Genomic DNA, 57,671 nt, shown 5'->3' with positions numbered 1-57,671 from the left:
TGGTCGGACGTTAGAAGGACCACATCGTGCAGATTTGCAGGTTTTTTATGCTGATAAAAATAGAGCAGCAACATCTTGTTCAACAGGTGAACAAAAAGCGCTGCTAACAGGTTTAGTTTTGTGTCATGCACGTCTAACAGGTATGATGTCGGAAAGATCTCCTATTCTTCTTCTTGATGAAATGGCTGCCCATCTTGATTCGCATCGACGTGCTGCTCTATTTGATATTCTTGATGATTTAGCTGTACAAACATTTATGACAGGAACAGATCGTCTTTTATTTGATGACTTAAAAGGACGCGCAGAATTCTTTGAGATTAAGGATGGAGCTTTATTGCCGTAAAAACATGCTAAATATTTTTTTAATAAGTGATAGGTCTGAAAGAAAAGGCTTGCTATGTCAGAGATAATAACGATTTTAAATGGTCCTAATTTAAATTTTCTAGGTCAACGTGAGCCAGAAATTTATGGAACTGAAACTCTAGAAGATATTGAAAAAAGATGCAGAGAATGGGCAAAAAAAAATGATATTATAATAAATTTTTATCAAAGTAACTATGAAGGGCAATTAGTGGCATGGATACAAGAAGCAATAGAGGCAAGTTCTGGATTGATCATTAACCCAGCGGCTTACAGTCATACATCTGTTGCACTTCTTGATGCCCTAAAAATGTTTTCAGGGCCGAAAGTAGAAGTTCATTTATCTCATATTTATCAGCGTGAAGCTTTTCGTCACCATTCTTATACATCTGCAGGTGTAGACGCTATTATAACTGGGTGTGGAGGTGATGGATATCGGTTTGCACTTGAGTATATTGCAAAACAATTAAGCAAAACAATTAAATTGTGATAGGTAAAGAGTAAGCGTTTAATAAGAGTAATATAGGCATTTTATTCTCTTGATAATTATTTTCAAATCTGTACAATGTGAGGTATATATTTATGACAGTTTTTAGTGCGTATGACGGGGGTAAATAGAGATGAAAAGCTTTGTTAGACAATTAGAAATGCTTGTGATTTTAGGGGGAGCACTGCTTTTGTCTGGTTGTAAAATTGATGTTATGCAGCCATCAGGTTATGTTGCACGTCAACAGCTCATTTTGATCGTTGTTTGTGTGGTGGTGATGCTTTGTATTGTTATCCCAGTTATGGTGAGTGTGGTATTTTTAGCTATAAAATATCGTGCATCGAATATGAAAGCGGACTATTCTCCTGATTGGGCACATTCAAATAAAATTGAAGCATTGATGTGGGGTATTCCAGTTGTAATTGTAATGGTTTTAGGTTCATTAACAGCTTATTATACCTATAAGCTTGAACCTACAAATCCTCTTCCAGTGGAAGTTGTAGGTGAAGGAAAGCCATTACAGATTGATGCTGTTGCTCTTGATTGGAAATGGCTTTTTATTTATCCTGAATACGGTGTTGCATCGATTAATGAGATTTATGCGCCTGAAGGACGTCAAGTTTTATTGCAATTGACGTCAGAGAATTCTGTCAATGCTTTTTGGGTTCCCAAATTGGGTACAGTTCTTTACGCTATGCCGCAGATGAATGCTAAGTTGCATTTGGTCGCTGAAGAGCAAGGAGTATTCAAAGGAGCCTCAGCAAATTATAGTGGTGATGGTTTTTCGGGTATGCGGTTTAAGTGGCATTCTGTGTCTTTGCAGGATTTTGAGGATTGGATTGTAAAAGCTCGGGCTAATGGTCGAGTACTTGATCGTTCATCTTATCGTCAACTTTCTATTGCGCCTCGTATGGGTGATATTGCTGCGAAGGAAAAAGATGCTGAAGTTCGTTATTTTGCACCTGTTGAGAAGCGGCTTTACTATCGTGTTGTGAATCGATGTGTCGATGAAAAGACGGTATGTAATGAAGATTTAATGAAACGTGCTGCTGCTCAGACGCTATGGGGTGCACTATGTTCAGTATTTGATCCTGATGTTATTTAACAGAGTCAATAAAGTAAAGAGCCCTTTTAACAAAGGTTTCTTTTAAACTTGAATTTCATTTGAAATGGGTTGAGAAATGTTTGGAAGACTTACAGATCCTACGGCAGGTGCTTTTCATGCGCTTGCACATGAACCGATCGTTTTGTATACATGTATTGCGATTGTTTTGGTTGGTTTAATTGCTGTTATTGCTCTAACAGTACTTGGGTGGTGGGGGATTCTATGGCGAAATTGGATTACAACGGTTGACCATAAACGCATAGGTATTATGTACATCGTTCTTGGAATTATTATGCTTGTTCGCGGTTTTGCGGACGCACTTATGATGCGAACGCATCAAGCTTTAGCTCTTGGGAGTGAAACAGCAGGTTATTTGCCCCCTGAGCATTTTGATCAAATTTTTTCGGCGCATGGTACGATCATGATTTTTTTCATGGCCACGCCTATTTTATTTGGTCTTTTTAATTATCTTATACCACTTCAAATTGGTGCGCGTGATGTTGCTTTTCCCTTTGCAAATAATCTAGGTTTTTGGATTACGGCTGCAGGGGCGATATTGATTAACATATCCCTAGGTGTTGGGAATTTTGGTCGTGGTGGTTGGTTGATGTATCCACCTTTTACAGAATTGCAAACGAGTCCAGATACAGGGGTAGATTATTATTTATGGTCACTTCAGCTTTCTGGTATTGCAACAACAATGGGATCAGTGAATTTTATTGCAACGATGATTAAAATGCGTGCTCCTGGAATGACAATGATGAGAATGCCTATTTTTTGTTGGAGTGCTTTTGTCAGCAATGTTCTTATTGTAGTCATTTATCCTGTTTTGGCTGTAGCATTTGCACTCTTGGCATGTGATCGTTATTTGAACATGAATTTCTTTACCAATGTTGGTGGCGGAAATCCGATGGTATGGATTAACTATGTTTGGGTTTTTGGTCATCCTGAGGTTTATGTTTTGGTTGTTCCTGCTTTTGGAATTGTTTCTGAAGTTGTATCAACTTTTTCTTCAAAACGCCTCTTTGGTTATACTTCAATGATATGGGCCATGTTGGTTATTTTGATTCTTTCGCTTCTTGTTTGGGGCCATCATTTCTTCACAATGGGTGGGGGTGAAGCTGTAAATACCTTCTTTAGTATTGCTACGATGATTATTGCAGTTCCAACCGGTGTAAAAGTTTTTAATTGGCTGCTTACGATGTATAGAGGTCGGATTCGCTTTGAGCCTCCTATGCTTTGGTGCATGGGTATGATCTTTACATTTGTTGGTGGTGGATTAACAGGTGTTTTATTATCTATTGTTCCTGCTGATTGGCAGTTTCATAATTCGCTCTTTTTGATAGCACATTTCCATCATACAATTATTGGAGGTGTGGTTTTTGCGTACTTAGCGGGGATTGCATTTTGGTTTCCAAAAGTTTTTGGTTATAAACCAAATCGCATACTAGGTATTACATCTTTTTGGTGTTGGTTTATTGGTTTTTACCTTGCCTTTTTCCCCGTTTATGCGCTTGGTTTAATGGGGGCGACGCGTCGTCTTCAGCATTACATGGAACCTAGTTGGCAGCCGATGTTTATTATTGCTGCATTGGGTGCTTGTATTATCTTACTTGGTATCCTTTGTTTTGTGCTACAGGTTGTTTTGGCGATTTGGTACGGTATTAAGCATAAAGGGCACTTACCGGTAACATTAAATGATTCTTGGGGTGATGCACGTACACTTGAATGGTTTACCTCTTCACCGCCTCCTTCTTATAATTTTGCCCTCCTTCCAAAGATACAGTCTGATGATGCTTATTGGAATATGAAGAAAAGTGGTTATCAACGGCCGACAAGTGGATTTACAAAAATTCATATGCCATCGAATACATCGGCTGGAATTATTGCTGGCTTCTTCTCATTAGTTGTTGGTTTTGCGCTTGTTTGGCATATTTGGTGGCTTGTTGCGGTTGGACTGGTTGGTTTTATTGCAACGCTTGTGTGTCATTCATTAACAGGTGATCATCATGGTTACTATATTCCAGCTGAAGAAGTGCAAAAAACTGAAGATGCCTTTACGGCTGTTCTTAAAGAACAAGGAGTGACAGTATGAGTGCTGTAACAATGAATAACGCGAGTACTATAGATGAACTTCACCACGATAGTAGCTCGGTAATGACGTTTGGTTTTTGGGTCTATATTCTTTCAGACTTAATCCTGTTTTCGACACTGTTTTCAAGTTTTGCTGTATTTTCTGCTTCTTATGGTGGTGGTAAAGCGGGCAGTGAGTTTATAGATTTAAAGTTTGTTTTGGTTGAGACTGCTTTCTTGTTGTTTTCGTCCGTCACTTATGGCTTTGCAATGGTACAAGCACATAAAAATAACATCAGTGGTGTGCGTTTATGGATGGCTATTACCTTTGGATTGGGGTGTTGCTTCATTGGTATGGAACTTTACGAATTTCATGAACTTTTGAGTGAGGTTTTTTATTTTGATCCAAATGCTTATGCGGGTATTGATCCTGCAACAGGTTTACAGCTTTTTGGACGGGAAATTCTCTCTGCTTATTGGTCAGCATTTTTTGCTTTGGTTGGCACCCATGGACTTCACGTAAGTGTTGGCCTTCTTTGGATGGTTGTGATGTTTTTTCATCTTCGTCGTAATGGCTTGGATCAGAACAATAAAACACGTTTAGCATGTCTTTCCATTTTTTGGCATTTACTTGATATTGTATGGATTGGTGTTTTCACCATGGTTTATCTATTAGGAGCGTTGTGATGAGCGTGCAAAATGAAACACATGGTCCCAGTACTGGTTCCTATTTGGTTGGTTTTATTCTGGCTGTATTTTTCACTTTGGGTTCTTTTATTCCTGTGATGTATGGAATGATGGAAAGTTGGGCAGTTAGTACAAAGGTTGCGTATCTTATTGGGATGGCGATTATTCAGATTATAGTACAAATTGTTTTCTTTTTGCACTTGAATTCTGGTCCAGACGCCAAGTGGAATTTAAGCGCGTTGTGGTTTGCTGCTATTTGCGTTTTTGTTATTATTGGGGGAACTTGGTGGGCTATTTCTCATTTGAATTATAATATGATGGGTGGTTCAGGACGTGTTATTGAACCGGAAATATCAAGTAGAGATGATTCTTCAGTGTCTGAGCAGTTATCAAACAAAGATATATCCGTAAGAAAACAGCCAGAAAAGATACAGGGCTCAGAGGTTTCGATGGAGCAAGGTGCAAGTACGCAAACTCTTGTAGATCAAGCACCTGGTTCAGAAATGCCTATGGGGCAGGGTCTAAGTACGCAAACTCCTGTAGATCAAGCACCTGGTTCAGAAATGCCTATGGGGCAGGGTTTAAGTACGCAAACTCCTGTAGATCAAGCACCTGGTTCAGAAATGCCTATGGGGCAGGGTTTAAGTACGCAAACTCCTGTAGATCAAGCACCTGGTTCAGAAATGCCCATGGGGCAGGGTCTAAGTACGCAAACTCCTGTAGATCAAGCACCTGGTTCAGAAATGCCTATGGGGCAGGGTTTAAGTACGCAAACTCCTGTAGATCAAGCACCTGGTTCAGAAATGCCCATGGGGCAGGGTCTAAGTACGCAAACTCCTGTAGATCAAGCACCTAGTTCAGAAATGCCCATGGGGCAGGGTCTAAGTACGCAAACTCCTGTAGATCAAGCACCTGGTTCAGAAATGCCCATGGATCAAGATCCAAATACGCAGTTTCCTGTGGAGTAGTTGTTAGAAATATCTACGGAGCTGATGCGGCATGTATCAGCTTCGTAGAAGAAATTTGTAGGATATAAAGCAGGAGATAAGTACAAGATATCAGTGGAATGAGTATCATTATTTTGAATATACTTTTAATTTAAAAAAGAAAGTCCGTGGGGTATTTAGTCAAGCTTTAATTTTTGAGACAAATAGCTATTTGTAGAATATACAAAAAGTGATATTTGTAAAATTTACTACAAAGAAAGAGAATGTGCGAAACAAATTTTTATATTGTGTGAGATAAAAAAGCTACGAAGCAGTAATATTTTTAGATTTAAAGAATTTATATTAAAGATAGCATTAAAATTATTTGTAATAATAATATGCAATTGAAATCAAAAATTTAGAGAATAATCAGAAAATTTAATGAAAACCGTTGCAATGACAGTTATAGGTGCTGGTTCTTTTGGTACTGCATTAGCGATAGCTCTTGCCCGTAATGGTCATAATGTTTTACTTTGGGGATATAGTCCTCAACATATCAAAGAATTACAGGAACAACGTTGTAATCAAGTATATTTACCCGATGTTCGATTTCCTGAAAATTTATTACTTGAAGCTTCCCTTGAAACTGCAATAACGGCAAGTCACAATATATTAATCGCTGTTCCAAGCCATGTATTTCATCAAGTTTTGTATAATATTCAGCCTTATTTAGATCAGCATTCACGCGTTATTTGGGCTACAAAAGGTTTAGAACATGGTACTGGACGTTTCTTACAAGAGGTTGCTCGTGAGATTTTAGGTGAAAAAATTCCTTTAGCTGTTTTTTCTGGACCAACTTTTGCGCAAGAACTAGCTATTGGTTGGCCTACTGCAATGACGATAGCAGCTTCTGATGTTGAGTTTGGTAAAGAATTGCAGCAACTTTTTCATTGTGACAAAACTTTTAGAGTTTATAAAAGTTCAGATATGATTGGTGTTCAATTAGGGGGGGCCGTCAAAAATGTTATTGCTATTGGTGCAGGAATATCAGATGGCATAGGTTTTGGGGCAAATGCACGAATAGCTCTTATCACACGAGGACTAGCTGAAATCAGTCGTTTAGGGGGGGCTATGGGTGCTGAGCTTTCCACATTTATGGGAATGACAGGCTTAGGTGATCTGGTTTTGACATGTACTGATAATCAGTCGCGTAATCGCCGTTTTGGAATACTTCTTGGTAAAGGAATAGATATAAAAGAAGCAGAAAAACAAATTGGTCAGGTTGTGGAAGGATACTTAAATACCAAGGAAGTATATACGTTGGCGCAGCGTATTGGGGTAGAAATGCCCATTGTAGAACAAATTTATCAAATTCTCTATTGTGGTAAAAATATAACTGAAGCGGCAAACACATTACTAAGCCGCGCCCTCAAGGACGAAATTCAATAATATCCTGTTTTTTAATAATTCCAATCGTAAAAAATAGAAACATGCTATGATAGACATATAAAATAGATTTTATTGATGGTTGTATAAGGCAGTCATATTCCAGAAAATTATAGATTCATATCATTCGATTCTTTATGAAACATGGCTGAAATATAAAAGTTTTGGCTTTTGTCTAAGAGCTATCTCTTTTAAGATAAATTATCGTTTCCACTTACACATGTTTATGTAATGTAATGAACAAGATATTTTTATTGTCTCTTAAATTCATCTCACAATGATATTTGCAAACAGAATAGTACAAGACTCATTAGGTAGAAGCATCTTATTTATGTAACGTATAAGCTAAGAATATCGGGGCAGGGATATTGTGAATCTCTGTTTTTGTAATTCTTTAAAACAAGAAGACAATCTAATTTGGGAAGAAGATGAAATTTTAAAGCTGAAAATCTGTTCCCATTTCTACAATCATTTTTAAATTCAGTTTTACGCTATCTAAAGCAATATCTTTTAAATAATGGAGATTATCTCACACCTTTATTTTTCTCATTTTCTAATGAAAGCATTTTTCTGATGTGTCAGGTAAAATAGAACGTCCAAAAAAACACGATTGCTGTTATATATTCACGTGCTTGTTTTAAAGAGACCTCTCTTAAAAATCCTAAGTCCAATTTGCGACGGTGACTGTGAATAGTGTAACCGATAAAGCTATTGTGCACATCCCCATCTTTATGTTTATGAAGGAGGAAGACGAGCATCATTACACCCCCAAATGTTGTGAGACAGCTCTTGGCACTTGAAGCTGTTCAGTAGAGATATTTAAGCCTTTTATTTTCTCACATGTCAATTCTGTTTTTTATATGCAAGAAATGATTTTTGGAATTATAACTTTGAAAGTCTAAGATTGAAAAAATGTTATTGTACCTGTTTGTGGCTGTCATTTAAACTGAAAAATAATGTGATTATAAAGATAAAAAATTGATTTATATAAATAATTCATTTTATTTTTGTATTGAGTTAATTAAAAGTATATGTTTGCTTGTCACAAGCGGGTTAGTATGTGGATAAAAATTATTAAAGATACTTCTAATGAATCATCTCAAGTGTCAAGGGTTGTTTCAATATTAGAACATGGCAAGTAAAATGACGGTGTCGGTTTGTCATCTGTATAAACATTAAAATGGTGGTAAAAAAAGGATTTTATGTACTTCACAAGGATTTTTTATATGTTCTACAGGTACCATTGTGAAATGGAATGGCGTGCATTGAGAGATATCTTTAAAAAATGCATGAAGGAGAAACAGCTATAGTGTTTTTGGGTGTTCTATTTTACCTGACACATCAGAGCAATGCTTTCATTAAAGAACAATAGTAAGATTAATGATTGATTTCTTTACGCCTTCATATTCATCCTAAATTAGATTGTATTTGCGTTTCAAGAATAAATCAAACGGTAGGAATATTTTTTTCAATTTGCTACACAAAAGCTGAAACTAAGGGTTTTAATAATTCTCTAATCTCTGTTTCAAACTGCGGTGGCATGAGGGTTGGATATTGATTTATAAGCAATGGCAAAAGCGTATGCTTTAGTAAGGTAAATAACGTCATAAAATACACACTTTATCAACCATGGATTGAAGAAATATTCCGGCTTTTATAAAATATTTTGCGAAACAAGGCATCGTACATCTGGTTTTGTATTGACTTATTCTTACAAACATTTGCACATATTCCTTACGTCATATTATTATAAGTCAATACACTATTATATAGCTGAGAAAGTACTCAATACCCGATTAAAGCACTATGTACATGATTGATTTTCTTTTTTAGTGCAATGAAATAAATTTTATTCTTCTTGGGAATCGTCACTTTTTTTCAGTTCTTCAAGTATTGGCATAGACATGATGTTATAGCCTGAATCAACATAATGGATTTCACCTGTAACACCTGATGATAAGTCAGAGAGTAGATAAAGAGCAGATTTTCCAATTTCATGAATATCTACGGTACGCCGTAATGGGGCATTACGGCGTTGATGTGAAAATATTGCCCGTGCAGCTGCAATACCATTACCTGCTAAAGTTCTAACAGGACCAGCGGAAATCGCATTGACACGAATATTTTGAGGACCAAAGTCCGCTGCTAAATAACGTACCATAGCTTCTAAAGCTGCTTTAGCAACACCCATGATGTTATAATTAGGCACAACTTGCTGTGAAGCACCATAGGTAAGAGTTAAAAGTGTTCCTCCATTGGGCATAAGCTTACCCGCGCGCTGGGCAATTTCAGTAAAGGAATAAGCTGAAATAACCATCGTGCGTTGAAAGTTTTCACGTGTTGTAACATCAACGTAACGCCCTTTTAGCTGAGTTTTATCTGAAAAACCAATGGCATGGACAATAAAATCAATTGTTTTCCATTCTTTTTCAAGTTGCTCAAAGACGTAATCAATATTTTCACTTTTTTCAACGTCACACTCTAGCACTAATTTGCAGCCAAGTTTATCTGCTAGGGGATGAACACGTTTTCCAAAAGCATTTCCTTGATAAGTCAACGCTAATTCCGCTCCTGCTTGTGCGAGCTGACAGGCAATGCCCCAAGCAATTGAATGGTCATTCGCAATTCCCATAATAAGGCCGCGTTTGCCCTCCATCAAACCTTTCATATTATTCTCCGTAAGACCGTACTTTTTTCAATTACTAAGAGCTTTTGTTTATACATAACGTTGGAAAACAAGCGTTGCATTGGTACCGCCAAAGCCAAAAGTATTCGACAATACGGTATTCAGTTGTTGATGATCACGTCGTTCACGAACGATTGGCATATCAGCAAAAGCTGGATCAAGTTCTTCAATATGGGCACTTTCACAAATAAAATTATGATTCATCATTAACAATGTATAGATTGCTTCGTGAACACCTGCTGCTCCCAAGGAATGTCCTGTTAGAGACTTGGTAGCGGAAATGGGGGGGCATTGATCACCTGCTCCAAAGACACGACGGATAGCTTCTATCTCAGGAGGATCACCAACAGGAGTTGCTGTCGCATGGGGATTGATATAATCAATTTTATTATCGACTGTTGCAAGGGCCATGCGCATGCATCGTTCTGCTCCCTCTCCTGATGGGGCAACCATATCATGTCCATCGGATGTCGCACCGTATCCAACGATTTCTCCGTAGATTTTTGCACCACGTGCTTTAGCAAGTTCTAAATCTTCAAGGACTAAAACGCCAGCACCTCCAGCAATGACAAAACCATCACGATTAACATCATAAGCACGTGAAGCTTTGTGAGGAATGTCATTATATCTGCTGGACATAGCGCCCATGGCATCGAATAAAACAGATAGTGTCCAATCCAAATCTTCGCAGCCACCGGCAAAGATGCGCTTCTGTTTACCATATTGTATCATTTCGTAAGCATTACCAATACAATGATTGGAGGTAGCACAAGCTGAAGAGATTGAATAATTGATCCCCTTTATTTTAAAGAAAGTTGCTAATGTTGCAGATGCTGTGGAACTCATCGCTTTAGGGACAACAAAAGGTCCAACACGTTTTGGACCTTTTTGGCGTGTAATGTCAGCAGCTTCTACGATTGAATGTGTTGAAGCACCTCCAGAACCCATAATAATACCCGTGTGTTCGTTCGATACTTCATGCGGTTCTAGACCCGCATCAGCAATTGCTTGATCCATGGCGATGTGATTCCATGCTGTTCCACGCCCATGAAAACGTAGAGCACGTCGATCTACGAGTTCTTCTATATTAATATCGGGCTTGCCATAAACTCTGCTACGAAAGCCTAATTCAGCATATTGAGGTGCGTAAGAAATTCCGGATTTTGCTTCACGTAAACTGGTTAAAACAGCTCCAGGATTATTTCCAATTGCGGAGACAATTCCCATTCCGGTTACAACAACTCGACGCATTCATACCTCCTCGTTCCATACAGAATAGTGAAAAGTTCTTTCTGACGGAAATAACGTTCAATCTTCTTTGAATAAAGCAACGCGTAAATCGTTCGCCTTATAAATAGTCTCTCCATCTGCTTTTAGCCACCCATCAGCTATTCCTAAGACTAAATTTCCACGTCGAATACGCTTAAAATCTATTTCATATTCAAGAATTTTGGTTTGTGGAGTTACCATCCCTGATAACTTTACTTCACCTGTTGATATTGCTCTTCCTTTGCCTGGTTCGCCTAGCCAACCAAGAAAAAAACCTGTTAATTGCCACATACCATCCAGTCCGAGACATCCTGGCATGACGGGATCGCCTATAAAGTGACAATTAAAGAACCACATGTCTGGTGTAATGTCAAATTCGGCGCGAACCATTCCTTTATCGTATTTACCATCAGTTTCACTAATTTGAGTGATTCGATGAATCATTAACATTGGCGGTGCTGGCAATTGCGCATTACCTCTACCAAACATTTCGCCGCGAGCGCAGCTTAGAAGCTCTTCATATGTGTAGCGAGACTTTTGTTCAGCCATTGTTACTCCATTTATTTGCATATATCTTTATTTCTGCGCTTTTCCCAACCTACTTTTAGAGCAAATTTTAAAGAGAGGGAAATGATTTTATATCATTTTTAATGACAAAAGCCTTTTTTTATGTATTCTACATAGGTAATTATTTAAAAATGGAATACAAGATTACACCATACTATTCCCATTTTTTTGTATTTTGATCTTATTTAGCAGGAATATATTTGGGTTTGTAATTATGTCAGTGAGTGCAGACAATTTAGATATGAATGAAGAGCAGCAGTTCACAAAAGAGTGTGGAAAAATTGTGCAATATTATTCCATTTCTATGTTAGAAAAACATTTGCGTCAAAATGGTCTGCGTCCAACACGTCAGCGGTTGGAACTTGCACATATGATTTTTTCTCAAGGAAATCGTCATATTACTGCTGAAGAGCTCTATGAGGAAGCGGTGAGGGCAGGTGTACCTGTATCTTTAGCAACGGTTTATAATACGCTTCATCAATTTACGGAAGCGGGATTATTACGGATTATTGCCGTAGAAGGCTCAAAAACTTGGTTTGATACCAATACCTCTGATCACTACCATTTTTATATAGAAGGCGAAAATCGTATTCTTGATATTCCTTATAATTTGGAAGAAGCTCCCATTATTAGAAATTTGCCTAAGCCACCAGAAGGTATGGAAATTTCACATGTTGATTTAATCGTGCGATTGAAACCAAAAAATCAATCTTGTGATAGGCAGTGAGGATATTCAATGAGGAATAAAAATTAAACTTGTTGAGTTTGAGTATTCACCAACCTTTTACTTTTTCATCAGGATAGATTCCCCATAACTGGGGTTGCTGAAGCCATCCGCGCGTATTATTAATGTTTAGTTCGCACCATTGTCCATCACATTGGCGGATGTTACCAATGACGTTAGGTTCTACTTCCGCCACAAGTTCTGCGTTGTCGGTGGGGTTTTTTCGTAGCATCAGCCTTTTTGTTTTATCTTTTTGCCATGGAATAGTTATAGCAGTTCGCTTTCCCGATAAAAGCGATTGATACACCCATCCCTCATCGCCTTCTGCATCACGAATTTTGCGCCATTGATCATATTCTTGAATGATTTCAATAGGTAAGCCCTTCTTTTTGTAGGTGAAAATGATTGAATAGTTGCTTCCTGGTCCGACGCGTACATTAACGCTGGTGGGTTTAATCGAAGCAAATCGCGGAAGTGGTAAACCACTGGGCCCTAAATTTTGATTAAATGTTTGTGCATGCAACAAATGAGATGAACCCAATACAATGACTATTGCTATTAAGATACATGATATGAGTATTGAAACGCGAAACCAACGAGAATTTTGCACACCGAACTCCTTTATTTCGTCATATATTGGAAATTTAAAATCTGAAAGATAAGACTGGAAACTGATAAAAAGTATGACACATTGCTCGTTAAAGAGATCTAAACGATGAAAAAATTGCTACAAAAATATCAAAATAAGGAAAACAAAAGGTTTGTATTTCTTAGTGCTTATCTTGTTTATGAGGGGGTAGATATAAATAAACATTAGATTTTTATGTAGCTGTAAGCGTGATAAAACAGTAAAGTATATTGGAGCCATAGGCAGTTTTTGTACAGGAAATTAGGGCTAAAGTATTGCATCTCTTTTTTGAGTTTGTTTCTCAAAGTAAAAGTGCATGTATGCATACTATGAACAAAGAGCTGTTCAGAAAGGGATTATTGTGTGGCTTGAAAAGAAGTTTTGAATGAACAAAATAATACGATAAATAAAACATTTAAGCGTAAAAATATGAGCAACATTATAGAGTAGATTGATATATGAAGGGCTAATTTTAACAGGACACTTTTTCGTGATAATTCATTTATAAAATTTTCTACACTCTAATCTTATGCCATGATAATGCTTATCCGTATGGTAGATAAGCTGGCTCCATCGTTCTATTTACCAGCTTTCAATGTTATGCAGTTCCTATTATTTATAGTGTTTATAAGAAGCATTTTTGTTTTGTAATCAGACCTAGGATGATCGAAAGATGTAGAATATTTAATGACAAAAAAGAAATTCATCATGAAATTTGCACATAAGAAGCAGTTATTTAAGAGATATCCAGAAGGAGAAAATTATAGCAAAAAGTGATAATAAAACACCCCGCACTCAATTTACATAGGAAAAAGTCGCTTAAATATCTCAAGTGTAGTTTGTTATCTATTTTTAAAATATAAGAGTGAAATAAAAACCACCTCTATGATAGAAACCTTATTATTTTCAAACAACTAACATATTAGATAACATTGTACATAAAAACCTACACAAGCAATTCATCGCAATTGCCTATGAAGATAAAATTTTCTAGTAGCTTACTATCTATTGCTTATGCAATTATATAATATCATAAAGCACATTACTTTACCGCAACAGTCCGTCCGTTACTAACAAAACCTTCTCTTTGTGCACGCTTACGAGCAAGCTTGCGTGTACGACGAATAGCTTCAGCTTTTTCACGAGCACGCTTCTCAGATGGCTTCTCATAATAACTACGCATTTTCATTTCACGGAAGATACCTTCACGCTGCATCTTTTTTTTCAACGCGCGGAGCGCTTGATCAACATTATTATCACGAACGAGTACTTGCACTATTTATCCTGCTTTTTTCAGTGTCACAAATAATAGGAAAACCTACGTCCTTTTAAAGGCATATCCAAAAGGACAGAAACTTATACCATATAAATAAGACATTTGTCTATATCGCTTTTAAAAATTCTATTTTTTTTGTAATAAAATGCTTTTTATAATGAATGATAGATTTCATGATTATAAACTTATGAAAGTCCTTGTATTTGATCATTTTCGTCAAGATGAATTTTTTCAGCCGTGGGATAATGGGGTAGTCCCGGCATGGTCATAACATCTCCACAAATGACAACAATAAAGCCGGCTCCCGCACAGAGACGAACTTCTCGTATGGGAATTTCAAAATCAACAGGAGCTCCGTATTGCTTGGGATCAGAAGAAAAAGAATAAGGTGTTTTGGCCATACAAATAGGGTAGACGCCAAAACCTTCTTTTTCCCAAGTTTCAAGTTGTTTGAGAATAGGGGCTGAGATGATGGCGCCACGTCCACCGTATAGCTTTGTTATAATACAATTAATTTTTTGAACGAGTGGAATATCATCTTGATAGAGAACTTTAAAATCAGAATCGTGCTTTTCAATCAAGGTAACGAGTTCTTGTGCAAGTTCTATAGCGCCTTTTCCACCTTGTTCCCAATGCTTACAGATAATAGCTTTGTGTCCAGTTGTTGCAACTATTTTTTGTAATGTTTTTATTTCAGCATCGCTATCGCTGTCAAAATGATTGATAGCCACAACACAAGGAATACCGTAGTGCTTCATATTTTTTATGTGTCGTAAAAGATTGGCAGCTCCTTTTTCTAAAGCGGTGATATTTTCTTCTGTCAGGTTATTTTTATCCAGACCACCATTCATTTTTAATGCACGAATAGTTGCGACGATCACTGTAGCATTTGGTACAATACCTGCTTGCCTACATTTGATATTGAAGAACTTTTCTGCTCCAAGATCTGCTCCAAACCCTGCTTCTGTGACAACATAATCAGCAAGTTTTAAAGCAGTTTTTGTTGCTATAACTGAATTGCAACCATGAGCAATGTTGGCAAAAGGTCCTCCATGAACGAGAACAGGATTATTTTCAATTGTCTGTACGAGATTGGGTTGTATAGCATCTTTGAGAAGAACTGCCATTGCACCTTCCGCATTGAGATCAGCAACGGTGATGGGCGTTTTATCATAACGATAAGCAACAATAATTTTTTTGAGTCTTTGTGTAAGGTTTTCTAAATTTTCAGAGAGACAAAGAAGCGCCATAATTTCTGATGCAACAGTAATATCAAAACCTGTTTGACGTGGAAAACCATTTGTTATGCCCCCCAATGAAATGACAATATCGCGCAATACACGGTCATTCATATCAAGAACGCGCTTCCAAACAATGCGACGTGGATCAATGTTTAGAGTATTTCCCCAATAAAGATGATTATCTATCATTGCGGCAAGAAGATTATGAGCAGATGTAATAGCATGAAAATCACCGGTAAAATGTAAATTAAGGTCATCCATTGGAATGACTTGCGCATAACCACCACCAGCAGCACCACCTTTTACACCAAAACAGGGACCTAAAGATGGTTCTCTCAAGGTAGCTATTGTTTTTTTACCAATAAGATTAAGAGCATCACTTAGTCCAACTGTTGTTGTTGTTTTGCCTTCTCCGGCAGGTGTGGGATTGATAGCTGTGACAAGGATAAGTTTACCATCTGGATTTTTATTAAGCGATTTTATGTATTCAGAAGAAATTTTAGCTTTATCATGACCATAGGGAATGAGATTTTCATGTGAAATACCAATTTTTTGTGCAATTTCAATAATATGTTGCTTTTTAGCAGTGCGAGCAATTTCAATATCAGTTTTAGGCATGGAAAAATTCTTTAAATTCAGCTTTTATTAATGTTTGAGATCTGTACTCCATGGATTAATTAGAAAAATTCATAGAGAACAGAAAAATATTAAGATATCATAGAAATCGATGATATGCCATGCAAGAGATAATGCTAAAGAAGCACAAGAAGAGTTTTATTGTTTTTTAGGAAAAAGAATCTTTTTGCTTTTAAGCAGTAAAAATACGTTTAATTCAATTAAAAATATTGCGAAAAGAAGCTTTGGTTTGCAACAAATGCTGATGACATTAATGGATACCATAAGTGTTTCATAGTAGTACGTTTGAGAAGTAGTTTATTTATTCTTTCTAACAACACACTGAAAAAGTTTCACATGGTGGTAAACCGGAATTTATGGCGACACATCTGAAGTCCCTCTTAAGATGGGACTGCTAGGAATAAAATATCCAGAAACATCCAGTTATGGAACAATTAGAAATAAGCACGTAAAAAATTACCTAACTGAGTAGAGAGTATAATCCGGAAGAGACCAAAAACAAGCGCATAGATTGAAAAAAGAAAACAACAACATACGCTACTCATGCAATCGCTACGATTATAAGCTAATAAAAGCAACTTAGAGCTGAATTGAAGGACTCATAACATCTTATTCTAGCAAAATGGCTAAAGAAACGACTCACAACAGAATGAAATAACAAAATACAAAGATAGGTAAAAATAAATCACAAATAAAGAATTTAAAAAGTCTGACTTTATAAGTAAGATATTGATAGATGGCGCACCCGAAGAGATTCGAACTCCTGACCCCCAGATTCGTAGTCTGGTGCTCTATCCAGCTGAGCTACGGGTGCATACATTTCAATTTTTTACATTGTCTAAGACAAAGGGTTCCTAATCGTTTCATTAAAGAAATGCAAGTGAAACTTGAGTCGTCATAAAAAAATCTCTCTTTTTTTATGATATATTTTAAAAAAGGATATAATATATTATGGCTTCAGTTGGTTTTGATATGAACATTTTTTTGTCATGACCATACAAAGCAATATGAACGATAGTTAACTTGACGTTTTAATCTATGAAAGATAGTCAAGCAGAGATGAGATGTGTTTTTTGCGGTGGGGGTAAGATATACACACCCGCTGTTGGGTTTTTGTGTAAAACGCCGATATTACTGTTGAAAACTATTTCAGATGAACATGACACAGCAAGGGCGGATGTATGGCGTTATTAAAAAAGAGCTTTCCATTAGTGTTTTTAATCGTTGTTTTAACGGTTACTTATTGGGCTGGAAAAAAGAGTGCAGACCAACCCATTTCTATGGTGGATAAAACAAGAGTATCGGATAAAGCTTCAAATGAAAAAATGGGAAGGCCACCGGTAAAGGTTGTCGTTGATCTTGTAAAAATTCAAGATTTTTATGAACAACTTAACGTTCTTGGGAGTGGACAAGCACTTGCAGAAGTCGAGCTTACCCCTTTATCTCCAGGTGTTATTGATAAGCTTTTTGTGTCAGCGGGTACAAAAGTACAAGTAGGTGATGTGATTGCAAAGCTTGATTCTAAAAAAGAGGAAATAGCGGCTGCAAAAGCAAAAGTACAACGTGATAATAATGCGTTAACGCTTTCGCGTATTCTTAAGTTACGTGCCAGCAATACAGCAACGGAAGTTCAAGAAATTACAGCACGCTTAGAGTTAGATAACGCAAATTTAGTTTTGCGTAATGCTGAATTAGATCTCGATCGGCGAACAATTCGTGCACCGATTCCTGGAGTTGTTGGTATTTTGCCCGTTGATGCAGGGAATAACGTGACCCTTAATACTGTAATAGGCCGTATTGAGAATAGAGAACGTATTTTGGTCGATATATGGGCCCCTGAACGGTATGTGTCGCGCATCCATAAAGGAGATGAGGTAACGGCAACGTTAATCGCGCAGCCAGATAGATCTTTTGTTGGTCATATTTATGCGATTGATAATATCGTTGATCCAGAAAGTCGCACACTTCATGCTCAGGTTGAAATCAATAATGAAAAAGATACGCTCATGTCTGGTATGTCTTTTTCTGTTGCCTTGCAATTTCATGGTGGTTCTTTTCCTGTCGTTAATCCTCTTGCAGTTCAATGGAATAGTAAAGGGTCATTCGTTTGGCGTGTGAGAGAAGGGAAAGTAGAGGCTATACCCGTATCAATTATTCAGCATAAAGCAGATCAAGTTTTCGTAAAAGCACCCCTAGAAAATGGTGATCAAGTTGTCATTCAAGGAGTACAAATGCTTTATCCAGGAAGTAAAGTAATGATTGATGACCCAAAGTCTCATCAACAGCAATTACCAGTAGTTTACGGAACGGATATACAATGAGCCAAGAATTGAGCACAAAACAGCCGATGTCACAGGTCGAGCAAGGTGGTCTCATTACCTTATTTATTCGCAGACCGGTTTTTACTTTTGTTTTAAATGCTATGATCATCATTGCAGGATTTGCAGCATGGTTAAATGTTGATGTAAGAGAATTACCCGATGTTGATACTCCCGTAACAACGATTGTGACGGTGTTTTCAGGTGCGTCGGCAGAAACAATTGATCGTGAAGTTACAAAAATTATAGAAGATGCTGTTTCTCGTGTTTCAGGTGTTAAGACGATTTCTTCAACGTCTTCTTTTGGGCGCTCCCGTGTGCAGATTAATTTTAATGTTGGTGTTGATTTGAATGTTGCAGCATCTGATATTCGTGATGCTCTCTCCCGTATTACCTATTCTTTACCGAAAGATGCGGATTCGCCTTTGATTATTAAAGCAGATTCGAATGCTGCTGCCATGATGTATTTGGTTGTGACGTCACCAACAATGAGTGTTGATGATTTAACCACGATTGTAAACGATCAGATTGTTGATGCAATTTCTGCTGTTGATGGTGTTGGTGATGTACAGGTCGATAGTGCTCGCACAAAGATTTTTCAGATTGATATAGATCAAGCAAAACTTGCCAGCTATGGATTAACTGTAGCAGATATTTCACGTGTTCTTGCTGATATGACAACGGATGTGCCAGTAGGATCATTACGCAATTCTAAACAAACTTTAGTTGTGCGTGCTACTGCACGTTTAACAACACCAGAATCTTTTGAACAAGTTGTTTTAAAGCCTCGTGTGCATCTTGGTGATGTTGCGCATGTTACTTTATCGCCGGATATAGAAACGGTTATTCTTCGTATTAATGGAAAGACAGGTATTGGATTAGGGATTGTGCGTAAAGCACAATCCAACACTCTTAATATTTCTGAAGGTGTGAGAGCCGTTGTTGATAATCTCAAAAGTATTGTTCCTTCTTCTGTAAATATAGACGTTATTAATGACGATGCAATTTTTATTAAAAGCGCTCTTCATGAGGTTGAAGTTGCGTTGGTTATTGCTATTTTGAGTGTTATCTTAGTCATTTTTCTTTTTCTCAGAGACATTCGTGCAACACTGATACCTGCTGTATCTCTTCCTGTCGCTTTGATTGGTACCATTGCAGCTATTTATCTTGTAGGATTTTCATTGAATATTCTCACATTTTTAGGACTTGTTTTAGCAACAGGGCTTGTTGTGGATGATGCTATTGTTGTTCTTGAGAATATTGTTCGGTGGCGCAACATGGGTTTAGGGTCTAGGGCTGCGGCGGTGATAGGAACACGTGAAGTATTTTTTGCTGTTTTAGCAACAACATTGACTTTAGTGGCTGTGTTTGTTCCTATTTCCTTTCTTCCTGGGCAAGTTGGAGGTCTTTTTAGAGAATTTGGTTTTGTTTTGGCAATTTCTATTTTGCTTTCTTCAGTTGTTGCCTTAACGCTTTGTCCCATGTTGGCTTCGCGTTTTCTCAAAGAACATATTGAGGAGAAAGAGGAAGAGTCCCATCATTTTGCTTTTTTATATAAATTAGGTACTTTTTTTCATAAGGCATATACTTACAGTTTGCATAAGTGTTTAGAAAAGCCTTGGGCTGTTGTTTTTGCTTCACTTATTTTTGCGGGTCTTTGTGTTGGAGGCTATACGAAGCTACAACAGGAATTAACGCCAGCAGAAGACAGAGCTGTGATCTTTTTGGTTATTAATGGACCACAAGGTATTTCAACACAATATTTGAACGAGCAAATAGAGCAAATTGAAGCAAGTCTACAGCCATTACGTGATGCAGGGGAGATTGCTAACAGTTACTCTATTGCGGGTGCTGGCGGTTCACCCAATACTGCTTTTTTAATTTTATTGCTTTCATCTTGGGATAAACGTTTACGGAGTCAGCAAGAAATCGTGAAAGATATTAATGAAAAAGTTAAACAGTTTCCCGCAGTTTTTGTGTTTGCTGCGCAGGGAAATTCTTTGGGTGTGAGAGGAACTGGGCAAGGATTACAGTTTGCAATTCTTGGCAATGATTATGCAACATTACAACCCATTGCTGATAAGCTGGTGAGTACTTTACAAGATGATCCGCGTTTTATTCGCCCACGCCTTACTGTTGATGCAACACAACCGCAATTTTTCATTGAAATCAACCGAAAAAAAGCCTCCGATTTAGGGATTGATATCACCAATTTGGGCGATACATTACAAGCAATGTTGGATGGTAAAAAGATTGGTTCTATTAACGTGGATGATCATTCTTACGATGTTAAATTGATGTCGCGTAAAAATTCTATGAAGAGTCCTAGTGATTTAGAAAACATTTTTTTAAAGACCAAAGACAATCGATATGTTCCTTTATCGGTTATTGCGCGTTTACATGAAAAAGCTATCTCTCCCCAATTAAAACGGGAAAAACGCATGAGTGCTGTTATTTTAAGCGCAAATCTTGCTCCGGGTATTGCTTTAGGGGAAGCTTACCAAACGGTACAGAAAATTGCTTCTCCTTTGTTATCGAAAGGGACCTATGTAGTTCCCTTAGGGGAAGCTGAAACACTTAATGAAACATCCTCCAGTTTTATGATTGTTTTTGGCATTGCCTTTTTGATTATTTTATTGATTTTGGCTGCTCAGTTTGAAAGCTTTATTTCAGGATTTATTATCATGGCCACTGTCCCATTAGGGATTGGTTGTGCTGTAATTGCTATGCTATTGAGTGGTGTGAGTCTGAATATTTACAGCCAAATTGGATTAATTTTGTTAATTGGTGTTATGGCAAAAAATGGTATTCTTATTGTTGAATTTGCAGATCAATTACGTGATCAGGGAAGAAGCGTGCGTGAAGCCGTAGAAGAAGCAGCAAACATTCGCCTTCGTCCAGTTTGTATGACAATGATTTGTGCCATTTTAGGAGGTATTCCTTTGGTTTTGGCCAAAGGTGCTGGCGCAGAAGCTCGTATAGCCTTAGGTTGGGTTATCGTTGGTGGCTTAGGTTTAGCAACTATTTTTACGCTTTATGTCACACCGGTTGTTTATCTTTTTTTAGGGCGTTTTATAAGACCAAAAGCAGAAGAAGATTTACGTTTAACAAAAGAACTCAATCAAGTTAAATGATGTATATGATAGAAAAGATTTGAAAGTTTATTCTTGTAAAAATATCATTTTCGGATCTTATCCTTTTATTTTGTATATTCCTTCATTTTTATGTGAGCAGTGAAAATAGCGAGCAATAAAGGAGGTGTTTTCTGCTTTGTTATTGTTTGGGCATAGATTTCATTATCAATAACCGTATAGGATAAGCTTATGGGAGATAGCTTTTCGATTCGAAATGAAATGGCTTTTGAAGCCACATTAAAAGCTTTAAGAAACCATGCCGCAAAGGATGGGGTCTATGATATTCGTCGGCATTTTGTAGAAGATGAACAGCGTTTTTCCCATTTTTCCCTCAGACTTGATGATCTTCTTTTCGATTTTTCAAAATGTGGTGTGACATTTAAAACATTGCAACTTCTAGATGATTTAGCGGTCGCAGCAGATGTGTTAGGCCGGCGTGATGCAATGTTTTCTGGTAAGGCGATTAATACAACTGAAAAACGCTCAGTTCTTCATATTGCATTACGTTTACCTGCTGATGAAATTTTCATGTTGGATGGTCATAATCTTATTCGCGATATTCAAGACGTCCTTGAAGGTATGGAAAGATTTTCTGAAAAGGTGCGTGATGGAAGCTATAAGGGAAGCAGTGGCGAGAGAATAAGTGATATTGTCAATATTGGTATTGGTGGTTCTGATCTTGGTCCTGCAATGGTCACATATGCTTTAAAACCTTATCATGATGGTCCACAGTGTCATTTTGTTTCGAATGCTGACAGTGCCCATATTTCTGATACTCTCTCTATTTTGAATCCAGCAACAACGCTGTTTGTCATTGCTTCTAAAACTTTTACAACGGCTGAAACAATGGTCAATGCTCAAGTTGCACGTCAGTGGATTTGTTCACATTTAGGAGAAGAAGCCGTTTGTACGCATTTTGTTGCTGTTTCAAGTGCGCTTGATAAAGTGGCAGAATTTGGCATAGATTCCACAAGAGTTTTTAAATTTTGGAATTGGGTTGGAGGACGTTATTCAATTTGGTCAGCCATTGGACTTGTTGTTATGTTTGCAATAGGTGGTGGAAATTTTCGCCAATTTCTCAATGGTGCTTTGCAAATGGATCAACATTTTAAAACTATGCCTTTGCATAAAAATATTCCTATTCGTTTTGCTCTTTTAGGATTCTGGCATCGTGTTATTTGTGGTTATTCATCACGTTCGATCATTCCTTATGCACAGCGTTTAATACATTTTCCAGCTTATTTACAACAGCTTGATATGGAATCAAATGGTAAACAAGTCTCGCTGGATGGAAAACCATTAAGTTTTTCAAGTGGTCCAATTGTTTGGGGGGATTCAGGAACAAATAGTCAACATGCTTTTTTTCAGCTTCTGCATCAAGGAACAGATATTATTCCTGTAGAATTTATTTTATTTATAAAAGGGCATGAGAAAAAATTACATTCTATGTATGAGATGTTGCTAGCAAACGGTTTAGCACAATCAAAAGCCTTGATGAAGGGGCGTAGTCTTGAAGATGCTCGGCATATCTTGATAAAAAATGGAGTTGATGAGGGTGAAGCAGACCATTTAGCACGTCATAGAAGTTTTAAAGGAAACCGTCCCAGCATTACGCTGGTTCAAGATTCATTAACACCTTTTGCACTCGGTCGTCTTATTGCGCTTTATGAACATCGCACTTTTGTTGAAGGGATTTTAATGAATATTAATTCATTTGATCAATGGGGTGTTGAACTTGGTAAAGAATTAGCAAACGAGTTACTACCAATTCTTCGTGGAGAAAGTAAAGCGGATAATCGTGATAGTTCAACATTAGGGTTGCTAGCACATATTCAAGCAAGACGTGCAAAATAATATAATTTTACAGTAGGTTTTGTACTAACTAAGCAAAAGTAGAATGAGAGAGAAATATGAGATAATTCTTTAATTTTACTATGCCTTCTCTTATTATCTGGATTAGATTTATGTAACAGAAAATCAAAAAAGTGCAAAAATTGTAAAAATGAGAATTTATTCGCAAAAACGATAAAGACCTTTGAGAGGTCTTTGAAGACCCTTTGAGCCCCCCTTAAAATCCTTCGAAAAAAATAAATTGGTACAAAACCTGCTGACAAGCTACAACCGGAAAGCTACGATTAAAGACAGTTTTAATAATATCGCTTTATAAACTGTGGCGGAGAGAGAGGGATTTGAACCCCCGATAGAGTTGCCCCTATGCCGCATTTCGAGTGCGGTGCTTTCAACCACTCAGCCATCTCTCCATAATAAAGTGAAACAAAAATCGGCACTATTTGAGTGTATAAGGGGTAGATAACCTTCAATTGTTTTTGGTACAACCTTTTTTTCTTTTTTATGGGACTTTATTGACAGAGAATAGAAATTCCTTCATATATACAAAATATAAGCGTGGGGAAATCTGCGCATATTTGTGTTGAAGAAGGTTTTATCCTTCTTTGGGATCTATTACGACTGATAAAAAGCAGCCTATTTTCCCTTATTTCAAGGCAGAAATTAAATAAGAGCTGGAGTGAACGGAAGGATAAAAAATGTTCGCAGTCATTAAAACTGGTGGTAAGCAATACCGCATTGTTGCTAATCAAGTGGTAAAAGTTGAAAAAGTTAGTGGAAATGCGGGTGATGTTGTTGAATTCAATGACATATTAATGGTTGGGCAAGAAGGTAATGCGGTTATTGGTACCCCTGTCGTTGCTGATGCATTGGTGACAGCTGAGATTTTAGAACAGGCACGTGGGCGCAAGGTTATCGCATTTAAGAAGCGCCGTCGTCAAAATTCTAAACGCACGCGTGGCCATCGTCAAGAATTTACGAGGCTTCGTGTTTTAGAAATATTAATGGGTGGTTCAAAACCTAAAAAAGTTGCTGCAAAACCGATAAAAGAAGAAGCAATTACACCAAAAGAAACAAAAGCTGCTGCTTCTGTTGAGAAGACGGCTAAAAAAACAGTTGAAAAAAAGACTGCGCCGCAGAAGAAAGCGTCTGTAGCATCAAAGAGTAAGAAAGATTAAAGGAGAGCGTCTATGGCACATAAAAAAGCTGGTGGTTCCTCGCGTAATGGTCGTGATTCAGAATCGAAACGTCTAGGCGTTAAAAAATTTGGTGGTGAAACCGTTATTGCCGGAAATATTATTATTCGCCAGCGTGGTACACGTTGGCATCCTGGTAACAATGTTGGTATTGGAAAAGATCATACGCTTTTTGCATTATCAAATGGAAAGGTTTCTTTTCAACGCAAAGCGGGTAATCGTTCCTATGTTTCAGTCATTCCTATGCTGGAGGCAGCAGAGTAATCTGTAACACTCTCTAGAAATCAACAGGATTTCATTGAATTATAGTTGTGGTTTTATAAGTATTAAAAGGGAAAGATAGAGTCTTATCTTTCCCTTTTTGCGTTGGTACTATAATAAATGTAGAAGATATACGAAAAAGGTAGAATTGAGGAAATGGCTTTTCTCAATGAGGGAAAGAGTTTGTGCGATGTTATGTTAGTATTTAGTCCTGAACATATTGATATTATGATAGAATTTGTTGATAAATTTCTGTATAATAATAGTGAGAGAGACTTTCTTTTTATGCATGAAGAAGTGTCTAGTGATTTCTTATAAGAGAAGCAGTTTGTTTTCAGAAAATTATGAGAAATTTAATGAGAGCATTCTTTATGTAATCATTTTGATAAAGATGGGTCTTTTTATCGGCATTGTGGTATTGATGAGTTGTCATACTGTTTTTAGGTGGTAGTGTGGATAGGTGTGGCTATTCATTTAAAAAGACATAGGGATAAAAAATCCATAAGAAGGCAGCCAAAACGACTTTGAAAGTGACGTGCATTAAGGAATTTTCGGTAAATCAAGAGTGAAATTATATTTTTAAGGAGGACGGTGTTTAAAGATATAAAAATAACCAACGTGCAATCAGCGCCCTTCAAGAATATTTTTTCTGATTTCACTATTATTGTGTATTGTTGAAAGTAAATAAGCATAAGAGCTAGGGTTAAGGCAATCATTGCGTTTCATTTTTTACTTTATTTATCTTATTTGTAGAGTTTTTCTTTATTTTAGTAATTGATGATGGTGCTTGGGGGGGGATGTTCGTACTTTGCAAATGTGCGACAGAGGGTATTGTGTATTTGCGATATTGATTGAAGTAAAGGTGTAGCTTAAAATATATAAATATTATATATCGAGGGTTTGATATCATAAGATGGGCAGCACGGAATTTTAAAGATGATAAGTTGCATGGAGCAATTTGTAATTATGTAATGAATTTATAAAGAGGGATAATAGGTTAAATAAACTTTGAGGAATCAATCAAAATATTAGCTGAAGTTACGGATGATTGGGAAGGATGCTTTCTTGTAGGAAAAATAATGAAAAGTTATGTTGAATAACTTAGGATAATGAGAGCGTTTCGAAAACATAGTTTTTCAGGTGATTGGTTCTGTAGAAAATGGGGTTTTGTCTTTGTAAAGTAAAAGAGTAAGAGGTAGATTTGCTTATAATGGTTTTAAGCACTTCGCTAGATAATAATATCCAATTGTTTTATCGGTTATATTGAGGTATTTAAGCACCTCACTTAGCTATATTCCGTAAAATATAAATAAAGCTGTGGTGGTATTTATAGCTTGTATTTTGGGAAATGCAGCTTTGAAAAGGAATGTGTCAGAGATATTGGTGTTCAAATGTGAGGCAATTTGAATTCATGATGAGATATGAGAAAGCAGAAGCAATGAATGTAGATTTTGCTGATGGTGAAATCTTGTCTATAAGATCTGTACAACTTGCAGCTGCTTTTGATCATAAAAATGATGCAATTTATGCTGCTGCTGAATTGCTTGTGCAGGTTGGTGCAGTTGATAAGTGTTATCTGGCAAGCATGCTTGCACGTGAAGAAACAACCAATACTTGGCTTGGAAATGGTATAGCCATTCCTCATGGTATGGCTGAAAATCGTGATTTAATTATCAAGGATGCTGTTGCTGTTATACAGGTTCCTGCTGGTGTTGAGTGGCAGGATGGCAAGAAAGCATATTTGGTTATTGCCATTGCAGCGTGTCCAGATCGCTATAGAGAAATTTGTAAAAAATTGACGTCTCTTTTATTTGATAAAAAACAGCTTGAAGTACTTGCAACAACTATGGACAAACAACAAATTGTTACAACTTTGTTTGACCAAAATATGAAGATAGAAAAAACTTTTATTGGTGACCTTTCTGTGTGTCAGGAATGGACTTTAGATTATCCAAGTGGTCTTCATGCACGACCAGCTTCTCTTTGGGTTGATTTTGCGAAAAAGGCTCAAAGTTCCATCAGAGTTCGCCATGGTCAATATACCGTTGAAATGAAAAATTTGGTTGGTTTATTGCAATTAGGAGCAAAAAACGGTGATGTTCTGATTTTTTCTACAGATGCTGCAGAAGGAGCACAACTTCTCAATGATGCCATTGCTATTGCAAAAAAAGTGAGTATTAGTGAAAAATGTCTGATGAGAGCAATGGAATCTCAAACAAAGGCTTTTCATGGTTGGTATCCACGCTCTATGCAAAAAGGCATTTCTGGTGTTGGAGCGAGTTCAGGATTAGCATTTGGTAAGATTTTTGTTTTAAGGCAAAATGATATTTCCATAATAGATCAGCCAATTGATTTTGCAGCTGGTGCAGCATGTCTTGAAAATGCTCTTACAAAAACAAAACATAAAATGGCATCTGTGATTTCTGATATTACAGTGCGTATGGGAGCAGATTCTGCTGCGATTTTTTCTGCGCAAATGGTTTTGCTTGAAGATGAAAATTTAATAGCTCAAGCTTGTCGTTTTATAGCGGAAGGTCATGGTGTCGCTTGGTCTTGGGATAGAGCGGTTCGTCAATTTTCAGATATGTTTTTTAAGGTAGATAATCCTTTGTTAGCAGCACGTGCTGTTAATTTAGTTGATGTTGGTCGACGTGTTTTAGGTGAAATCAATCCATCCTATAGATCGTTCTTTTTAAATGATATTCCACATGGTGTAATTCTGGTTACAAATGACCTTTCTCCTTCTGATGTAGCACAACTTGATTGTACAAGGGTAAAAGGATTAGCAACAGCATGGGGAGGTCCATTATCTCATACAGCTATTTTGGCGCGTACTCTTGGTATTCCAATGGTTGTTGCTGCAGGTGATGATATTTTAGCAATTCAGTCTGATATTCAGGCTATTATTGATGGCGATAACGGGTTTATTTACCTTAATCCTACGCTTGAAGACGTTGAAGATGCTCAAAGGCATATTGATACTGTTGCGCAAAAACGTGTCAGTGAAATAAATGCATGTAGATTACCAGCGCAAACGACAGATGGTCAAAGAATTCGTATCATGGCTAATGTCAACTACGCAAATCAGGTTCCTGTTGCGCTTGATTTAGGGGCTGAAGGTGTTGGACTCATGCGCACGGAATTTTTGTTTTTAGAGAATCCATATATTCCGGATGAAGAGCTACAATTTAATATATATCGGGCGATGATTACAGCTGTAGGAGATAAGCCATTAATTATTCGTGCACTTGATATTGGTGGAGATAAACAGGTTACGCATTTACATTTATCTAAAGAGGACAATCCTTTTTTAGGTGTTCGAGGAACGCGGCTTTTGTTACGTCGACGTGATCTTTTGGTGCCTCAATTACGTGCTTTATATCGAGCGGCAAAAGAGGGTGGAGATCTATGGATTGTGTTTCCGATGGTCATGTCTGTTTCAGAGATTGTCGCTATAAAAAAGATTGCAGAGGAAATCCGCAACGATGTTGATGCACCAAAATTAAAACTTGGTATTATGATCGAAGTTCCAGCAGCGGCCATTATGGCAGATGTATTAAGCGCCCATGTTGATTTTTTTTCAATTGGAACCAATGACCTAACACAGTATACAATGGCTGTTGATCGGCAAAATCCATACCTTGTGTCTGAAGCTGATAGCCTTGATCCAGCAGTTTTGCGTATGATTTATCAGACTATTCAGGGAGCTGCACAACATAAGTGTTGGGTTAGTGTATGTGGTGGTATGGCTGGAGATCCTTTTGGTGCAATGATTTTGACTGGATTGGGAATTAATGAGCTTTCTATGATATCTTGCGATATTTCTCCAGTAAAGGCGTGTTTACAGACTCATAGTTTTGAAGATATGAAAATTTTAGCACAAAAAGCATTACAATGTGAAACTGCACGAGCTGTACGTGCTCTAAGCAAGGATATAAGGTGATAAAGAACATTAAGGGAAAAGAACGAGCTCATTTTGCAGAGTAATCAGATCTTTAGTGCTGTAAAACATTATCCTTTAAGACGATTATTAACAACATATTAATTTATAATGGTAATTTATCGTTTTACATAATGAGAACTCTAAATATCGTAAGGTTTTTTCGTTTTAAATTTCTCTATATTAAATTAATAAAAATTATTCTTTTATACATTACAAGGAGGAGTAATGTATGGATAAAAACACTTTAGGAAAGAATAAATGCCTTTTATGCATTCTCTTAAATAGCAGGGGATGTTGCAACATTAGGGGATAAATAGCGTGATCGTACTTGGCTTTTCCTTTTTATTTAAGAAAAGATGATGCTATCCAATAGATTTTATACCACTCATAGACACCGTATGAGGTAGATGTGACAAGCTTTAAGAGATGTTTTTTAACAAACGTGTGGATGAGAAAGAAAATATATTTTTAGAGTATTCTGTTTTGTTATGAGACCATATCCCACTTAAAGAATGCGATAATCAAAAGTATGAAGTAATACGTAATTTTTTTTAAATAATGGAGACTACTTTAGATATTTTGAAAACTGTAACGCTGAATTTAAAAATATATGGTAAAAATGAAAACAGGTTTGCATTTTTATGATTTTGTATTTGATCAAAATGAGACTATTTTTTCATTTTAGAAAATAAAATATATTCATACATATTAAATTAAAAATGCAAAGTTTTTTTCTGAATTTTATTTTCTTTAGTATCAACTAAATATAGAAGTGTGAAATTGAATAGAGGATTTAGAATAGGGCTTATTATGTAATCCTATGAAAGAGAAAACTGATACCATCACACTATTTTACAGCTCTCAATGTTGCAAAAATTCGTGCTATTTAAGAAAATGCATAAGAGCCGCTTATCCTCTCTTAAAATGTTCTTCCCCCACATACCATCCCTTCCTATGACGTATAAGTAAGTGATTTTAATTATTTGGTTGTGTAAAACTATGGACTGTATGCTAATTTTAAGAGAAGTATTTTTTTGTGAAGCAGAAAGTGCGTAAATGAGCATGAAAGTTTATAACTGGTGACAATCTTTTTATTCTCATTATTGTATTCTACAAACCTATCCACGAAAAAAGTTTTTTCTTAAAAAGAAGGGATGTGCTTGTTATTCAACAGATAAAAGCTCTTACTTTAATAAATGAATTTGTTTTTTGGGTTTTGAATGTATAGTTTAGACTTGCACGTTATTTCTTTCTGGGTATAGTGCGAACTTCTGGAGAGATGGCCGAGTGGTTGAAGGCGCACGCCTGGAACGCGTGTATATGGGAAACCATATCGAGGGTTCGAATCCCTCTCTCTCCGCCATTAATTTAAAACGAACTTTCATATGCTTGATATGACATAGTTTAAAAAGCTCAGCATTTGCAGGATTTTTTGCTGTTGCAATTGACCAGTTCGCGCCAATCTATACCTGTCATTATGTACAACTAGAAATTGTTGTTGAATTTCCATGAATTTTACACTTTTTAAGCTCCTCTCCTCTCGATCTTGAGATAACCTGATCTAGCATAAACGATCTCTTCAAATATCATTAAAGGATTTTTGCCATTATCACTAACTTCTGGTAGAGCTTTTAGAATTAATGGTGATCATAGTGCTATTTGCAATTTCGTTGCTTAACGGGCTAAATGCGTTTTATCCACATGAGAGGTAACGAACACCTCAGCTTTTCTCACGCAATGTGCTTATTTAAAATTAATGTCATGAATATTTGTACAAAATTTTTATCTATACGATAATCAAAAAAAGGCTGACGTAATAATTGAATATCATTCATGTGGCGCTTTCTTTTATCTTTAAGCTTTGTATGTAAATAGATAGTCCGTGCAAAATAAATAAAGGGGCGCAAAAGCCTATAAATACACATAGGATGTATAATATAGAAAATGAAAAAAAATTTCCTGCATATAAAAGCACAATAGAAAATAAAGCTGTTATGATGCGTACACTGGCGTCGCCTGCCAAAATCACCTCGGCTAAATTTTCACTAGGTGTGATAGCTTGTCCAATTGTTATTCCCGATATCCTAAAATAAAATTGCCCAATACCTAATAAAAAACCCATAATATAAAGGGAATATTGAGTAAAATTTAAATATAAAACAAAAGAGATTGCGATCACGGCAAAAGCCGGTGCCCCCCATACAAAAAAACGAATTAAAGATGGAAATTTCCGTAAATAATAAGATGAGATAAGACCATTGATCACAAAACCCAGTGCTGACAAAGCAAAAATAGAATTTTGAATAGCTGTAAATTTTATATTATCTGATGTTATAGAAGCAAGAACAAGTGGCAATAAAACAATAGGCCCCGTATAGAGAGAATTATTCAAAATACGATTAATCGTTAAAAAACGCAACGCAGAAATCCGCCAAAGGCACCTGAACCCAACTCCATAAGCTTTTTGAGATGGCTTTTTTAATAGCTCTTTTGCTCTGTTTAGTTGTTGTATAGACTTTATACGAAACCATAAGCAGGCATTCAAAAGATAGATAAATACAATAAAGGCTATGGCTATTTTGTGCCCCAAATGCGCAATTATAAAATATATAAGCAATGGGGATATAATAACAAAAAACTGACAGCAACTAGTGTAAAATGCAAAAATTCCAGCTTTTTGTTTGGGAGCTGGAACCAGCTGATTCAAGGCACTATTGTTATTTGGGTTATCAGCCCCCATCAAGAGAGCAAGTAAAAAAAATACAAATAAAATAAGTACCGGATTGTTCATAAATAATAAGAAAGACAATAAACAAGCGCAAATAATTTGGCTATAAAACCCAATTATAAAGCCTTGATAGTGCACCAACACGTTTCCCAAACATAAGCCAGCAATTCCAATTGCGATTAAATTAACGACATTTAAAGCAGCAGATGCTTCTCCAGTTGTATCTTGGAATTGTAATAAAGAAAGGCCGATAGATAATACACCACTAGCACAAAAACTCGTCAAACAACCAATCACAATCATAAGAAAAACAGAATTACGCAATAGCCTCCCCCCTCTTAAACAGAGACTCAAGCCATTTTATGATTTTCTCCATTGTCGAATATGGTTCGGTACTAAATTCCAGTTTTTCATAAAAGTTTAGTTCAAATGCGTTATAGGCACTTATTTTTTGAAAGTCATCTGTCAGCATGAATTCTATACTTGGCAGCGTTGTACCCATAGATTGAGACAAATAATAGGAAATTACTTTCCAATACATATAGGTACGCTCTCTTGCCAAATAATTTTCCAAGGCATATTTCAAGTGACAACCACTTAAAATATATTTCGGACAATGGTGCAACGGATAATAAATACAAATAGCACCGGCTTCATGTCCGAGACAAGAAGAGATATTAATATTTTTATCATTTCAATAATATTATAAAAACGCTCAGTGAGCAGATCTTCCAAATTTAGTCTAGTCACAACAAGATTGGTTGCTAATTTTTGAGAAACATGAGACCAAGCCAATCTTACTACTAAAGTTCCAATAACCTTTAAGTCAGATTCTGGATAAGCTTTTTTAAAATTTTCCACCCATATGTCTCTGTGACATATAATAATTGGCTCATCTCGTCTGAATGAACAAGATGTAATTCTAAACCAATATTATCACAAAGTTTTGAGCTCTTGAATTCTCCGTATCCTAATCTGGTATTCTTAAATCATCATAGGAACTAAGAATTTTTAAGTATTCCAACTTTTATTAAACTTTGTAACAATCTATTGGAATCTCCCCTTCATTGACTTCGACAATTATTTTCTCACCACTACAAGAACAAAAAATTATCTTTGAATTTACTTACTTTTAGAAAAAAATGAGCAACACTCTTTCTTAACTAAAAGAAACACGCTCTCTACCTTTTTCTTTATGATTATCAAAAACCTATCCCGTTATAATTTAACCATCCATTATTAGGATAAATATTCTGCGTTTAGCCTAATAAACTGTTATAATCAATGTTTCTCTCTGTTCTAAAAGTCAGCGCTTTTCATTCTAGAGATACTCATAATTGCTGTAAAATCTTTCCCCAAAAGGCTTCCCTAAACATTGCTATTAACACGATCATCCTGAGAAGTTTTATACATACACACTGCATTCTATGTATTTTTTGGAAAATCCCTTTGAATCTCTATCGAGCCTTGTTTTGGCAGTATCATTTTTAATATATCATAAATATTTTTATTTAATTTAATTTTAGAAAACTTAGTCATTATCGTGTTTCATTAGATGATATGAGAAAGGTAGGGATTCAATAGTGTTGCCTTGCAGAAAATATTGCGTCCATTCTCTATTTTGGAGTTTGCTATATTTTCTTAAAATAAGGAGATTTTGTGATAATATAAAAAGGTTCAGTCCTTTTTCCTACAACGAGAATACATTTTGTTCTGTAGAGAGAAGACTTAGAAAAAACACTTAAGCTGGAAAGTTAACATAAATAGAGAACTTACTTAATTCTGTTTATATGGGATGGGGTATTGCAAACTATAAACGTAGGCTCCCCATGAAAGCAGAACTCCCATAGAGGATTGTCCATATTTTTTGGTATATGCTTAGGCCATTCTCGGTTGTCAAAATCTCGCAAATCTTTAAGTATAGACCAGAATTTTTCTCTATAAAATTCGATACTTTGTATGGGGGCAGGCTCCTCGAATGCAACAAAAGATGTGTTCTTTCCAAAACTTTTATAGTTATCGCAATAAGTTATCATGTCTTCCATCATATTTTTTGAAGTCAGCTTGTTGTAGAACTCAAATCTAAGCATATTTTTTGAGTATCCATTTACACCGAATAGGCAGGGAAAAGGTCTAATTGTGTTATTCATGGTTGCATCGAATTCTTTAAAAACGATCTGCTTCCATTTTTAATATTTGTCTATATTTTCAATTATTTGCGCTGCTGAATCCATGTTTTCCTCCCAATTGTTGTATTTTATAGGAAATTGCTACGAATGATCCTCTCCAAAGCTGATAATTCATCATCATTGTGTCCCCAAATTGCTATAATAGCTGGGCAGGTATTTAAATCGATGGTTAGGGGGAGGGGCTCGTTTTCTTTAAAAAAAAGCGTAAAATGAATCACATTTTCCCAAGAATGAAGCTTTTGCCGCCATACGTTAACATCTTTTATAATATGACCGTCGATCTCGTTGATAAGGAAGATAATACGCCCTTTTTTCTTAAAGCGACTTGGGGTTTGCGAAAACACGCCTGCAATAAGGTTAACGGAGCTTTCAAGTAAACCATCTTCATAGCAATGCGCGAACAAGGTGGGTGCAATTCCTCCGTGGAGGCGGGCTCCTACTTCGATCATCACTGGACCACGAGCTGTTTGCATGATTTCCATGTGCGCAGGTCCATATTCAATCCCCAGCGCGCGAATGCATTGTTTTGCATAAGAGATAAGAGAGGCATAAGAGGGATCTTGAGAATCAAGCACATCAAGCGTTTCATAAACAAAAGTACTTCCATTATGAATACCTTTTTTATATCGTGACAAACTACATATTTTTATAGCCTCTCCCTTTACAACGGCATCGACGATGTATTCCTCTCCCTCCAATCTTTCTTGGAGCAAATAGGCCTCGTTAGGTGCGCCAAAAATATTTTTTTTCTTCCAGTTGATTTCAGAGGCCCACGTTACTACTTCCTCAAGATTAGAGAAAAACAAAACACCATCACTCCCTGCAGAATCATTTGGCTTTACCACATAGCCGCTGTGGCTTTCAAAGCCATCGAGAGTACAATCGTTTTTTGTAAGAATTTTTGATCGGATGTAAGATAAACCATTTTCACAAAGACGTTTTTGCATCGCTGCTTTTTTCCGTCGCCAATCGGTAGTCAAGGGGTTATTCCCAAGACAACCATAATAAGCCGCCAATTGCTCTGCACAATAGATACCTCTTTCGGCACCCGCTATTACAGCCTCTATCGTGCCGATAGGAAAACGTTTCTTTATCTCATCTACACTATGAAGCTTCGCTTCTGCCATGCCCTTTCCCTGATAAGAAAGCATAAAGTGTGAAAAAGGAGCTGCTTGAGAGACAAGACCATAACAAGCATAGCCTAATTTTTGCAAAGCAGGGCCATAGAGGGCACCCGTGGAGAAAGGGTCGACAATAAGAATAGGTTTTCTCATACTTTGTTCCGCTGTAATAAAAGGAAAAGAACATAAATAAAGATTATCAACCCTATAAGGGGCAGAAGATAAACAGCTGCTTGAGGACCCATAAGGGCAGAGCTTGTAAGAAGACCAAGAATGACATAACCTGCCGACTGGGAGAGAGTATAAAGCATGCCGCTATAGCTTCCCACCAGCTCTGCTTGAGCCTCTGTTTTGGTCGCTTCAATCGTATGTTTGCGGGCATTAATTCGCATGGTATTCATTGAAAAGCCAATAAAAAAGCAAAAGACCACAGCCAAATAGGGCGATTGTGTGGTGCTAAAAATAAGATCAGCTACGCTCAACATAAGGGCTGGGAGAATAAATTCAAAACGAGGGATTTTGATAAAAGCAGCCAAAAAAGCGCCCATGCCCGCAACCGCACTGCAAAGCCCATAGTATTCAGAGCCAAAATTTTTCACACTCTGAAAAAGAATGGTTGCCAGCGTATTATAAGCGCAAATATGAAAGCCAATAAGTCCTATGCAGACGCATAAAAGTTTAAGCTCACGGGAGAGTCCATCCGCTTGCGGTGTAGGTGCTGGCTTCTTACCAGTTGCAAGTGCTGTGGTATCTGTAGCGTTGTATTCATCGCAAAATATAATATATCCGGCTATAAGGCTTATAATGATGTCAAACACACAAAGTGTCACAATCAAACCATTATAACCGATTTCAGCCGCTGCCCCTCGAGGGCTGGTCGCTTCTAAGAGATAACCACTTAGTGCTGCTCCCAAAAATGCGCCAATTTGCACCACTGTTTGCATAATGCGGGAAGCCTTTTGGGCGCTAATATAACCACTAAGTGCTAGTTTAGTATTATAAGTCTCGAGTGTGCTTAAGGTAATCAAAGAGAGATAGCCGATAGAGATAGAGACAGCGATAAAACCAAAGGGGGAATCAGCGTAATGGAAAAGAGCAATCAATAAAAGAAGGCTATAGATAATGATCCGCCTTTTGTATAAATCGACCAACCGCAATGAGGCTTTAATGCGCACAAGACCGCTTTTTTTCAAAAGATAGGGCATAAGGGTGCCCAAAGCCATGGTTACGCCCAGGAAAACCGATGAGGATGTTATGCGATAAGCATTCCAAAGATTACTTAAAAATAAAACCATATCAGAAAGATACAGCAGGACAACAAGCCCATAAAACCGAAACATCAGTTGTTTGTGCACATTATCCCCCCATGTTAAATACACATGCTATAAATTATACATTTTTACAAAAAGCTAATATATATGTTGTTAGGCATGTCAAGTTTTTTCGATAGAAGCATGATACAGATTTGAACGATAACGTTTCTCATAGCGATAGCTAATTTTGGAGAAACTGAGAGCGGAGGCGGTTGGTATTTTTACTGTATCTCTTGTGAGTTGCTTTTCCAATGAGGAGTTTCTTCGCTAAATGACCAGTATAGCTATGTTCTTGGGAGGGCTGTGTTTGCACTCTTAAGATTTCCTCCATTTATACTCAAGGTTTAGGTTTTTCTATTGACCGTTGTTAGATGTTGTTGTGACAATAAACTTCGTTATCTATCAGAAACATTTATGGCATTAGCGCTAAGGTATTGTATTAAAGCCTTTACATAGTAGTCTTTTTATAGGGAGAAGGTATTATTGGTTCAGTTTTAGGAGGCTTTATTACGGCTGATTTGGGCGTCGTCGTTGTTTGAGGTCTTATTATAATATTCTTAGTTTCAGTTTATGAATATACCGAAAAATATAGTGAAACATTTGATTCAAACGCTTTTGCTAGGCATATTTCAATATCTCAGCGATGTTTTCCAAGAATTGCTCTGCTGCTTTTTGACGGGATCGGATATCAAATGCTTATAGCGAGGGCAGTGGTTTGAGAAAAGATAGAGTTGATTTCATTATCTTCCTATGGAGCGCAATCTAGTAGCAGCTCTTAAGGGACAATAATATACTGAGATCGAACTCATTTCTATACACTTACACGACGCTATAGGAGTAATCCTCAGAAACTCTACTAGAATTCGTCAAAAAATGACAGGTTATGGAGTGTGAACAAAAAAATATATTTTTTACAAATACTTAATCTCATTTTAAGTTGTCTAAAATATAACATTATCTTAAAACTAAGTCTATATACCGCCATTTATCATAAAGTTAATAAGTTATACAAAATGCGGGAGTATTGTGTTTTTCTGTTTAGAGACGAGTTAAAAAACACCTTATTAAACATTAAGAGATTTCAGATATAAAACAATTTAACTTATGGAAAGTATATAGACAAAATGTATCTTGATAAAAAAGTTTATAACTCCATGTGGTCTTCAAAGAAATTTTCTGGTTCTTTTATTGTCTTATGCGGGTTTGATGGGAGTGGTAAGACAACACAAACAAAAGAAATTGCACGCCATTACTCAACAGAAAAACATATAATACAAACTTTTCAACCCAGTTATTGGTATAGAAATAATCCAGAAATTAGAGATTACTTAGATAATGGAAAAGCAATTGATCCGTTGCTTTTAGCACTCTTATCAGCGACAGATAGACGCAAATATACGCTTGAAATTATTGAACCTTCCTTAACGTCATCGCAAAATTTATTAATTAGCGATCGATATGTTTATTCTAGTCTTGCTTATTTTTATGCTCGAGAGCTTTCTGTTGAAAGTGTCGTTAAATTAAATCAATCTATTCCAAGACCTCATATTACATTTTATCTTCATTTACCGCCCATTACTATACTGGAACGGTTGCAGAAAAGGGATAGTTTAAACTTAAAATATGAAGAAAAACTCTCTTTTATTGAAAAAATTTACAAAGTATACAAAGTTTTATCGGAAATAGATGAGCGGTTTATAACAATTGATGGAACTACTCCTGTTTCTTTAATTCATCATCAAATACGACATCATATAGATAAGTTTTTTTGATTATGAATAAAATCATTTATTAATCAATTTATCCACGATAAATCCTCCTTTATGTATTCTTACTCTAAATCTGAAACTTTAGAGATGTGATTGCAATAATTTAACTGCTCAGGAAAAATATCACGTTATATATTTTAATTAGAAAACTAACTGTAATGGGCTTGTTTTAAAAGATTTAGAGAAGGGGAGTAGAAAAATTAGCAATATTTATTGTGAGGATAATAGTATGTTTATTCTTTTAGAGACGAAGTGTGGTGATAGAAGAACGACATGGAGGAATATACTCGAGCATATTTTAGTGCACAGAATAATAAGGACAATAATGTGAGTGAAGCTTCCATACCGTAAAATTGTTTCACATATGTATAAAGGTGTAGCTTCTGAATAAAACGCACATAAAATATTAATTTTGTTTTTGTCCATAAATGTTCCGTTTTCATAGAAGAATTAATCATAAAACAGCACAAAGATTGTAAAAGCCTCAAAAAAGAAATTTTGCTTTCTTAAATTTAATGATCTAAAATAAAAATTGTAAGAATGCCTGTTTTTAAACAGGATGTATCATGCATATCGACTGGTATTCATTTTAGAGGATAATTTATGTTCACTTCAAATTTGAAGGAACGCATTGCTTTATTTGAAAATAGAACTTTTCTCTATTTTACTTTGAGCGGCTTATTTGCTACATTTGGAAGTGGACTAAATTATATTACATTGTCATGGCTCGCTTACAATCAGACGGGCTCAATCCGTGGTATAGCGTTGATGATGCTTTTTCTTTGGACGCCTGGCATTATTTTTGCGCCTATTTTTGGCATATTGGCAGATAAATATAACCGTAAAACGCAGATTATTATTTCAAATCTTGTGAGAGGTTTGGTAATTGTAAGCTGGGTAATGCTTTGGCATTTTGGTATAGAAATTGAATTGATGGTCTTATCTGCTCTTTTGGGTATTTTTATCCCTTTTTATATGCCATCAGCTATTTCTTTAATTCAAAGTATTGTGCTGAAGGAACAGCTCATCAATGCAAATGCAACCATCGATATGGTTTATGAACTTGGCACTATCGTAGGTATGGGCTTAAGTGGATTTATACTGTCCTATGCAGGAACAAAAGGAACTCTTCTAATAGGTGGTATATTCTTTATCATTGCTGGTTTATTTAATTTTGCAATGAAGGTACCTAAAAACCGAAGATCTAAAAAACAAAACCAGCAAAATTGGTGGGAAAATTATACAGCATCCCTTCATTATTTTAAACAGAATCCAGCTCTTGTTGTACCTTATATAAGCCAGATGATTATTATGACTCTTTTGATGACCGTTCCTGTTATTCTCGTTCCTTATATACAAGAGGTTTTACATGCGGATAACAGGACCTTTGCAATATTTGAGGTGCTTTATTCTATGGGTGTATTGACAGGTGCGTTTTTTTCACCACTTCTTTGTAAAGTTTTATCCATAAGGAAAACATTAGCCATTTTATTAGCTTTTATGGCTATTGGCCTTGCTATTCTATCTGTTAATACACACAATTTTGTTGTTTTTCCTGTTTACTTTATGATTGGATTTGGACTTTCGAGTTGGGCTCTTTCGATTTCTTTATCACAACTCTCTTGTGATCCTGAATACCAAGGAAGATTGCAGGCAAGTTTTAATGGTATCTCTGGATGCTTGATCCTCGGAGTCTATCTCATTATGGCAAGCGATAACAGTAGCATATCACCTCAATCGATATATTTTTTTCAAAGCATTGTTGCGTTTGTTGGAATACTCATAGTGCTGTTTTATAAACATGAAAAACAATAAATTACATTTAAGTGTGGACAACATACGCTATTTTATAAATATTTACGCTGCAGTACATTTCACATTTTGCTTTTAAAGGAGAGTTGAGAAAATGTAAAAGTTGGTGCTTAATGAACAAAGCATAAATTGATGTATGCTAGAGAATACTCTCTATTTTTTGATAATGATCTAAAAGAATTGATGCGTTTCTTTAATTCATCTCACTGTTGTTAAGAAGACGAAAACGTAACACTTTAAATCTTCTTGAAAGTTTTTTGTCTAAGCGTAGCAGAAAGTAAAGCGATGAGGTAATATCGTATCATATGGGGAGAGTATTGTATTATTTTTGTTTTTCAAAATCCATATGAAAAATTGTATCAATTTCATCTTCATTGGAATGAGTATTTCTACGACGATGCAAGGTTTGCACAATCTCTTTTTTTAAAACAGCATCTGTTTCACTTAAACGGTGAATACTGAGTTCCAATTCAAGAGATAACGCCAAATCCACGCACAGTTTAAGCTCTTCTCCAATGTCGAAACCGCGTTGATAGTCGTCATAAAGACCAACCAGTGTATCAGATAATTCTTTATCGCATAAAGAGGTCATGCTTAATTCCTCAACGTTGCGGGTTTCCATGCAGCTTTTTTAAGTATCACTCCACTATCATCACTTAGAATTGCCATGTATACGAACCTCATGGTTTTGTCAATTTTCTGCAAAATACGCGCTTTTAAATCAAAGCCTATTAAAGATTTTATTACTCCAAGATTTTGAAGCGCCCAATTGTAAATATGGATGGCAATGTGTTTACTATAGAATTTATAGCATTTAAAATACATTGCCAAAAGGCTTTTAATATGCGTAGAGGAAGAGTATTCTGACGATAAACCAAACACCCTGAAATCTCTATTGCCAGTTACAGCTAAATCAGTGCTATTAATATATAAAATAAGCAAACAGGGTTTGTAAACGTCTAACTTTTTAATAACGAGTGATAATCTCATTTTTTGTAGAATACCAATTATTTTGCCTATTTTATATTGATTTTTAGACATTGATAAACTTTTTACCTTATAAAAACCTATGGGAAATGCATTAGCATATTTTTGTAATAAGATTTCAGTGGTATATTACACAGCATGAAATGAAGAGAATCGTATTAGGCTTTTTGCTTTTGAAAGAATATGACTGCAACTTTTGAGAAAGCAGTTGGCAAGAATTGGCTTGGCATGCAAACTGATAGAGTTGGCAGGGGCGCATTTAGTTTTTTCATTGGCCTGTGTCCAAATGTTTTTGACTCTGGAAAATAGCCTCTGATAGGCTTGAGTTTTTCCAAGGTTATATTACAGGGGCGCAGCTCAGAAAAATACCACGGCGATTGCATTTTTGTAATTGTCATAATTTTCGCTCCTGCTTGAATGGATGCTGTAACATCCGTTTTTGTGGGGTTATGTATGTGATAACTGCTCTTCTTAAGGGGCAGTAATGATAGATGTAAATCAATATAATTATTTAGTCAGCAATTATATTGATTTTGGAGTGTTTTTTTGGCTCGTCCGGAAGCAAAACCTAAAACTGAGTTGGCAAAACGTTTTCGTGAAGTGCGTCACGCTCTTGGTTTTACAGAGCGTAAGCAGTTTGCTGAACATCTTGGTATCACTGCTGGCTCTATAGGAACTTATGAAACTGGTATAAGTGAGCCTACAGCCTCTGCGCTCTCCAAATATCAAGAAATTTGTGGTGTTTCATTAGATTGGCTAGTAACGGGAAATGGCGAGATGTTTTCAGATATGGCAAAGGCAAAAGCAGCTGGTTTTAAACCGCAGGCGATACCTGTTGGGCTGATGAAAAAGCTTGGACATTTAGCTTATACGACCTATCATGATGCAAAAATAACACTTTCTCCTGAAGATGTTGCGGAATTAGCAGCAGAGCTTTATGGAAGATTGCAAGAGCTTATTCAAAACCTCAATGATATAGAAGAAGTCGAAGCCACTTTGCCACTTTTAAAATTACATTTAAAGCGTAAAATCGAAACTGAAAAGCACATCTAGAAATTTCATAAGATACGAATGAACAGCCTTTAAAAAAAATAAAACTTTTTTGATTTTCTGCTGTATAACCAAGTTTGGAATGTGAAGATCTCACGATCTTCGAGTCTCTTATTCGATCTGAAAAACGAGAAACTATCATTATAAATCAATAGACTGTTCTGATTAAAAATAAAACGGTTCATAAAAAGAACGACGGGTAGCAATACAAACAAAATTGATTCAAAAAGAAGCTAATATAGTGCCATTCCTGAAATATTTGTTGGTTGAAGAAAAGATACGGACAACAGTGAAAATACAGTGGGTTCTGTGAGAGGAAAGAGTTTAGAAAACAGCTTCTTTTCGGTTTGTGATATTAAAAAATTTATACAATAGTGAAAATACAATGACGATGTTTTGTTCCTATAGAAGGGTAACAGATATATAAGAGAGAAGAACGAAAGACTATTTATAGGCGCGCTTTTGTCTTTTTATGAAGATGATAAGATGAGCACGTTAAAACTTTTTACAGAGCGTGCATCATTATATTTAAGACAGATTTCTTTCAAAGAGATGTATAATATATTGAAACAGTTTACCTCGCAACAAAAAGTGAGATTATCATGATAATCGTCATTATTACATTATGCTATAAGTTAAAAAATCATAAATTTGTGCTTATAAGAACAGCTAATTTATTGAGAAGTATTTTTATAAATTTATAAAAAATAATTTTTACACTCTTGCCATTCTTCTGATGCGCTTTATTTGAAAAGTAGAATTGCTCTTTAGTGAAACTATTTTTGTTAAGAGATAAATCGCAGTATTTTTGAATGGAGATAACAGTATATTTTCAAAGTTTTGTGTTTTTATTTATTTTTTAGCTTGAATCCCTCTAGCTAAAAGGGTTGGGGACTTTTCTAGATTCGATGTTGTTGCAGAGATTTTAGGTCGATGCCGGATAAGTATCGGTATCGTAGGGGGGAGTTTTGTCTTGATTTATTGGTTTTTGAAGTGCGCAAACTAAGGGTTTTGCCATGTGTGTTTTCGCGCGTTGTGATGATGTTGAACTCTGTAGGAGGAGATTCTTATGAAAAAAAAATATTCCACACCAAATTTAATTAAAGTTGTCTCTCTTAGTACGGTAATGGCCACACTCTTATCGAGTGTTTCTCCTGTTTTTGCGGCGAATCTTGCGATAGTAGGAGGGGCGAGTCAAAGTACAACTGGTACTGGTGTTGCATATCCACACGGTAGTCATGGGAGTGTTGTGTTGGCTGGTGATGATGATTTCTGTGGTGTAGACAACGTTATTGGTCGTGGCGGCAAACAACAAGAGAGAGTTGGTGAAAGTCAACGAATAACCGCAGAGCAACAATATGAGAGATTTATTGGTGAGAAAGTTTTTGGAGGTCGTAGTCCTTACGGCACGACCACTGAAAAGGTTACTTGGACTGGTGATGGGACATTAAGTGATCCCACTAAAGGTTATATGGGGACACCGACTGGCGGTATCGTTAGTGCTATGCCTGAGGCTTATGGTGTTTATTCTTTTGCAACGGGTTGTGGATCTGCAGCGACGGGTAATTATTCAACCGTATTTGGTGCAGGTGCGACAGCAAAGGCAGGGGGTGCACAAGCTTTTGGTGTTTCCGCACTTGCAAGTGGTATAGCAAGTGTTGCTATGGGTGTAGGCTCAGAAGCATCGGGCAAATCTTCAGTTTCTATTGGAGGGCTTGCAACTGCATTAGGTACAAATAGCATTGCTTTAGGTACAAAGGTAAAGGCAGAAAAGAGTTATACGATTGCTATAGGTACAGATGCTGAAGCTAAAGCTTCAGGTGCTATTGCAATAGGGGGCAGGCGCTCTGACAGAACCGAAGAAAATGATCCTAACAGAAAAGTAATCGCGAATGCTGAAAATGCGATTGCTATAGGTACGCAAGCTTATGCTGAAAAAGAAGATTCGGTTGCCATTGGTGTAAATTCGCAAGTGCTTGTTAGAGATGGTGTTGCTGTAGGTGGTGGGGCTATCTCTGATAGAGACAAGAATGTTGCTGGTTATGATCCTGTAACAGGTAAAGGGACAACAAAAACCAGTATAGCATGGAAGAGCACCACAGGCGCTTTTAGCGTTGGTGAAGTTGGCGGTCGTGGTAATGGTACGCTAACACGACAAATTACAGGGGTTGCAGCTGGAAGTGAAGATACTGATGCGGTAAACGTGGCGCAACTAAAAGCTATGAAAGATATCATAGCAGGGGGAGGGGGGTGGAAACTTTCTGCTAACGATACCGATCCGACAGATGTGAATTCAGGCAATACTGTAGATTTTTCAGTGAAAAGTGAAAAAGAAGCGGGAAAAGACAACTTAAAGATTGCAAAAAACACTGCAGATAATAAGCATAAAATTGAATTTACTTTAAATGATCATCTTAAATTGACGCAAGTCACCACAGGCCAAAGCACGATGAGTGATGATGGCTTTTTTGTTAACGGTGAAAGCGGTTCACGCATGACTGTAGACGGCTTTTTTATTAATGGTAATGATGGTCCAAGCATGACTATTGATGGTATTGATGCAGCCAAGCAAAAGATCACAAACGTAGCAGATGGGGAAAAAGATACTGATGCTGTAAATTATAAACAGCTGAAAGCTGTACAAGATGCAACCAAAACGAGTTGGCAGCTTGCTGTTAACGGTGGAAATGCTACGGCTATTGGTCCAAATGGTACAGTAAATTTTCAGTCAGCTGACAATAACGGTGCAAAAAATATCAAGATCGAAAAAGATAAAGATAACACTGTCACGTTTGATCTAGCTGATGATATTCAGGTAATGACTGTCACAGCAGGAGAAAGCATTATGAGTGCTGTTGGCTTTGGGTTTACTGATGGTAATGGGCCGAGCATAACTGTTAATGGTATTCATGCTGGTGATAAAACGATTAAAGGAGTAGCGGCAGGGGAAGAAGATACTGATGCTGTAAATTATAAACAGTTGAAAGACTTTACAGCAGGGATGGCAACAGGTTGGAAACTTTCTGTTGATGGTAACAATGCTACAGATGTTAAAGCTGGGAGTACAGTAGATCTTGTTGCGGATGCGGGTGAGGACGGAAGCAAAAATATAAAAATTGCAAAAGACAGTAATAAAGTTACATTTTCTTTGAATGATAACCTTAAGCTTACGAGTGTCACGACAGGCAACAGCATTATGAGTGATGAGGGCTTTAAGTTTATTGATGGTAATGGACCAAGCATAACTTTGAATGGTATTAATGCTGGTGATAAAAAAATTACAGGAGTAGCTAAGGCAGAAGGCGATACTGATGCTGTAAATTATGAACAGTTGAAAGAGGTAAGGACACTTGCAGAAAATGGCTGGAAACTTTCTGTTGATGGTAACAATGCTACAGATGTTAAAGCTGGGAGTACAGTAGATCTTGTTGCTGGTGCGAGTAAGGATGGAAGCAAAAATATCAAAATTGTAAAAGACAATAACAAAGTCACATTTTCTTTGAATGATACTCTTAAGCTCACGAGTGTCACGACAGGCAACAGCATTATGAGCAACGATGGCTTTAAGTTTGTTGATGGGGGACCAAGCATAACTGTTGATGGTATTGATGCTTACAATAAAAAAATCACAAAAGTTGCTAACGGAACTGATGATACCGATGCTGTGAATTTTAAGCAGCTGAAAGATGTTACAGCGGGAATTAAAACGGGTTGGAAGCTTGCTGTTGAAGACGGAGAAGCTACAGATGTTAAAGCTGGGAGTACAGTAAAGTTTGTAGCTGCTGCAGATAAGGATGACCACAAAAATCTCAAAATTGTAAGAGGCAATAATAACGAGGTAACATTTGATTTAAACGAACTTATTAAAGTTAATAAAATAAAAGTAGGGGATGAAGTTACTATAACTGATAATGGCTTGGTGATTAAACGTGGTCCAAGTATAACATATGGCGGTATTGATGCGGGCGATAAAGTAATTAGAAGAGTGGCAGACGGTATTTTGGGTACGGATGCAGTTAATCTTAACCAGTTGAAGACAGTAGAAGAGAAAATAAAAGAAGTGGCGGACGATAGTCTTGTTAAATGGAAAGAAGACGAAAAGCTTATCACTATTGGTGCGCAAAAAGAAGGTATTGGAATAAATGTTGCCAACTCTGAAGGCAAGGATCGAATTATTTCTGGCGTTGCAGTTGGAAAAGTTAGTTCCGATTCAACAGAAGCAATAAATGGCCATCAGCTGTTTAGTTATATTACTAATATAGTGGATTTTTTTGGTGGTAAGGAGACAGATATACTTAATGGTATCAAACCAACTTTTATGGTTCAGAATACAAAACACGACAATGTAACGGATGCTTTCGCTGCTGTTGATACTTCTATCACAGATATTTATAGTCAGATTAATAATGTAACAGAAAATAGTCTTGTTAAATGGAAAGAAGATCAGAAGCTTATCACTATTGGTGCTGAAAAAGGCGGTACGAAAATTGATATTACAGGTACTGAGGGAGAGCGAACCATTGCAGGTGTAAAAAATGGTGAAATTTCCAAAGACTCCATGGAAGCTGTAAATGGTAGTCAAATTAATACAATCTCTGGAGATATTGCAAAATTCTTTGGTGGTGGTACTTCATTTGAAAATGGTGTTTTTGTTGGACCACAGTATAATTTATCTACCGTTTCTGCAGATGGTAAGGTAGAACAGAAAACCTTTGAAAATGTTGGTGATGCTTTGACTGGGCTTGATGCGAATGTCAAAAATGTGAATAGTCGTTTAACACATGTAGTCAATAATTTTACTGAGGAAATTCAGGGTCTCTCTAAAGATGCTTTATTGTGGAGCAGTTCTGAGAGTGCATTTGTTGCACTTCATGAAAAAGATGGACAGAAGACAGATAGTAAGATTAAGTTCCTTGCGGATGGCGATATTTCAGGAGATTCAACAGATGCAATAAATGGTTCTCAACTTTATAAGATGGGCGATAAGATTGCGAATTATTTTGGCGGTGGTGCTCGCTATGAGAATGGAGAGTGGATAGATCCTACTTTCAAAGTTTCTCAGCGTAATGAGGATGGCACTATTGTTGAGAAAAAGCATCATAATGTCGCTGATGCTTTTGAAGGTGTCAATAATTCTATTACGGATATCTATAATCAGATTAACAATGTAACAGAAAATAGCCTTGTAAAGCAGGAGGGAGAAGATGGTCTTATTACTGTGGGTAAAGCAACTGGTGGTACTGAAATCAGCCTTGTAAATAAAGATAATCAAGAAAGAACACTTTCTGGTGTGAAAGATGGAGAACTTTCTCAAACATCAACGCAAGCGGTAAATGGTTCACAGCTTTTTGCTACGGATAAGAAGGTTACAACTGTTACTGACAATCTTAAAACAGTCGCTCAAAATACATCGAAATATTTTGGGGGTAGTACAGATGTACTGAATGGTGTAGAACCAGCTTTCCTTATTCAGGGGAAGACCTATCATAATGTTACGGAAGCGTTTACAGGTGTTAATACTTCTATCACAAATATTGATAATAAGATTTCCGATGTGGTAAAAAATAGTCTTGTTAAGCAAGATGGAGGTGCATTAGGTATTATTACTATTGGTAAGGATACCGCTGGTACTGAGATCAATATTGCAGGTGTTGGTGGTTCAGGACGTAGAATTTCTGGCGTGCGGGAGGCAGAAAATGGTGATGAAGCTGTTAACAAAGACCAACTTGATAAAAGCATAGATAAGATTTCTAAAGATATTGAGACAGTAACTGCTGCTGCGGTTCTCTATGATAAGAATGACGATAATAGTGTTAATTATGGTAGTGTAACTTTGGGCGGCGATAAGAACAACGGACCAGTTGCTCTTCATAACGTAAAAGATGGTAGCATTTCTGAAAATTCCAACGATGCAATCAATGGTAGTCAGATTAATAAAATATCAGCAGATATTGCAAAGTTTTTTGGTGGTGGTGCAAAGTTCATTAACGGTGCTTTTGAAGGGCTGAAATATACTTTATCCGCTATTGTAGGTGGTGAAGTAGGGAAGGCTAATTTTTACAATGTTGGTGATGCTTTAACAGGTCTTGATAAAAATGTTCAAGATGTGAATCAACGCTTAACGAATGTATCCAATGAGTTTAACCAGAAAATTGAAGATTTCTCTAAAGATGCTTTACTGTGGGATGATGAGGAAGAAGCATTTGTGGCACGTCATGAAAAAGATGGTAAGAAAACAAACAGCAAATTGAAGTATCTTTTAGATGGTGAGATTGCTCAAGGTTCAACAGATGCCATTACGGGCAACCAACTTTATTCCATGAATAACCAACTTGCAAATTATTTCGGTGGCGGTGCCAAATATGAGAATGGCAAATGGACAGATCCTACTTTTAAGATTGTTCAAGTCAATGCTGATGGTACGACTGTTGAGACAGAGCATCATAATGTCGCTGATGCTTTTGGTGACGTCAATAAAAATATGTCAAATATTAATAACCGTATTGATGATGTCATCAACAAGGTCGATTCAGATGCTTTAAAGTGGAATGATAAAGAAAAAGCCTATGATGCTGGTCGCGATGGAAAGCCGAATAAAATTATCAATGTAGCTGATGGTAAAGTTGAAAAAGGCTCGAAAGATGCCGTCAATGGTGGGCAACTTTGGGAAACCAATGAACGTGTCACTGGTGTCGAAAAAGATGTGAAGCATCTTACCAACAGAGTTGATACCATTTCCAATACGATTGCTGATATTGGTGATACAGTTATCAATATTGATGCCAAAGTTGATAACATCAATAATAGAGTTGACGGCATTGAAGAGGATGCTGTTCGTTATGATAGAGATGAAAACGGCAAAAAAACCAATAAAATCACATTAGCGGGGGGGGATGCCAGTGAACCTGTTCTGATTGATAATGTAGCTGATGGTAAAATTGAAAAAGGCTCGAAAGAGGCTGTAAATGGTGGTCAACTTCATGATTATACTAAAGAACAGATGAAGATTATTCTTGATGAATCCAAGCAGTATACAGATCAACGGGTTAATAATATTGTGATTGATGCGATTGATGATGCTGTTGATCGGGCTAAGCAATATACAGATATGAAGTTTGATATTTTAAACTATAGTATTGAGAGTGTGAAAAAAGAGGCAAGACAAGCAGCGGCTATTGGTCTTGCAGTGTCTAACTTACGCTACAATGATACACCTGGAAAATTAAGCGTTGGATTTGGTACTGGTTTATGGCGTAGTCAGTCTGCATTTGCCTTTGGTGCAGGTTACACCTCAGAAAATGGAAAATACCGCTCTAACATATCCGCAACAACTTCTGGAGGTCACTGGGGTGTAGGTGCGGGATTCAATATGACATTGAATTGATAATAAACAAAATACATAAAAATTCCTTTTCACCCCTGTCTCATGAGGCAGGGGTGAATTGTTGTTACGTATGTAAAAAATATATAAATTGATAAGCGCTAACGATAAATACAGGTTTAAAAAACAGAAAAACCGGACGCTTTCAACAAAATGAACCTCTTATTTCAAAATAAGATAATGAGTTTTTTCATAAATTATAAGTTTATTATTTTCTTCTTTAATTTTTAAATCTGAAAAATCTGTAGCACTCTACAGATAAAAAAACCTTTTGCTCTCTACAAATCTATTAAAAAGCTTTCTACTAAGACAAAAATCTCCATTCAAATGTATTTCAACTTTACTGGAAGAAGCTATAAAACAATATGCTAAATTAACTCTACCCCTTGCAAAAAACAACCAATAAGTTTAAAGGTAAAAAAAAACCAATCACCACAAAAAAATTTACTTTCTTAGGAAATGTAAAAGAGCAAAACGCATTAACCATAAAACCTAAAACACAACTTCTCTATCTTTTCAGTCAGGTACTAAATTTTGAATACGTTTAGAAAAACCAATTTTAGGGGACCTAATAGCGTTTAAATGTGTCTTTTTTGTGTTTATAGTTATTTCTTTCATTGGGGAGTTCATTATGAAAAAATTATATACAAAATTAGCAGGGAGCAATTTAAAATTTTCTCGTTTTCCTTTTATTAAAGTCCTATCCTTGACTTCAATAGCGGCACTTTTAGCCAGTATTTCCCCTGTTTTTTCGAATGATTTGGATTCTTCTAGTTCATCACAGGAAAATTATTTAACAGCGCTGAATGTTGCTTTGACATCCAAGGTAAGTGCTGCTGATGACTATGAAAATTTTTTAACCAAAACTCTTACTGGTGTAAGTGATTATAGTCCTATAGTGAATGTTTTGGCAGAAACCAGCGATTCGATACGTTCAATTGATATGAATGCTGGAAGTAAAAAAATAACAAGAGCAGCTTTAACTCCAGGAGTTGTAAAGGGAGATCAGATAACTAGCAGTCAGGATTTGGGTAATTCTCTTATTTATGGTGAACGAGCTCAGGGAGAAGCGCATGATGCTATTGTTTTCGGGCAGGTAGCGCAGACGAAGGCTGACCAAGGGATTGCTATCGGCTTAACTGCTTTAGCTGGTAGTAGTAGAAATACTAAAAATAGCATTGCAATCGGCTCTTCTCTAACCGATAGTTCTGATGAAAAAGAGAGAACAGTTTCATTTGGTGATTATAGTAAGGGTATAACCAGACAAATTACAGGCGTAGCAGCTGGTTCTAATGTTACCGATGCAGTGAACCTTAGACAGTTGCAGGACTTAGAACAAGTTGTAAGACAAAACGGTTGGAAATTCTCTGTTGGAGATAAAAATGCTACAACCGTTTTTATGGATAGCGCGGTAGATTTTTCCGCAGGAAGTAACAACCTAAATATTACAAAGGGCGAAGATAACAATAAAGTAAAATTTGATCTGGCTGAAGACATTACGTTAACAAGCTTAAAAGCAGGTACAAATACCTTCGATGCCACGGGCTTAGTGATTACTGATGGTCCGAAAATAACCACCGGTGGTATTGATGCTGGAAATAAAAAGGTAATGGGCGTTACATCTGGTGATCTTAGTGCAGATTCACAAGAGGCGGTAAATGGTAGTCAGTTGAATGTTGTAGCTACCCATATAGCTGGATATTTAGGCGGTGGTGTTAAATTTACGAATGGTCAATGGGATAATCCAGAGTTCAAAATTAAAACTTTAAATCCTGAGACGAATGAGATGGAAGAAGAAAGTTTTCCAAATGTAGCCAAAGCCTTTGAGGGTGTGGGTAAGTCTTATGTAAATCTTCACAATGAGATTAAAAAAGCTGCCGATGATAGTGTCTTTAAATGGCACGCCGAAACGGAGAGCATTACAATTGCTGCCAGTGAGGGAAAAGGTGGGCAAGAAAGTATTGCTATAGGTAAGCTTTCAAGTGCAACTGCTAACAATGGTATTGCATTAGGTGGTTCTGCAAATGTATCTGGTGAAAATAGTATTGCATTAGGTGGTTTTGCAAATGCATCTGGTGAAAATAGTATTGCATTAGGTGGACTTTCAGCTGCAACAGCTAAAAATAGTATGGCATTAGGTTCAAATGTACAAGTACTTCCTGAGGGTGGTGTTGCTGTGGGTTATAAATCTGTTTCTCGTAACTCAGTGTCCGCAGTTGGCTATGATCCTTCCATAGGGAGCCAGTCAACGGATGATGGTGTGATATGGAAGAGCACTCAAGGAGCTTTTAGTGTTGGTGATACTCCGAATAAGATAACACGACAGCTTACAGGTGTGGCAGCGGGTTATGCAGACACTGATGCCGTCAACATTGCACAGCTGAAAAAATTAAGAGAATTTGTAGCACAAGGGTGGACACTTTCTCTTAATGATAAGGCTGTTTCAAACTTTCAGCCGGGTGATATATTAAATTTGGTTTCTGGAAGCAAAAACTTTGAGATTAAAAATAGTGATACAACAGACAATAAAGACAAAAAAATAACATTTGATTTGGCACAAGATGTCACATTGAACAGTGTAAAATTAAAAGACATCACTTTAGATAAAACGGGCTTAACTATTGAAAATGGTCCCAAAGTAATAGCGGATGGTATTGATGCTGCAGGTAAAAAAATAACAGGTCTTGCAGGTGGAGATCTTAGCACAAATTCGACAGATGCCGTTAATGGTGGTCAGCTTCATACAATTACTGGGGATTTATCAAAAATTTTAGGTGGAGATGTATCCTTTGATGGAAAAAACTTTAAAGTACCAGGGTATAAATTATCGAATATTGATGAAAAAGGTGTTGTAACAGATAAACCGCATACCGATGTTGGTTCTGCCTTTAAAGGACTTGATGACAATATCAAGAATGTGAATGCTCGCATTAAGGAAGTCTCAGAAGGAGTTGCACAAGATTCTTTATCTTGGAGCGATGCTGACAAAGCTTTTGTTGCCCAGCATGGGGAAGGTGATGACAGAAAGGCAAGTAAAATCACATCGCTTGCTGTAGGAGATATTACGAAAGAATCGATGGATGCTGTAAATGGTTCTCAACTTTATTCACTGGGCGATAAGGTTGCAAAATATTTTTCTGATGACGCTGAATATAAGGATGGGGAATTGAAAGTTCCTGATTTTAAGCTCAAAATTATCAATGATGATGGCACTGAAGCTGAATCAAGCTATAAGAATGTATCAGATGCATTTTCAGGTGTGGGTAAACTTTTCACAAAGGTTCAAACTGCGATCAGCGATGTAATCAGTAATTTGCTTGTTACGAAAAATGAAGATGTTATCAACATTGGTAAAGGAGTAGAAGGTAGTGAAATCAATATCGCAAACAAGGGTGGTAAGGATCGAACTCTTTCTGGTGTAAAGGCAGCAGAAAAAGCCAATGAAGCTGTGAACAAAGAACAATTTGATAAAGGTTTGAAGGATCTTTCTGATACCCTTCTGTCGGATAGTTCTTCTGTTGTTCTTTACGATAAAACAACAGATAATCAAACTGATTATACAAATGTAACTTTTGGGAAAGGGAAGGATGCTACACCTGTTGCGCTCCATAATGTAGCCGCCGGATCGATTGCGGAAAACTCAACGGATGTTATCAATGGAGGACAAGTTCACATTCTTTCAATGGATATAGCAAAATTGTTGGGTGGAGATGCTGAATTTAAGGATGGTGCTTTTAAAGGGCCAACTTATAATTTATCTAGTATTGATAAAGGTGGTGAAGTAACAGATAAACCGCATACCGATGTTGGTTCTGCCTTTAAAGGGCTTGATGAGAATATCAAGAATGTGAACGCTCGCATTAAGGAGGTCTCAGAGGGAGTTGCACAAGATTCTTTATCTTGGAGCGATGGTGACAAAGCTTTTGTCGCTCTGCATGGGAAAGGTGATGACAGAAAAGCAAGCAAGATCACATCACTTGCGGCTGGCTCTATAGTATCAGGCTCGAGTGATGCGGTTAATGGTGGACAGATTTATGATCTGAATCAGTCGCTAGCAAAGTATTTTGGTGGTGATGCTAAGTATGATGGTGATGGCTGGGTCCTTCCAGGTTTCAAGATAATGACTTTCCAAGAAGATGGAAGCTTTGTAGAGGAGGATTATGATAGCATTGCAGCCGCGTTTGCCGGTGTAAATAAGGTTTTCAAGAATCTTCATAATGAGATTTCAGACAACATTGAGCAAAATGCGTTGTTGTGGAGTGATGATGCAGGTGCGTTTGTAGCACAGCATGAGGAAGAAGGTAAAAAGGAAAACAGCAAGATCACGTTCCTTGCGAAAGGAAAGATATCAGAAGATTCGACTGATGCGATTAATGGTGGTCAGATTTATACTCTTCAACAGACATTTGCCTCATATTTTGGTGGAGGAGCTGGTTATGATAAGGAAGGAAACTGGCAAGGACCAAAATTCACCGTTCAGGTCTTTAATAAGGATGGTACGAAAGGTGATAAAGAGGAGCGTAATAATGTCTCTGAAGCATTTGATGTTGTTAATGACAGCATGAGCACTATCAACGATCGTATAAAAGAAGTTGAAAAAGGTACCTCTTCGAATAGTCTGAATTGGAATGAAGAAAAAGGAAGCTATGATGCATCTCATGTTGATGCTCAGGGTGTTAAGAGTCCAAGTAAGATTATCAATGTAGAGGATGGCAAGGTAGACAGAGATTCAAAAGAAGCTGTGAATGGAGGACAGCTTTGGGAAACTCAGCAAATGATTACAGATCAGGTCAAGGATATTGAAAATAAAGTTACGGAGGGATCTGTACAATACGATAAAGATAAAAAAACGGGCAAAAAGACCAATAAAGTTAGCTTAGTTGGTGGAGATGAAAGTTCTCCAGTATTAATAGCCAATGTAGCCGATGGAAAGATTGAAAAGGATTCGAAAGAAGCGATTAATGGCGGTCAATTAAAAGATAAGATGGATTTTGTGCTTGAAAATGCCAATAAGTATACGGATGAGCAAGTTTCTCATCTTGTAAAAGATGGAGTTAGTGAGGCTAATTCGTATACGGATATGAAGTTTTCGACATTAAGTTATGCTGTTGAGGATGTTCGAAAAGAGGCAAGACAAGCAGCAGCTGTTGGTTTAGCAGTAGCTGGTTTACGCTATAGTGATATTCCTGGAAAATTAACAATCGCATTTGGTAGTGGTTTATGGCGTAGTCAATCTGCTTTTGCTTTTGGTGCAGGTTATACTTCAGAGAACGGTGATATTGGTTCCAACTTGTCAATTACCACTTCTGGAGGTCACTGGGGTATAAGTACAGGGGTTAATGTGATACTCAACTAATAAACGACTAAATCCATAAAATTGATTTGCCTTTTTCTTAATTGAAGAAAAGGGCAAATTTTTTACTTTCTTCCAGAGTTCTCTAAAGCTATTCTAAATGTATAAAACACCCGTAATTATATAAAATCCGAATATAAAAAGCCTATGACAACTTTTTTTGAGAATAAAAGACCTTAATGGTAAAGATTTAAAAAATTGATTGCTATTATTTTGATTTATTAAAATGCTTCAAGAAATGTAAATACGAATATACCCTTTATTAAAAGAAGACAGTTTTAGCTTTTATTTTCGTATAGTTTTAAACGTATGCTTTATAATGCAACGATCTACAGATATGCAACGTACTCCAAACACAAGTATTGCTTTAGGGTAGTGGAGCGCAAACGGAAAAAGAATGAAGCGTTTCTGTAGGCAATATGGCTTACGCTTTAGAGAAAAGCAGTATTGCAATAGGTAGTGAATATAATAAGAAGAGCGAACACGGGGAAAATGATTATACTCTTTCGAAGAGTGATTATTCAACAGTAGTAGCAGCTGTTTCTAAAGCTTTAGAATATGGTTCGATTGCTCTTGGTCATCCGTACATAAGCATTTGCTCAAGAAGCTATTTCTATGGGCTTCTATTCAAAAGCAAATGGGGTTGGAAGTATCGCTTTAGGTTCTTATTCTAAAGTGACGGTTGATGGGGGGCTATTGAGAACAACTCTGTGTCCGGTAGGACTGCTGGCGTTTTTGGGGATACGTCTGTTCTGCAAGGACTGGCTAAAAACACCTAATCTCAATGGAAAAGTACGAAAGTTTCAGTAAATATTGGTGTTCCTAGTAAGAACATAACGCGACAAATTATAGGCGTAGCAGCTGATAGCAAATCTGCCGATGCGGTGAACCTGAGACAGTTGCAAGATTTAGAAGAAGTCGTAAGAAAAAAAGAGTGGAAACAGTCTATTTCTGGTGAGGCAGCTAAAGATATGGGTGCTAGATAGTACAATGAATTTTTCATCGGGAGGAAGTAACTTCAGGGTTAAAAGAGATAAGGACGATGAAAATAAGCTCATATTTGGTTTGGCTAATGATATAGCATTGAAAAGCATAACATTAGGAGAGAAAAGAAAAGTCGATGCAACAGGCTTAGTAATTACTGATGTCCCGCAAATAACCACCGGTAATATTAATGCGGCAAGTAAAAAAGTAACAAATGTTGCAGAAGGAACTAGCAATACTGATGCAGTGAATTTTTCACAACTGAAGGGAATAAAAGAACAAGTAGCAGTGAGTATTTTTGTAAAATAGGATACAGCAACGAGACACATTACCATGAGTAAGGATATAGATGGGGCATTTTAGTAAAAAGCTTTCATAAATCCTCTAATGAAATAAAAGAGCTTATTCACGAAAAATAAACTGATGCCTAAGCGGATGATCAATAGGCACAAAAATTATACCTTTTTCAAAGAGATCAAAGCTAAAAACGACACACAACCTTTGATAGAAAAATGAAATCCATTCTAATATTAAGTATTTTTTTACCTTCCTCAAATTGACTTTCACGAACCTACCCCTAATTACCCTCTAAAGGCGTTGCAGAAACAACAGCTTACGTCTTAATTTTATTTATGTCCTAAAACACGCTGTAAAAGCAGGAACACGCAAGGGAAATAAGAAAGCTCTAGAACACACCTTTTTTGTGTTTTTAATCTATTGTTATGAGGGGGTATTATGAAAAAATATACAACACCAAATTTGATTAAAGCTGTTTCATTGGGAACAGTTATAGCGGCGCTCTTGTCGAGTGTTTCTCCTGTGGTTGCTGCAAATCTTGCGATAACAGGTGATAAAGTTCAAAGTACAAGTGGTCCTAGCGTGTCTTATCAATACGCTAGCCATGGCAGTATTGTATTAGCTGGCGATAAGGATTACTGTGGTGTGTTTAATGTTGTTGATCGTGGTGGAAGCAATCAAGGTACTAATAACCAAATCACTGCAGAGGAACTATATGAAAGAGTTTCTATGAATAAAGAGATTAATGGCAAGCGTCCTTTTAACTGGGCGAAGGTTCAGCTTAATTGGGTTGATGATGGTCTGACCGGTAAGGGGGGATATATGGGAAAAGCAACCGGTGGTCTTTCAAATGTTCTGCCTGAAGCTTATGGTGTGTATTCTTTTGCAACTGGGTGTGGATCTTCCGCAACGGGGCATTATTCAACAGCATTTGGAGCGGCTGCAACTGCAAAGTTTGGGGGATCACAAGCTTTTGGTATTGCTGCACTTGCAGGTGGACAAGCAAGTATTGCTATAGGGGTTGCGTCTGAAGCAGTAGCAAGCAATACGATTGCTATTGGTGGGCGTGCAAAAGCAAAAGGCGTTGATAGTATTGCATTCGGTAACAAATCACTTGCAGGTGGACAAAAAGCAATTGCTATAGGTTATGGTGCTCAAGCTCAAACAGATCTTTCGATAGCGATTGGTTCAGATGCAAGAGCGACTGAGCATAAGGGTGTTGCTCTTGGGAGCGAGTCTGTGGCTGATGTTGCTGCTGGCGCTATCGGGTATAATTCTTTAACTAAAGGCCCTTCAGATTCTGACGACATGATATGGGCGAGTACGCTAGGTGCAGTGAGTGTTGGTGATGCTAAATCAAAAAAAACGCGCCAGATTGTAGGAGTGGCAGCTGGTAGTGGCGACACTGATGCCGTTAATGTTGCACAGTTAAAATCATTACAAAAATACGTAGACCAAGGTTGGACACTATCTGTTGGAGGTAAAAATGCTAAAGCTGTTGGTGTACAAGATACTGTAGATTTGTCGGCTGCAAGCGACAACCTTAAGATTACAAAAGGTGAGGAAAACAATAATGTAACATTTGATCTAGCTAATAATATTACAGTGGAACGAGTTACCGCTGGGAGAAGCTCTATCAGTGATGATGGCATTTTGTTTGCTGATGGGGCTAAAATAACTGTGGATGGTATTGATGCTGGCAATAAGCAGATTACAGGAGTGGCAGCTGGGGAAGAACCTGATGATGCAGTGAATTTTGCGCAGTTGGAGCAGGTTAATCGGGACGTTGCAAGTGTAAGTCAAAATACATCACAATATTTTGGTGGTGGTGCAGATGTATCTAATGGTAAAGCACCAACTTACACAATTCAGGGTA

Annotated in this window: 36 protein-coding genes, 3 tRNA genes and 1 pseudogene (1 of these 40 running past the window's edge); 24 read left to right on the top strand and 16 right to left on the bottom strand. The window is 36.9% G+C overall.

The window, feature by feature from the left end; translation table 11 throughout:
* The 7 genes from recF to gpsA all read left to right on the top strand — a co-directional run.
* On the top strand, positions 1–343 hold the final stretch of the coding sequence (gene recF, locus ACFINX_RS00200) for a DNA replication/repair protein RecF (protein ID WP_375611469.1). 791 nt of this gene lie to the left of the window's left edge; 343 of the gene's 1,134 nt are visible here — the last part of the coding sequence; its start codon lies off the left edge, out of view; it ends in the stop codon at positions 341–343.
* A gap of 54 nt (positions 344–397) precedes the next feature.
* Entirely contained in the window at positions 398–850 is a 453-nt protein-coding gene (gene aroQ, locus ACFINX_RS00195; protein WP_375611431.1) for a type II 3-dehydroquinate dehydratase, read from the top strand.
* Between the two features lie 130 nt (positions 851–980).
* The gene (gene cyoA / locus ACFINX_RS00190) at positions 981–1,952 is read left to right on the top strand and encodes a ubiquinol oxidase subunit II (RefSeq protein WP_375611432.1); all 972 of its coding nucleotides are present in this window, start codon (positions 981–983) and stop codon (positions 1,950–1,952) included.
* A gap of 76 nt (positions 1,953–2,028) precedes the next feature.
* Complete coding sequence (gene cyoB / locus ACFINX_RS00185) at positions 2,029–4,047, top strand: cytochrome o ubiquinol oxidase subunit I (RefSeq protein ID WP_375611433.1); 2,019 nt, start codon at positions 2,029–2,031, stop codon at positions 4,045–4,047.
* On the top strand, positions 4,044–4,712 hold the full coding sequence (locus tag ACFINX_RS00180) for a cytochrome (ubi)quinol oxidase subunit III (protein WP_375628427.1): 669 nt from the start codon (positions 4,044–4,046) through the stop codon (positions 4,710–4,712). Before cyoB ends, ACFINX_RS00180 begins: the two co-directional genes overlap by 4 nt.
* Positions 4,712–5,680: a cytochrome o ubiquinol oxidase subunit IV gene (gene cyoD, locus ACFINX_RS00175; protein WP_375668146.1), complete on the top strand. Its 969-nt coding sequence runs from the start codon at positions 4,712–4,714 to the stop codon at positions 5,678–5,680. The genes ACFINX_RS00180 and cyoD overlap by 1 nt, the downstream gene beginning before the upstream one ends.
* 399 nt (positions 5,681–6,079) lie before the next feature.
* Complete coding sequence (gene gpsA, locus ACFINX_RS00170; protein WP_375652409.1) at positions 6,080–7,087, top strand: NAD(P)H-dependent glycerol-3-phosphate dehydrogenase; 1,008 nt, start codon at positions 6,080–6,082, stop codon at positions 7,085–7,087.
* A 1,846-nt stretch (positions 7,088–8,933) separates the two neighbouring features.
* Here the strand turns inward: gpsA and fabI are convergent.
* The 3 genes from fabI to fabA are packed head-to-tail and all read right to left on the bottom strand — an operon-like array spanning position 8,934 to position 11,588.
* Positions 8,934–9,752, bottom strand: a complete 819-nt coding sequence (fabI, locus tag ACFINX_RS00165; RefSeq protein ID WP_375610038.1) for an enoyl-ACP reductase FabI — start codon at positions 9,750–9,752, stop codon at positions 8,934–8,936.
* 48 nt (positions 9,753–9,800) lie between these two features.
* Complete coding sequence (gene fabB, locus ACFINX_RS00160; protein WP_375628420.1) at positions 9,801–11,021, bottom strand: beta-ketoacyl-ACP synthase I; 1,221 nt, start codon at positions 11,019–11,021, stop codon at positions 9,801–9,803.
* 57 nt (positions 11,022–11,078) lie between these two features.
* On the bottom strand, positions 11,079–11,588 hold the full coding sequence (gene fabA, locus ACFINX_RS00155; protein WP_273722474.1) for a 3-hydroxyacyl-[acyl-carrier-protein] dehydratase FabA: 510 nt from the start codon (positions 11,586–11,588) through the stop codon (positions 11,079–11,081).
* A 232-nt stretch (positions 11,589–11,820) separates the two neighbouring features.
* Between fabA and irrA the strand changes: the two genes are divergently transcribed.
* Positions 11,821–12,333 (top strand): iron response transcriptional regulator IrrA, encoded by a 513-nt coding sequence (irrA, locus tag ACFINX_RS00150; protein ID WP_375612837.1) that lies wholly within the window; start codon positions 11,821–11,823, stop codon positions 12,331–12,333.
* A gap of 46 nt (positions 12,334–12,379) precedes the next feature.
* Here the strand turns inward: irrA and ACFINX_RS00145 are convergent, their stop codons facing one another.
* The 3 genes from ACFINX_RS00145 to ACFINX_RS00135 form a co-directional block, all read right to left on the bottom strand.
* Positions 12,380–12,940 (bottom strand): SH3 domain-containing protein, encoded by a 561-nt coding sequence (locus ACFINX_RS00145; protein ID WP_375612838.1) that lies wholly within the window; start codon positions 12,938–12,940, stop codon positions 12,380–12,382.
* Positions 12,941–14,000: 1,060 nt separating this feature from the next.
* Positions 14,001–14,234, bottom strand: coding sequence for a 30S ribosomal protein S21 (rpsU, locus tag ACFINX_RS00140; protein WP_012754552.1), 234 nt, complete (start codon positions 14,232–14,234; stop codon positions 14,001–14,003).
* A 185-nt stretch (positions 14,235–14,419) separates the two neighbouring features.
* Entirely contained in the window at positions 14,420–16,093 is a 1,674-nt protein-coding gene (locus ACFINX_RS00135; protein WP_375611441.1) for a formate--tetrahydrofolate ligase, read from the bottom strand.
* A 109-nt stretch (positions 16,094–16,202) separates the two neighbouring features.
* Between ACFINX_RS00135 and ACFINX_RS00130 the strand changes: the two genes are divergently transcribed.
* A complete protein-coding gene (locus ACFINX_RS00130; RefSeq protein WP_375668145.1) occupies positions 16,203–16,388 on the top strand; it encodes a hypothetical protein in 186 nt (61 codons plus the stop codon).
* Between the two features lie 460 nt (positions 16,389–16,848).
* On the opposite strand, the gene ACFINX_RS00125 is transcribed toward ACFINX_RS00130, so the two are convergent.
* Positions 16,849–16,925, bottom strand: a tRNA-Arg gene (locus tag ACFINX_RS00125).
* Between the two features lie 367 nt (positions 16,926–17,292).
* On the opposite strand from ACFINX_RS00125, the gene ACFINX_RS00120 reads away from it, so the two are divergent.
* From ACFINX_RS00120 to pgi, 3 genes are all read left to right on the top strand, one after another.
* Complete coding sequence (locus ACFINX_RS00120) at positions 17,293–18,432, top strand: efflux RND transporter periplasmic adaptor subunit (protein WP_375611442.1); 1,140 nt, start codon at positions 17,293–17,295, stop codon at positions 18,430–18,432.
* Positions 18,429–21,563 (top strand): efflux RND transporter permease subunit, encoded by a 3,135-nt coding sequence (locus tag ACFINX_RS00115; protein ID WP_375645420.1) that lies wholly within the window; start codon positions 18,429–18,431, stop codon positions 21,561–21,563. The genes ACFINX_RS00120 and ACFINX_RS00115 overlap by 4 nt, the downstream gene beginning before the upstream one ends.
* Positions 21,564–21,752: 189 nt before the next feature.
* Positions 21,753–23,417 carry a glucose-6-phosphate isomerase gene (pgi, locus tag ACFINX_RS00110; protein WP_375668144.1) on the top strand — a complete coding sequence of 555 codons (1,665 nt, stop codon included), beginning with the start codon at positions 21,753–21,755 and terminating at the stop codon, positions 23,415–23,417.
* 317 nt (positions 23,418–23,734) lie between these two features.
* On the opposite strand, the gene ACFINX_RS00105 is transcribed toward pgi, so the two are convergent.
* Positions 23,735–23,824 (bottom strand) — tRNA-Ser (locus tag ACFINX_RS00105).
* Positions 23,825–24,109: 285 nt separating this feature from the next.
* On the opposite strand from ACFINX_RS00105, the gene rplU reads away from it, so the two are divergent.
* The 4 genes from rplU to ACFINX_RS00085 all read left to right on the top strand — a co-directional run bounded on the left by rplU (position 24,110) and on the right by ACFINX_RS00085 (position 30,174).
* Positions 24,110–24,589: a 50S ribosomal protein L21 gene (gene rplU, locus ACFINX_RS00100; protein ID WP_375612842.1), complete on the top strand. Its 480-nt coding sequence runs from the start codon at positions 24,110–24,112 to the stop codon at positions 24,587–24,589.
* A gap of 12 nt (positions 24,590–24,601) precedes the next feature.
* Entirely contained in the window at positions 24,602–24,871 is a 270-nt protein-coding gene (rpmA, locus tag ACFINX_RS00095; protein ID WP_100130483.1) for a 50S ribosomal protein L27, read from the top strand.
* Positions 24,872–26,279: 1,408 nt separating this feature from the next.
* Entirely contained in the window at positions 26,280–28,811 is a 2,532-nt protein-coding gene (gene ptsP / locus ACFINX_RS00090) for a phosphoenolpyruvate--protein phosphotransferase (protein WP_375668143.1), read from the top strand.
* Between the two features lie 1,273 nt (positions 28,812–30,084).
* A tRNA-Ser gene (locus ACFINX_RS00085) sits at positions 30,085–30,174 on the top strand.
* A gap of 468 nt (positions 30,175–30,642) precedes the next feature.
* Here the strand turns inward: ACFINX_RS00085 and ACFINX_RS00080 are convergent.
* The 5 genes from ACFINX_RS00080 to ACFINX_RS00060 form a co-directional block, all read right to left on the bottom strand.
* Positions 30,643–31,863 (bottom strand): MFS transporter, encoded by a 1,221-nt coding sequence (locus tag ACFINX_RS00080; RefSeq protein ID WP_375668142.1) that lies wholly within the window; start codon positions 31,861–31,863, stop codon positions 30,643–30,645.
* Between the two features lie 273 nt (positions 31,864–32,136).
* Positions 32,137–32,400, bottom strand: coding sequence for a hypothetical protein (locus tag ACFINX_RS00075; protein ID WP_375668141.1), 264 nt, complete (start codon positions 32,398–32,400; stop codon positions 32,137–32,139).
* Positions 32,401–33,311: 911 nt separating this feature from the next.
* A complete protein-coding gene (locus ACFINX_RS00070) occupies positions 33,312–33,629 on the bottom strand; it encodes a YqcI/YcgG family protein (protein ID WP_375668176.1) in 318 nt (105 codons plus the stop codon).
* Positions 33,630–33,796: 167 nt separating this feature from the next.
* Entirely contained in the window at positions 33,797–35,002 is a 1,206-nt protein-coding gene (locus ACFINX_RS00065) for an ATP-grasp domain-containing protein (RefSeq protein WP_375638172.1), read from the bottom strand.
* Positions 34,999–36,189, bottom strand: a complete 1,191-nt coding sequence (locus ACFINX_RS00060) for a hypothetical protein (protein WP_375668175.1) — start codon at positions 36,187–36,189, stop codon at positions 34,999–35,001. Before ACFINX_RS00060 ends, ACFINX_RS00065 begins: the two co-directional genes overlap by 4 nt.
* Positions 36,190–37,286: 1,097 nt before the next feature.
* On the opposite strand from ACFINX_RS00060, the gene tmk reads away from it, so the two are divergent.
* Both tmk and ACFINX_RS00050 read left to right on the top strand, forming a co-directional pair.
* Entirely contained in the window at positions 37,287–37,934 is a 648-nt protein-coding gene (gene tmk, locus ACFINX_RS00055; protein WP_375638173.1) for a dTMP kinase, read from the top strand.
* Between the two features lie 600 nt (positions 37,935–38,534).
* Positions 38,535–39,746, top strand: coding sequence for an MFS transporter (locus tag ACFINX_RS00050; protein WP_375668140.1), 1,212 nt, complete (start codon positions 38,535–38,537; stop codon positions 39,744–39,746).
* Positions 39,747–40,065: 319 nt separating this feature from the next.
* Here ACFINX_RS00050 and ACFINX_RS00045 read toward each other — a convergent pair whose 3' ends face one another.
* The 3 genes from ACFINX_RS00045 to ACFINX_RS00035 all read right to left on the bottom strand — a co-directional run bounded on the left by ACFINX_RS00045 (position 40,066) and on the right by ACFINX_RS00035 (position 41,128).
* Positions 40,066–40,335: a hypothetical protein gene (locus ACFINX_RS00045; RefSeq protein ID WP_012754562.1), complete on the bottom strand. Its 270-nt coding sequence runs from the start codon at positions 40,333–40,335 to the stop codon at positions 40,066–40,068.
* A gap of 2 nt (positions 40,336–40,337) precedes the next feature.
* The gene (locus ACFINX_RS00040; RefSeq protein ID WP_375612874.1) at positions 40,338–40,784 is read right to left on the bottom strand and encodes a hypothetical protein; all 447 of its coding nucleotides are present in this window, start codon (positions 40,782–40,784) and stop codon (positions 40,338–40,340) included.
* A 104-nt stretch (positions 40,785–40,888) separates the two neighbouring features.
* A complete protein-coding gene (locus ACFINX_RS00035) occupies positions 40,889–41,128 on the bottom strand; it encodes a hypothetical protein (RefSeq protein ID WP_375612875.1) in 240 nt (79 codons plus the stop codon).
* Positions 41,129–41,276: 148 nt separating this feature from the next.
* Between ACFINX_RS00035 and ACFINX_RS00030 the strand changes: the two genes are divergently transcribed.
* The 6 genes and pseudogenes from ACFINX_RS00030 to ACFINX_RS00005 all read left to right on the top strand — a co-directional run.
* On the top strand, positions 41,277–41,783 hold the full coding sequence (locus ACFINX_RS00030) for a helix-turn-helix domain-containing protein (protein ID WP_375639995.1): 507 nt from the start codon (positions 41,277–41,279) through the stop codon (positions 41,781–41,783).
* Between the two features lie 1,066 nt (positions 41,784–42,849).
* The gene (locus ACFINX_RS00025) at positions 42,850–49,164 is read left to right on the top strand and encodes a Vomp family autotransporter (RefSeq protein WP_375668139.1); all 6,315 of its coding nucleotides are present in this window, start codon (positions 42,850–42,852) and stop codon (positions 49,162–49,164) included.
* Positions 49,165–49,792: 628 nt separating this feature from the next.
* Complete coding sequence (locus ACFINX_RS00020; RefSeq protein WP_375668138.1) at positions 49,793–54,517, top strand: YadA-like family protein; 4,725 nt, start codon at positions 49,793–49,795, stop codon at positions 54,515–54,517.
* Between the two features lie 416 nt (positions 54,518–54,933).
* On the top strand, positions 54,934–55,188 hold the full coding sequence (locus ACFINX_RS00015; protein WP_375668137.1) for a hypothetical protein: 255 nt from the start codon (positions 54,934–54,936) through the stop codon (positions 55,186–55,188).
* A 316-nt stretch (positions 55,189–55,504) separates the two neighbouring features.
* Positions 55,505–55,807 carry a hypothetical protein gene (locus ACFINX_RS00010; RefSeq protein WP_375611461.1) on the top strand — a complete coding sequence of 101 codons (303 nt, stop codon included), beginning with the start codon at positions 55,505–55,507 and terminating at the stop codon, positions 55,805–55,807.
* A 426-nt stretch (positions 55,808–56,233) separates the two neighbouring features.
* Positions 56,234–57,671, top strand: a pseudogene (locus ACFINX_RS00005) (hypothetical protein); the annotation flags it as partial.

The organism is Bartonella sp. AP36NXGY, assembly GCF_042195865.1.
Taxonomy (GTDB): domain Bacteria; phylum Pseudomonadota; class Alphaproteobacteria; order Rhizobiales; family Rhizobiaceae; genus Bartonella.
Note: the sequence above shows the minus strand (reverse complement) of the source record. Positions and strands in the feature narration are given on the sequence as shown.

Bases quoted from the DNA above. Each gene is read 5' to 3' on its own strand.
- ACFINX_RS00120 (WP_375611442.1), top strand. From the start codon at position 17,293: ATGGCGTTATTAAAAAAGAGCTTTCCATTAGTGTTTTTAATCGTTGTT.
- aroQ (WP_375611431.1), top strand. From the start codon at position 398: ATGTCAGAGATAATAACGATTTTAAATGGTCCTAATTTAAATTTTCTA.
- gpsA (WP_375652409.1), top strand. From the start codon at position 6,080: ATGAAAACCGTTGCAATGACAGTTATAGGTGCTGGTTCTTTTGGTACT.
- rpmA (WP_100130483.1), top strand. From the start codon at position 24,602: ATGGCACATAAAAAAGCTGGTGGTTCCTCGCGTAATGGTCGTGATTCA.
- ACFINX_RS00020 (WP_375668138.1), top strand. From the start codon at position 49,793: ATGAAAAAATTATATACAAAATTAGCAGGGAGCAATTTAAAATTTTCT.
- ACFINX_RS00010 (WP_375611461.1), top strand. From the start codon at position 55,505: ATGAATTTTTCATCGGGAGGAAGTAACTTCAGGGTTAAAAGAGATAAG.
- ptsP (WP_375668143.1), top strand. From the start codon at position 26,280: ATGATGAGATATGAGAAAGCAGAAGCAATGAATGTAGATTTTGCTGAT.
- pgi (WP_375668144.1), top strand. From the start codon at position 21,753: ATGGGAGATAGCTTTTCGATTCGAAATGAAATGGCTTTTGAAGCCACA.
- ACFINX_RS00035 (WP_375612875.1), bottom strand. From the start codon at position 41,128: ATGACAATTACAAAAATGCAATCGCCGTGGTATTTTTCTGAGCTGCGC.
- cyoA (WP_375611432.1), top strand. From the start codon at position 981: ATGAAAAGCTTTGTTAGACAATTAGAAATGCTTGTGATTTTAGGGGGA.
- ACFINX_RS00135 (WP_375611441.1), bottom strand. From the start codon at position 16,093: ATGCCTAAAACTGATATTGAAATTGCTCGCACTGCTAAAAAGCAACAT.
- fabI (WP_375610038.1), bottom strand. From the start codon at position 9,752: ATGAAAGGTTTGATGGAGGGCAAACGCGGCCTTATTATGGGAATTGCG.
- ACFINX_RS00060 (WP_375668175.1), bottom strand. From the start codon at position 36,189: ATGTTTCGGTTTTATGGGCTTGTTGTCCTGCTGTATCTTTCTGATATG.
- fabB (WP_375628420.1), bottom strand. From the start codon at position 11,021: ATGCGTCGAGTTGTTGTAACCGGAATGGGAATTGTCTCCGCAATTGGA.
- rplU (WP_375612842.1), top strand. From the start codon at position 24,110: ATGTTCGCAGTCATTAAAACTGGTGGTAAGCAATACCGCATTGTTGCT.
- ACFINX_RS00040 (WP_375612874.1), bottom strand. From the start codon at position 40,784: ATGTCTAAAAATCAATATAAAATAGGCAAAATAATTGGTATTCTACAA.
- ACFINX_RS00050 (WP_375668140.1), top strand. From the start codon at position 38,535: ATGTTCACTTCAAATTTGAAGGAACGCATTGCTTTATTTGAAAATAGA.
- ACFINX_RS00015 (WP_375668137.1), top strand. From the start codon at position 54,934: ATGGCTTACGCTTTAGAGAAAAGCAGTATTGCAATAGGTAGTGAATAT.
- cyoD (WP_375668146.1), top strand. From the start codon at position 4,712: ATGAGCGTGCAAAATGAAACACATGGTCCCAGTACTGGTTCCTATTTG.
- ACFINX_RS00115 (WP_375645420.1), top strand. From the start codon at position 18,429: ATGAGCCAAGAATTGAGCACAAAACAGCCGATGTCACAGGTCGAGCAA.
- ACFINX_RS00070 (WP_375668176.1), bottom strand. From the start codon at position 33,629: ATGCTTAGATTTGAGTTCTACAACAAGCTGACTTCAAAAAATATGATG.
- ACFINX_RS00130 (WP_375668145.1), top strand. From the start codon at position 16,203: ATGATATGCCATGCAAGAGATAATGCTAAAGAAGCACAAGAAGAGTTT.
- irrA (WP_375612837.1), top strand. From the start codon at position 11,821: ATGTCAGTGAGTGCAGACAATTTAGATATGAATGAAGAGCAGCAGTTC.
- fabA (WP_273722474.1), bottom strand. From the start codon at position 11,588: ATGGCTGAACAAAAGTCTCGCTACACATATGAAGAGCTTCTAAGCTGC.
- ACFINX_RS00045 (WP_012754562.1), bottom strand. From the start codon at position 40,335: ATGACCTCTTTATGCGATAAAGAATTATCTGATACACTGGTTGGTCTT.
- cyoB (WP_375611433.1), top strand. From the start codon at position 2,029: ATGTTTGGAAGACTTACAGATCCTACGGCAGGTGCTTTTCATGCGCTT.
- ACFINX_RS00025 (WP_375668139.1), top strand. From the start codon at position 42,850: ATGAAAAAAAAATATTCCACACCAAATTTAATTAAAGTTGTCTCTCTT.
- ACFINX_RS00180 (WP_375628427.1), top strand. From the start codon at position 4,044: ATGAGTGCTGTAACAATGAATAACGCGAGTACTATAGATGAACTTCAC.
- ACFINX_RS00065 (WP_375638172.1), bottom strand. From the start codon at position 35,002: ATGAGAAAACCTATTCTTATTGTCGACCCTTTCTCCACGGGTGCCCTC.
- tmk (WP_375638173.1), top strand. From the start codon at position 37,287: ATGTATCTTGATAAAAAAGTTTATAACTCCATGTGGTCTTCAAAGAAA.